Origin of the sequence: Candidatus Pelagibacter communis, from assembly GCF_012932795.1 — a bacterium.
Classification (GTDB): Bacteria; Pseudomonadota; Alphaproteobacteria; order Pelagibacterales; family Pelagibacteraceae; genus Pelagibacter; species Pelagibacter ubique_S.
In genome coordinates this window covers 318179-359418 of record NZ_LANA01000002.1, presented here as the reverse complement: position 1 = coordinate 359418, position 41240 = coordinate 318179, and the positions used below count along the sequence as shown (strand labels likewise).

General features: G+C 27.9%; 46 protein-coding genes and 3 tRNA genes (1 of these 49 cut by a window edge). 38 read left to right on the top strand and 11 right to left on the bottom strand.

What is annotated here, in order from left to right; genetic code table 11:
• Positions 1-405: metal ABC transporter solute-binding protein, Zn/Mn family (locus VP91_RS06930; protein WP_248289229.1), on the bottom strand; the 405-nt coding region annotated here is incomplete at its 3' end.
• Between the two features lie 72 nt (positions 406-477).
• On the opposite strand from VP91_RS06930, the gene VP91_RS06010 reads away from it, so the two are divergent.
• Genes VP91_RS06010 through VP91_RS05995 form a run of 4 tightly spaced genes read left to right on the top strand, consistent with a single transcriptional unit; the run spans position 478 to position 3450 of the window.
• Positions 478-1224 (top strand): metal ABC transporter ATP-binding protein, encoded by a 747-nt coding sequence (locus VP91_RS06010; protein ID WP_169036548.1) that lies wholly within the window; start codon positions 478-480, stop codon positions 1222-1224.
• Complete coding sequence (locus VP91_RS06005; protein ID WP_169036547.1) at positions 1225-2028, top strand: metal ABC transporter permease; 804 nt, start codon at positions 1225-1227, stop codon at positions 2026-2028.
• A gap of 24 nt (positions 2029-2052) precedes the next feature.
• Positions 2053-2451: a Fur family transcriptional regulator gene (locus VP91_RS06000; RefSeq protein WP_169036546.1), complete on the top strand. Its 399-nt coding sequence runs from the start codon at positions 2053-2055 to the stop codon at positions 2449-2451.
• The gene (locus VP91_RS05995) at positions 2452-3450 is read left to right on the top strand and encodes an Ldh family oxidoreductase (protein ID WP_169036545.1); all 999 of its coding nucleotides are present in this window, start codon (positions 2452-2454) and stop codon (positions 3448-3450) included.
• On the opposite strand, the gene xth is transcribed toward VP91_RS05995, so the two are convergent.
• A complete protein-coding gene (gene xth / locus VP91_RS05990; protein ID WP_169036544.1) occupies positions 3442-4218 on the bottom strand; it encodes an exodeoxyribonuclease III in 777 nt (258 codons plus the stop codon). The genes VP91_RS05995 and xth overlap by 9 nt on opposite strands.
• Positions 4218-4535, bottom strand: a complete 318-nt coding sequence (locus VP91_RS05985) for a HesB/IscA family protein (protein ID WP_169036543.1) — start codon at positions 4533-4535, stop codon at positions 4218-4220. The genes xth and VP91_RS05985 overlap by 1 nt, the downstream gene beginning before the upstream one ends.
• A 50-nt stretch (positions 4536-4585) precedes the next feature.
• On the opposite strand from VP91_RS05985, the gene VP91_RS05980 reads away from it, so the two are divergent.
• Genes VP91_RS05980 through secF form a run of 13 tightly spaced genes read left to right on the top strand, consistent with a single transcriptional unit; the run spans position 4586 to position 15349 of the window.
• Positions 4586-5704 carry a deoxyguanosinetriphosphate triphosphohydrolase gene (locus VP91_RS05980; RefSeq protein ID WP_169036542.1) on the top strand — a complete coding sequence of 373 codons (1119 nt, stop codon included), beginning with the start codon at positions 4586-4588 and terminating at the stop codon, positions 5702-5704.
• Positions 5701-7434: an arginine--tRNA ligase gene (gene argS / locus VP91_RS05975; RefSeq protein WP_169036541.1), complete on the top strand. Its 1734-nt coding sequence runs from the start codon at positions 5701-5703 to the stop codon at positions 7432-7434. Before VP91_RS05980 ends, argS begins: the two co-directional genes overlap by 4 nt.
• Positions 7434-7697 (top strand): hypothetical protein, encoded by a 264-nt coding sequence (locus VP91_RS05970; protein ID WP_169036540.1) that lies wholly within the window; start codon positions 7434-7436, stop codon positions 7695-7697. The genes argS and VP91_RS05970 overlap by 1 nt, the downstream gene beginning before the upstream one ends.
• Positions 7687-8637 carry a glycoside hydrolase family 3 protein gene (locus tag VP91_RS05965; RefSeq protein ID WP_169036539.1) on the top strand — a complete coding sequence of 317 codons (951 nt, stop codon included), beginning with the start codon at positions 7687-7689 and terminating at the stop codon, positions 8635-8637. The genes VP91_RS05970 and VP91_RS05965 overlap by 11 nt, the downstream gene beginning before the upstream one ends.
• Positions 8638-8645: 8 nt before the next feature.
• Positions 8646-9386 carry a segregation and condensation protein A gene (locus VP91_RS05960; protein ID WP_169036538.1) on the top strand — a complete coding sequence of 247 codons (741 nt, stop codon included), beginning with the start codon at positions 8646-8648 and terminating at the stop codon, positions 9384-9386.
• A complete protein-coding gene (scpB, locus tag VP91_RS05955; protein WP_169036537.1) occupies positions 9383-10084 on the top strand; it encodes an SMC-Scp complex subunit ScpB in 702 nt (233 codons plus the stop codon). Before VP91_RS05960 ends, scpB begins: the two co-directional genes overlap by 4 nt.
• 42 nt (positions 10085-10126) lie before the next feature.
• Positions 10127-10327: a twin-arginine translocase TatA/TatE family subunit gene (tatA, locus tag VP91_RS05950; protein WP_169036536.1), complete on the top strand. Its 201-nt coding sequence runs from the start codon at positions 10127-10129 to the stop codon at positions 10325-10327.
• A 5-nt stretch (positions 10328-10332) separates the two neighbouring features.
• On the top strand, positions 10333-10554 hold the full coding sequence (gene tatB, locus VP91_RS05945) for a Sec-independent protein translocase protein TatB (RefSeq protein WP_169036535.1): 222 nt from the start codon (positions 10333-10335) through the stop codon (positions 10552-10554).
• Entirely contained in the window at positions 10541-11305 is a 765-nt protein-coding gene (gene tatC / locus VP91_RS05940) for a twin-arginine translocase subunit TatC (protein ID WP_169036534.1), read from the top strand. The genes tatB and tatC overlap by 14 nt, the downstream gene beginning before the upstream one ends.
• Positions 11298-12557: a serine--tRNA ligase gene (gene serS, locus VP91_RS05935; protein WP_169036533.1), complete on the top strand. Its 1260-nt coding sequence runs from the start codon at positions 11298-11300 to the stop codon at positions 12555-12557. Before tatC ends, serS begins: the two co-directional genes overlap by 8 nt.
• 53 nt (positions 12558-12610) lie before the next feature.
• A complete protein-coding gene (yajC, locus tag VP91_RS05930) occupies positions 12611-12895 on the top strand; it encodes a preprotein translocase subunit YajC (protein ID WP_169036532.1) in 285 nt (94 codons plus the stop codon).
• A gap of 12 nt (positions 12896-12907) precedes the next feature.
• Positions 12908-14461: a protein translocase subunit SecD gene (gene secD, locus VP91_RS05925; protein ID WP_169036531.1), complete on the top strand. Its 1554-nt coding sequence runs from the start codon at positions 12908-12910 to the stop codon at positions 14459-14461.
• Positions 14462-15349 (top strand): protein translocase subunit SecF, encoded by an 888-nt coding sequence (gene secF / locus VP91_RS05920; RefSeq protein ID WP_169036530.1) that lies wholly within the window; start codon positions 14462-14464, stop codon positions 15347-15349.
• Position 15350: 1 nt separating this feature from the next.
• Here secF and VP91_RS05915 read toward each other — a convergent pair whose 3' ends face one another.
• Together VP91_RS05915 and uvrA are read right to left on the bottom strand one after the other, a co-directional pair.
• The gene (locus VP91_RS05915) at positions 15351-15944 is read right to left on the bottom strand and encodes a urate hydroxylase PuuD (RefSeq protein WP_169036708.1); all 594 of its coding nucleotides are present in this window, start codon (positions 15942-15944) and stop codon (positions 15351-15353) included.
• A gap of 53 nt (positions 15945-15997) precedes the next feature.
• Positions 15998-18850, bottom strand: coding sequence for an excinuclease ABC subunit UvrA (gene uvrA, locus VP91_RS05910; protein WP_169036529.1), 2853 nt, complete (start codon positions 18848-18850; stop codon positions 15998-16000).
• Positions 18851-18939: 89 nt separating this feature from the next.
• On the opposite strand from uvrA, the gene ssb reads away from it, so the two are divergent.
• The 8 genes from ssb (at position 18940) to VP91_RS05870 (ending at position 25858) form a co-directional block, all read left to right on the top strand.
• Positions 18940-19401 (top strand): single-stranded DNA-binding protein, encoded by a 462-nt coding sequence (gene ssb / locus VP91_RS05905; protein WP_169036528.1) that lies wholly within the window; start codon positions 18940-18942, stop codon positions 19399-19401.
• 5 nt (positions 19402-19406) lie between these two features.
• Positions 19407-21974, top strand: coding sequence for a DNA gyrase subunit A (gyrA, locus tag VP91_RS05900; protein ID WP_169036527.1), 2568 nt, complete (start codon positions 19407-19409; stop codon positions 21972-21974).
• Complete coding sequence (coaD, locus tag VP91_RS05895) at positions 21974-22468, top strand: pantetheine-phosphate adenylyltransferase (RefSeq protein ID WP_169036526.1); 495 nt, start codon at positions 21974-21976, stop codon at positions 22466-22468. Before gyrA ends, coaD begins: the two co-directional genes overlap by 1 nt.
• Positions 22461-23015 (top strand): peptidylprolyl isomerase, encoded by a 555-nt coding sequence (locus VP91_RS05890; RefSeq protein WP_169036525.1) that lies wholly within the window; start codon positions 22461-22463, stop codon positions 23013-23015. The genes coaD and VP91_RS05890 overlap by 8 nt, the downstream gene beginning before the upstream one ends.
• A gap of 15 nt (positions 23016-23030) precedes the next feature.
• A complete protein-coding gene (gene tgt, locus VP91_RS05885) occupies positions 23031-24143 on the top strand; it encodes a tRNA guanosine(34) transglycosylase Tgt (RefSeq protein WP_169036524.1) in 1113 nt (370 codons plus the stop codon).
• Between the two features lie 196 nt (positions 24144-24339).
• A tRNA-Lys gene (locus VP91_RS05880) sits at positions 24340-24415 on the top strand.
• A 105-nt stretch (positions 24416-24520) separates the two neighbouring features.
• Positions 24521-25129, top strand: a complete 609-nt coding sequence (locus tag VP91_RS05875) for a hypothetical protein (RefSeq protein ID WP_169036523.1) — start codon at positions 24521-24523, stop codon at positions 25127-25129.
• A gap of 18 nt (positions 25130-25147) precedes the next feature.
• On the top strand, positions 25148-25858 hold the full coding sequence (locus VP91_RS05870) for a tetratricopeptide repeat protein (RefSeq protein WP_169036522.1): 711 nt from the start codon (positions 25148-25150) through the stop codon (positions 25856-25858).
• A gap of 346 nt (positions 25859-26204) precedes the next feature.
• On the opposite strand, the gene VP91_RS05865 is transcribed toward VP91_RS05870, so the two are convergent.
• The gene (locus tag VP91_RS05865) at positions 26205-27032 is read right to left on the bottom strand and encodes a M48 family metallopeptidase (RefSeq protein WP_169036521.1); all 828 of its coding nucleotides are present in this window, start codon (positions 27030-27032) and stop codon (positions 26205-26207) included.
• A 124-nt stretch (positions 27033-27156) separates the two neighbouring features.
• Here VP91_RS05865 and VP91_RS05860 point away from each other — a divergent pair, with 124 nt between their 5' ends.
• Positions 27157-27771, top strand: a complete 615-nt coding sequence (locus VP91_RS05860; RefSeq protein WP_169036520.1) for a DUF502 domain-containing protein — start codon at positions 27157-27159, stop codon at positions 27769-27771.
• Here the strand turns inward: VP91_RS05860 and VP91_RS05855 are convergent.
• Positions 27768-29819, bottom strand: a complete 2052-nt coding sequence (locus tag VP91_RS05855; protein ID WP_169036519.1) for an ATP-dependent DNA helicase RecG — start codon at positions 29817-29819, stop codon at positions 27768-27770. The genes VP91_RS05860 and VP91_RS05855 overlap by 4 nt on opposite strands.
• Before the next feature lie 24 nt (positions 29820-29843).
• Here VP91_RS05855 and VP91_RS05850 point away from each other — a divergent pair, with 24 nt between their 5' ends.
• Positions 29844-30110, top strand: coding sequence for a succinate dehydrogenase assembly factor 2 (locus VP91_RS05850; protein WP_169036518.1), 267 nt, complete (start codon positions 29844-29846; stop codon positions 30108-30110).
• Here VP91_RS05850 and VP91_RS05845 read toward each other — a convergent pair.
• A tRNA-Ser gene (locus VP91_RS05845) sits at positions 30111-30200 on the bottom strand.
• 93 nt (positions 30201-30293) lie between these two features.
• On the opposite strand from VP91_RS05845, the gene rarD reads away from it, so the two are divergent.
• From rarD to VP91_RS05800, 9 genes are read left to right on the top strand one after another with little or no spacing between them, the layout of a single operon-like run.
• Positions 30294-31175: an EamA family transporter RarD gene (gene rarD / locus VP91_RS05840; RefSeq protein ID WP_169036517.1), complete on the top strand. Its 882-nt coding sequence runs from the start codon at positions 30294-30296 to the stop codon at positions 31173-31175.
• Positions 31162-32163, top strand: a complete 1002-nt coding sequence (locus tag VP91_RS05835) for a lytic murein transglycosylase (protein ID WP_169036516.1) — start codon at positions 31162-31164, stop codon at positions 32161-32163. The genes rarD and VP91_RS05835 overlap by 14 nt, the downstream gene beginning before the upstream one ends.
• Entirely contained in the window at positions 32153-32911 is a 759-nt protein-coding gene (locus tag VP91_RS05830; protein ID WP_169036515.1) for a hypothetical protein, read from the top strand. The genes VP91_RS05835 and VP91_RS05830 overlap by 11 nt, the downstream gene beginning before the upstream one ends.
• Positions 32904-34055, top strand: a complete 1152-nt coding sequence (locus VP91_RS05825) for a D-alanyl-D-alanine carboxypeptidase family protein (protein ID WP_169036514.1) — start codon at positions 32904-32906, stop codon at positions 34053-34055. Before VP91_RS05830 ends, VP91_RS05825 begins: the two co-directional genes overlap by 8 nt.
• Complete coding sequence (tmk, locus tag VP91_RS05820; protein ID WP_169036513.1) at positions 34048-34659, top strand: dTMP kinase; 612 nt, start codon at positions 34048-34050, stop codon at positions 34657-34659. Before VP91_RS05825 ends, tmk begins: the two co-directional genes overlap by 8 nt.
• Before the next feature lie 2 nt (positions 34660-34661).
• Positions 34662-35600 (top strand): AAA family ATPase, encoded by a 939-nt coding sequence (locus VP91_RS05815; RefSeq protein WP_169036512.1) that lies wholly within the window; start codon positions 34662-34664, stop codon positions 35598-35600.
• Complete coding sequence (metG, locus tag VP91_RS05810; protein WP_169036511.1) at positions 35593-37134, top strand: methionine--tRNA ligase; 1542 nt, start codon at positions 35593-35595, stop codon at positions 37132-37134. Before VP91_RS05815 ends, metG begins: the two co-directional genes overlap by 8 nt.
• Positions 37127-37888 carry a TatD family hydrolase gene (locus VP91_RS05805; protein WP_169036510.1) on the top strand — a complete coding sequence of 254 codons (762 nt, stop codon included), beginning with the start codon at positions 37127-37129 and terminating at the stop codon, positions 37886-37888. Before metG ends, VP91_RS05805 begins: the two co-directional genes overlap by 8 nt.
• A gap of 6 nt (positions 37889-37894) precedes the next feature.
• Positions 37895-38668 carry an MBL fold metallo-hydrolase gene (locus VP91_RS05800; protein ID WP_169036509.1) on the top strand — a complete coding sequence of 258 codons (774 nt, stop codon included), beginning with the start codon at positions 37895-37897 and terminating at the stop codon, positions 38666-38668.
• Here VP91_RS05800 and VP91_RS05795 read toward each other — a convergent pair.
• Genes VP91_RS05795 through VP91_RS05785 form a run of 3 tightly spaced genes read right to left on the bottom strand, consistent with a single transcriptional unit; the run spans position 38663 to position 40904 of the window.
• A complete protein-coding gene (locus VP91_RS05795; RefSeq protein WP_169036508.1) occupies positions 38663-39175 on the bottom strand; it encodes a glutathione peroxidase in 513 nt (170 codons plus the stop codon). The genes VP91_RS05800 and VP91_RS05795 overlap by 6 nt on opposite strands.
• Before the next feature lie 45 nt (positions 39176-39220).
• On the bottom strand, positions 39221-40393 hold the full coding sequence (gene nhaA, locus VP91_RS05790) for a Na+/H+ antiporter NhaA (protein ID WP_169036507.1): 1173 nt from the start codon (positions 40391-40393) through the stop codon (positions 39221-39223).
• Between the two features lie 4 nt (positions 40394-40397).
• Positions 40398-40904, bottom strand: a complete 507-nt coding sequence (locus VP91_RS05785; protein ID WP_169036506.1) for a zinc-ribbon domain-containing protein — start codon at positions 40902-40904, stop codon at positions 40398-40400.
• 93 nt (positions 40905-40997) lie between these two features.
• Here VP91_RS05785 and VP91_RS05780 point away from each other — a divergent pair.
• Positions 40998-41074: transfer RNA gene (locus VP91_RS05780), tRNA-Pro, on the top strand.
• A 6-nt stretch (positions 41075-41080) separates the two neighbouring features.
• On the top strand, positions 41081-41240 hold the 5' portion of the coding sequence (locus VP91_RS05775) for an ETC complex I subunit (RefSeq protein WP_169036505.1). The gene runs 122 nt beyond the window's last position; the window shows 160 of its 282 coding nt (coding positions 1-160); its start codon is at positions 41081-41083; the stop codon falls past the right edge of the window.

Here is a 41240-nt window from a genome sequence, read left to right as displayed (position 1 = left end):
TTCTTTTTTAGCGTGATCGTCATGATCATGCTCATCAAAAATATTTCTTTCTCTAAACTTTAATACATTCAAACCTTTAATTTCAATTAATTCAATTTTTTCAGCTTTTTTTGCAATTGAATTTAATGGTTTTTCTAAAAAACCTTCTAAATCTTCACCTATCCAAAAGATGAGATCCGCATTTTGCAACATTTTTGCATGAGATGGTTTCATAGAAAATCCATGTGGTGAGTTAAAACCATCTATAATTAAATCTGGTTTTCCAATTCCATCCATAAGATAACTCGCTAATGAATGAATAGGTTTAATTGATGTAACTACTTTTATTTCAGCATTAGCTGGTGTAAAGATCGTTAATAATGATAAAATTGATAGAATAAATGATATTTTTTTTATTTTTTTCATAATTTAAATATTTTAATGATTGTTATAATATAACAGTATGTAATAATATAACATTTTAATGTCAATAGATAAATGAATTCAGATAATAATATATTAGTTAAATTAAATAATGCAGGTTTTCGCCAAAATAATAAATGGCTAGTAGAAGATGTATCGCTACAAGTTGAGAAGGGTAAAATTGTAACTCTCATTGGTCCCAATGGTTCAGGAAAAAGTACAACTGCCAAAATTGCATTAGGTATTTATAAAAATATTGAAGGAAGTATTGAAAAAAATACTAATAAAATTGGATATGTTCCTCAAAAAATTTCAATAGACTGGACATTACCACTTAGAGTTAAAGACTTTATGGTTTTAACTGAAAATATTAATGATGACCAGATTAATGAAGCTTTATTATTAACTGGAGTAATGCATCTAAAAAATAAAAATTTAGGTAATTTATCTGGAGGTGAGTTTCAAAGAGTTTTGCTTTCTAGAGCTATTTCAAAAAAACCAGAACTGTTAGTACTTGATGAACCAGTTCAAGGTGTTGATTATACTGGTGAGATAGCGTTGTATGCATTAATTAAAAAAATATCAGATACTTTAAATTGTGGAATTTTATTGATTTCACATGACTTACATACGGTAATGACTGCAACTGACCATGTTGTTTGTTTAAACGGTCATGTTTGTTGTTCAGGTTCACCCACTGATGTTGCAAAAAATAGTGAATATAAAACCTTATTTGGAGAACAGGCATCTCAAATCCTTTCAGTTTATGAGCATAAGCATGATCACGAGCATTCTGATGAAGGAAGGATAAAAAAAAATTAAATGTTTGATGATTTTTTTATAAGAGCATTGGTGGCTGGAATTGGAATTGCCTTAGTTGCAGGACCACTTGGATGTTTTGTTGTTTGGAGAAGATTATCTTATTTTGGTGACACACTTTCTCATTCAGCATTACTGGGTGTTACAATGGCATATACATTTGATCTTAATATTGCTCTTTCAGTATTTTTGATTTCATCAGTAATAGCTTTAATATTAATACAGCTTCAAAAAAAAACTAATTTACCTGGTGATGCTTTACTTGGTCTTTTAGCACACTCCTCATTAGCTGTTGGGTTGGTAGTAATTGGTTTTTTAACTTTTATAAGATTTGATATCATGGGACTATTATTTGGAGATATTTTAGCGGTAACAACTAATGATATATTTGTTGTATGGGGTGGCGGTGCTGTAATTTTAATTATACTTAAACTAATTTGGAAACCATTATTTGCATCTACTGTTAATTATGAATTAGCTGAAGCTGAAGGTTTGAATCCTGATAGATCAAAAGCTATATTTACAATTTTACTAGCCGCAGTTATTGCCATATCAATTAAAATGGTAGGATTGCTATTGATTACTGGAATGTTGATTATTCCCGCTGCAATGGCTAGAAATATGTCAGACAGTCCTCAAAAAATGGTAATTTACTCGGTTATAGGAGGATTATTGTCTGTAATTTTGGGATTATTTTCTTCATTAGAGTTTAATACTTCTTCGGGACCCTCAATAATTGTAGCGTCTTTGATCTTATTTATTTTATCATTACTAAATATAAAACAGTCGATTAAATTGAAAAACTAATGAGTTATTGTTAAACTTTTGATTATGCATAAAGAAATCAATCTATCAAAAAATCAACAAATTATTTTTGATTTTATAGAAAAAGCTAAAGAACCACTTAAGGCTTATTCTATTTTATTTAATGTTCAAAAAAAGGGAATTAAAGCTCCATTACAAGTTTACAGGGCATTAGATAAGCTGATCGAAATAGGAAAAATACATAAAGTAGAAAGTAGAAATGCTTTTATAGCATGTAAAAGTTCAAGTTGTGAAATTTCACAAGCAACGGCTTTTTCAATATGTAATAAGTGTGAAAATGTTTCTGAAATTAATAATCCAAAACTTTCAAAATATTTAACTAATTTTGAAGACGATACCGGAATGCAATATAATAAATATAATTTAGAGTTTTTTGGTTTATGCAAAAAATGTAAAACAAAATAAATGAATACAGTATCCTTAACTTTAAATGAGATTTTAGAACTAGCCAAAAAAACATTACTAGCTAATGGTTGTGATGAGGAAAATGCTAGTATTTTAGCAGATACTATTATGAGAGCTGAAAGAGATGGTTCTGTTTCTCATGGTTTGTTTAGATTGCCTGCTTATGTAGCTGGCTTAAAAAGTAAAAAGATTAATGGTAAAGCAAGACCTGAATTAGAAAATGTTGCTCCAAGTATTATTAAAGTATTAGGTAATAATGCAGTTGCACCTATGGTTTTAAGTTTAGGATTACCAGCAGTTATTGATTTGGCTAAAAAAAATGGTGTAGCAGTTCTTGCTATAAAAAATTCACATCATATGGCAGCTCTTTGGCCTGAAACTGAAGCTATTGCTGAAGCTGGTCTTGTTGGTATTGCTTGCACATCTTATAAGCCTGCCGTTGCACCAGCGGGTGCTACAAAACCTTTATATGGTACAAATCCAATTTCTTTTGCATGGCCTAGACCTGGTAAAACTCCTGTTGTCTACGATATGGCAACAGCCTCAATGGCAATGGGTGAAGTTCAGATAGCAAAAAGAGAAGGGCACAAAGTTCCTCTTGGAACGGGTTTAACTAAAGAAGGTAAAGAAACAACTGATCCTGGAGAAATTGCTGATGGTGGAGTTATACTTCCTTTTGGTGGCTACAAAGGATCAAGTATAGCAATGATGGTTGAATTATTAGCTGGTGCATTAATAGGTGAAAATTTTAGTTTTGAAACTGCTGCTAAAGATAATAACGATGGCGGTCCTCCAAGTGGTGGTGAATTTATTATAGCAATTTCACCTGAGAAAATTTCTGGTAAAGGTTGGGATAAACATGCTGATCAGTTTTTTAGTAAAATGTCAGCTATGGATGGCGTTAGACTTCCAGGAGAAAGAAGGCATAAAAATAGACTAGATAAAGGTCCAAGAAATATAAATGAAGAACTTGTTAATAAAATTAAATCTTTAAGCTAACTCAATTTCAATAGGTGTATGATCTGAAGGTTTTTCTTTTCCTCTAGGGTCTTTGTTAATAATAACATTCTTAACTTTATTTAATAAGGAATTTGATACTAAAAAGTGATCAATTCTTAACCCGTTATTTTTTTGCCAGGCACCCCTCATATAATCCCAATAAGTATAACCTTCTTTTTCTCCATGAATATGACGGTACGCATCGTGAAAACCTAGATTAATCATTTCTCTATATTTTTTTCTTATCTCAAGTCGGTATAAAGCGTCATCTTCAAATCCCTTAATATTGTAAGCATCTTCAGCTGAGGGAAGAATATTAAAATCACCAGCTAAAATAATATTCTCATTTTTTTTGGAAAGAGATTTGAGTTGTTTAATTAAACTATCCAACCATTCCTTTTTATAAGTATATTTTTCAGTATCAACAGGATTACCGTTAGGTGTATAAATATTAATTAGTTGGATACTTTTTTTTTTGTATTTTAATTCTGCTGAAATAATTCGAGATTGTTTTAATTTATCTTTAATTAAATCCAACCTAATATTTTCTAATTTATGTTTAGAGATAATAGCAACACCATTATAGCTCTTTTGACCAAATACATGACTTTCATAATCTAATCTTGAAAAATCATCATAAGGAAAAGTTTCATCTTGGGTTTTAATCTCTTGCATCATGACAACATCTGGAGAAAATTTTTGAAGATACTCTTTTATATTTTCAACTCTTGCCCTAACAGAGTTTACATTCCACGATGTGATAATCATTATATGGAGAACGAAACGCCACAACCACACGAAGACTTACTCTGTGGATTTGATATCTTGAACTGATCGCCTATTAATTCAGAAACAAAATCAACTTCCGAACCCTTTAATAAATCTGCTGAAGTTTTATCAATAAGTATATTTTCATGTTTTAAATCATCTGCAGATAGTTTTTTATCAAAAGTAAACTCATATTGAAAACCAGAACATCCGCCACCTTTAATAGCGATTCTAAAAAATGAACCAGGATCTTTTTGTGACAACAAATTATTAATCTGTTTTATAGCTTTATCTGTAAATTTAATTTCTTTAATCATTTAACAACACTGTTATTAATAATATAATATCAATTTATTGAATTTAAAGTATGAATAATTACTCAAATTTAGCACTTTTTAAAAGCAAAGGACGTATCTTCAAAGAGGTTAATTCTCTCTATAGAACTCCATTTCAAAGAGATAGGGATAGGATAATCCATAGCGCTTCGTTTAGAAGATTAAAGCACAAAACCCAAGTTTTTGTAAATACAGAGGGAGATCACTACAGAACTAGAATTACACACTCAATTGAAGTTGCACAAATTGCAAGATCAATCGCAAAACACTTAGGTTTAAATGATGACTTAGCAGAAACCTTAAGTTTGGCTCATGATTTGGGACACACACCTTTTGGACATGCTGGAGAGGACGCTTTAAATGAATGTATGATTAACTATGGAGGTTTTGATCATAATCTTCAAACTTTAAGAATAGTTATGTTTCTAGAACATAAATATTTAAAGTTTAAAGGACTTAATCTTACACTGGAAACTTTAGATGGTTTATTAAAGCACAATGGGCCCCTCCACGATATATCAACAGTAAATAGACTGATTGGACTAAAAAATTTTAATAATAAAATTAATTTTAAAAATTTTGGATCTTTAGAGGCCCAGATATCCGCAATCTCTGATGATATTGCATACAACAACCATGATATTCAAGATGGTATCAGAGCAAAAATGTTTAATTTAAATGACTTAATTGAAATTAATTTTTTTAAAGATATTTATAAATCTCATAAGAAAAATATAAAGAATATCAATAAAGACATTTTGATTTATCAATTAATAAGAGATTCAATAGATTTAATGGTAAAAGATTTAATTACAAACACAAAAAAAAATTTAAGATTAAATAAAATAAAATCATTACAAGATATATATTACTTAAATGAACCTACGGTCTGTTTTTCTAATAAATTTTTGATTATTGAAAAAGAAATAAAATATTTTTTAAGAAAAAAAATGTATAATAACAAAAAAGTTTTACTAAAGAATAATCATGGAAAAAAAATTATTAAAAATTTGTTTCATAAAATTAAGAAAAAACCAAAAAAATTTATTTCAACAATTCAACTAAAGAAAGATTTAAATAGAACAATAGCAGATTTTATCTCAGGTATGACTGATCGATATGCAATAAATCTATATAAAGGTACCAAATGAATATTTTTGATATTTATTTAGATAAGATATTAATTTTAATCAAAAAATTAAGTAATGAAGGAACACTTGTTTTACCAGAAAACTTAAATGGTATTAATGTTGATATACCTCCCTCAAATTTTGATTGTGATATTTCAACAAATGTTGCAATGGTGTTATCAAAAATTAATAAAAAAGCACCTATTGATATTGCAAAAACTTTAGTTGATTTAATCAAAAGTGCAGATGATGAGATTGAAACCATTTCTGTTGTTAAACCTGGTTTTATAAACATTAAATTCAAATCAGTTTATTGGAATAATTTTATCAAGAGTATAAATCAGAATCATATAGATTTTGGGGTCAACACCAAAGAAAAAAAAAGAAAATATCTTGTAGAATTTGTTTCAGCTAATCCAACAGGTCCATTACATGTGGGCCATTGTAGAGGTGCTATTTTGGGAGATGTTATTTCAAACTTATTAATCTTTAACAAACATGATGTTTCAAAAGAATATTATGTAAATGATTATGGTAACCAAATTATTAATTTTACTAAATCAGTTTATTACAGAGCTAGAGAAATTGTTTATAATGAGAAATTTCCAATAGAAAATTCTGAGCTTTATCCAGGTGATTATTTGATAGAGATTGCAAAAAATATTATTGCAACAAATAAAAAGTTAAAATTTGATAAATTTGAAGATATATCAAAAAAACTTACATTATTATCAGTGGCTGAATCATTAAAATTAATTAAAAGTAACTTATCTAATTTGGGCATTACCCATGACAAATTCACAAGCGAAACTGAAATTATTTTTAATAAAGAAGTAGAAAAAGTAATTGAAAAGTTAAAAGAAAAAAATTTAGTATATCAGGGTAAAATTAAAGCACCAAAAAGTGAAAATGATGAAAACTGGATAGAAAGAGAACAACTTTTATTTAAAGCTACAGATTTTGGTGATGATAAAGATAGAGCCTTACAAAAATCCGATAAGTCATGGACTTATTTTGCGAGTGATGTTGCATATCATAATAATAAGTTAAACAGGGGCCACGATGTCCTTATCAACATTCTTGGAGCTGATCACGCAGGCTATATTAAAAGAATTACTTCAGTTGTTGAGGCTTTATCTGGTGATAAAAATAAATTAATTTGTAAGGTAAGTCAGTTAGTTAAGTTAATTAAAGAGGGTAAGCCATTTAAAATGTCTAAAAGAAAAGGAGATTATATTACTGTAGAAGATTTAATTTCAGAAGTTGGTAAAGATGCAACAAGATTTATTATGCTTAATAGAAGTAGCGATGTTGAATTAGATTTTGATTTTGCAAAAGTTAAGGAAAAATCAAAAGATAACCCATTATACTATGTTCAGTATTGTTTTGCCAGAATATCATCAGTATATCGTCATGTTGGATTAGATATTAATAAAGATTTAGATATTACCAAATTTGATTTTAAATATTCAATTGATGAAATAAAAATTTTAAAAAAAGTCGCTGAATGGCCTAAATGTATTGAAGCAGCTAGTTTAAGGTTAGAGCCTCATAGAATTCCAGTTTATCTTTATGAACTTTCTTCTGAATTTCATTCTTATTGGAATATGGGCAAAGATGATTCTAATAAAAGATTCATAAATGATAAAAAAATAATTTCCAATGACAAACTAGTATTTCTAAAGATTATTTCTAATGTTATTAGAGCTGGAATGAATATAGTTGGAGTTGCAACACCTGAAAAAATGTAATGCTAAAAGAATTAAAATATCTCTTTTTTTTATTTGTTATTTTATTATTTTTTTTTTTATCACTCAAATACTATTTTTCAGATGAAAATAAAAAAAATTCATATAGATCCCAGAAGTCGGTTGAAGAAAAAATTTTTTACTATTCTCAAGATCTAATTTTGTTGAAAAATGATACTCAAAATATTGTAGAATATGTTGAAAAAGCTCTAGATAAAAATAAAAAAAATTATAATTTTTGGAAATTGATAAATAATGATGAATAGTAGAAGAAGTTTTATTACTGGAATTAAATCTATAGTTTTGTCATCTAAAGAAAAAAAATTTCTCAAAAAATATAAACCATGGGGTATAATATTGTTTTCAAGAAACATAAAATCTTTAAAACAAACAAAACAATTAACAGATCAAATTAAAATAATTTTTAAAGATAAAAATTATCCTATTTTGATTGATCAAGAGGGTGGTCGTGTTAACAGATTAAGAAATTTTTTTAATTCAGACCCTTTAACTGGAGAATTTTTTGGTAAGCTATACTTGAAAGATAAAAAAAAATTTTTTCAATATTATAAAATTTTTTTAGATCAAACATCATCTTTGTTGAGATCGATAGGTGTAAATATTAACACTCTTCCAGTTTTAGATATTAGATCAAAAGGTTCTACTTCTATCATTGGAGATAGATCTTTTTCAAATAACCCAAAGATTGTCTCTAAAATCGGAGACATGTGTATTAATCTCTTTCATTCTAACAAAATAGGAACTGTTATCAAACATATACCAGGACATGGTTTGGCTAAAGTTGATAGTCATAAATTTACTCCAATAATCAAGAAGGATCAAAAATTCTTGAAAAAAAATGATTTTTATACTTTTAAAAAAAAATCTAGTCTATTTGCAATGACTGCGCATATTATTTATTCTAAGATTGATAATATAAACACTGCTACGCAGTCAAAAAAAGTAATTCAATTAATTAGAAAATATATTAAATTTAAAAATCTAATAATGTCTGATGATATATCCATGAAAAGTTTAAGAGGTCCGATTGGAGAAAATACAGTAAAAGCATTTAAAGCTGGTTGTGATTTAGTTCTTCATTGTAATGGTGATTACAAAGAAATGATTGAAGTAGCTGCCCATTCACCTTATTTAAACAAGTTTATAATCAAAAAAACATCACAATTTTATAGAATTATAAGTTAATATTTAGAATGTCAGATATTGATTCTAATAACTTTAATGTCAACTTGGAAAGTTATCAAGGCCCCTTAGATGTTTTGCTCGATTTGGCTAAATCTCAAAAAGTTGATCTTGAAAATATTTCAATAACATTATTAGCAGATCAATTTCATAATTATATCACTAATGAAAAAAATCTTAATTTAGAGGCTGCATCTGAATATTTGTTAATGGCCACTTGGTTAACATATTTAAAATCAAAACTTTTACTACCAACCAATCCTGAAGAGGAGTTTAAGGTATTAGAAGTTGCTGAACAATTAAAGTTACAACTTAAAAAATTAGAATTAATACGTTTACTATCTGACCAAATGCTAAAAAGGAAAAGACTTGGTAGAGAAATTCGTTTGAGAGGCATCAAAGGCAACATCAGATCAATTTACAGCACAGAGTATAAAATGAATCTTTATGAGTTATTAAAAACTTATTCAAGTTTAATTATGACAAAAGATTTCCAAAGAGTAAACATTCCCAAATTACCAGTTTTTACTACCGAGGATGGGATTAAGCGTATTAAAGAATTTTTTGGTAAATTAAATGAATGGAAAAATTTAAATGATTTAATTCCAAGTAAATTTAAAGATGGTAAGAAAAATAAAAAAACAGGCAAAGCAGGAATTTTTGCTGGCTCACTTGAACTCGTTAAAGAGGGAGATCTTACGATGAAACAAGAAAATCTTTTTGATGAAATTTATATCAGGGAAATTAAATGAAAAAAACTAATAAAACTATAATTGATAATATTGTTAAATTTCCAAAAAAACTAAATAATGGTGAAAGAGAAATTGAAGCTATTGTTTTTGCAGCTTTAGAACCTCTTGATATTGAAACAATAGAGTCTAAAATTTCAAAAAAAATTAATGTGTTAAAAACATTAGAAAAACTTCAAATAGAATATTCAACAAGAGGTATAAATTTAGTTTGTATTTCAAAAAAATGGTCTTTTAGAACTTCTGATAAACTTTCAAGCTTAATGTCACAAGAAAAAACCGTTGAAAAAAAATTATCTAGAGCAGCCATTGAAACACTTGCTATAATTGTTTACCACCAACCTGTAACAAGAGCAGAGATTGAAGAGATTAGAGGTGTAGCATTTGGGACAAATACTCTAGATATATTAATGGAACTTAATTGGGTAAAGCCTCAAGGACGAAAAGATGTGCCTGGTAAACCAATTCAATATGTAACAACTAATGACTTTTTAAGTCATTTCAGCTTGCAAAAATTATCAGATTTACCGACTGTTGATGAGCTCGGGTCTGCTGGTTTAATAGATAGTACCAATATTGATAATGCAATCTTTGGAACCGGTAAATTTTATAAAGAAAAACAAGAGGAAAAAAGAGAAAACATTTATGAAAATATAGATGAGATGTTAGGTGGAACACTTAGCCCTGACGAAGAAAAATAAAAAGTTTCTTTTAAAACAAATCTAAAAGAGGTATAAAATTGTATGAGCATTGGAATTTGGCAAATAGCTATTGTTGTAATCTTAGTAGTCCTTTTATTTGGTAGAGGAAAAATCTCAAGTTTAATGGGAGATGTTGCAAAAGGTATCAAAAGTTTTAAAAAAGGTATGGCTACTGACATAACAGATGAAGAAGAGCCAAAAAATGTTTCTGAAAACAATCAAGACACAAAAGACAAAGAATAAATTACATGCCCACTATTGGCTGGTTTGAGATTTTACTGGTAGTAGCAGTTGCAATAGTAGTAATTGGCCCTAAAGATTTTCCTTTCATGTTAAAAAAAGTTGGATCTTGGATTGGTACAGCTAAGCGTTACATTAGTAATATTCAAAGTGAAGTATCAGATTTAGATATTACTTCGAATGAAATTGAAAAACCAACTAAAATCAAAAAAGATAATGATAAAATCTGATAATGAGGGCGGCTTTGTTAGTCACTTAACTGAATTAAGAAAAAGACTAATCCATTCGTTTATTTTTTTATTTATTATTTTTATTTGTTGCTATTTTTTTTCTGAGCATCTTTATGGTTTTTTAGTCGAACCATTTGCAAAAGCAGTAAAAGATAGTGGTACAGATAGAAGATTAATTTTTACAGCTTTACAAGAAACATTTTTAACTTATCTTAAAGTTTCCTTCTTTGCTGCATTTTTTGTAACTTGTCCTTATATCTTAATTCAAATTTGGAAGTTTATTGCACCAGGACTTTACAAGCATGAAAAAATTGCAATTATTCCATATTTAATACTAACTCCTATATTATTTTTTTTAGGAGGCATGTTGGTTTATTATTTGATAATGCCTCTTGCTATTAAATTTTTTCTTTCCTTTGAAAGCACGGGTGTTTCAACAGGCTTGCCTATTCAATTAGAAGCAAAAGTTAATGAATATCTTTCTCTTATAATGAAGTTAATTTTTGCTTTTGGGATAAGTTTTCAACTACCTGTTGTTTTAAGTCTTTTAGCAAGAGTAGGGATTGTCGATGCAAAATTTCTTAGAGAAAGAAGAAAATATGTTGTGGTAATAATTTTTGCTACCGCTGCATTATTAACACCGCCTGATCCTATTACCCAGATTGGGCTGGCAATACCATTATTAATTTTGTATGAACTATCTATATTTTCAGTAAATATTATTGAAAAAAGAAATGATATAAATGCATAGCATAAAAGAAATTAGAAACGATAAACAAGGTTTTAAAAAAGCTTTGGATAAAAGATTTTTAAATATTGATCTAGATAAGATATTAATTTTAGATAAAGATAATAGAAAATTTATTCAACAGAAAGAGGCCCTTGAAAAAGAAAAAAAAGATATTTCAAAATCAAAAGATAAGACTCTTTTTGAAAAATCTAAAAGTATTTCATTAGAAATTGAAAAAATTAATAAATTACAAGTAATTACAAAAGAACAATTAGAATCTATATTAGCATCTATTCCAAATATCCCCCTTTCAGATGTCCCTATTGGTAAAGATGAAAACTCAAATACAGAAATTTCAAAATCTGGAAAAATACCTGAATTCTTATTTAAACCAAAGTCACATTATGAATTGGGTGAAAACTTAGATATGTTAGATTTTGATTTAGCAACAAAAACTACAGGCTCAAGATTTGTTTTTGTAAAAGATAAGCTTGCTTTATTAGAAAGAGCACTTTCTAATTTTATGCTTGATATTCATGTTAATAACAATGGTTATAAAGAAATTTCACCTCCTTTAATAGCCACCGAATCTTCAATGTTTGGAACTGGTCAATTGCCCAAGTTCGATAATGATCAATTTGAACTTAAGCTTTATGACTCTAGTGACAGAAAATTTTTAATTCCAACAGCTGAGGTAATTTTAACAAATATAGTTAAGGATAAAATTATTGATAAAAAGAATTTACCGATGAGATTTGTTGCATCTACTCCTTGCTTCAGAAAAGAAGCTGGTAGCTATGGTAAAGATACAAAAGGGATGATCAGACAACACCAATTTTATAAAGTTGAAATGGTAAGTATTGTTGAAACAGACAAATGTTTGGCAGAACTTGGTAGAATGACAGATTGTGCTACTAAAATATTAGATCTATTAGAATTACCTTACAGAAAGATTGTTTTATGTACTGGTGATATGGGTTTTAGTGCTGAAAAAACTTTTGATATAGAAGTTTGGCTTCCATCAGAGAATAAATATAGAGAGATCTCAAGCTGCTCTTCTTGTGGCTCATTTCAAGCTAGAAGAATGAAAACAAGATATAAAGATGATAATAAAGATACTGTCTTTGTGGGAACATTAAATGGTAGCGGATTAGCAATTGGAAGAACTCTAGTTGCTATATTGGAAAATTATCAAGAAGAAGATGGATCTGTTAATGTACCAAAGGTTTTAAAGCCCTACATGAACAATTTAGAGAAAATTTCTAAGATTTAAAGTTGTTTTAATTAGAGAGATGTTGTAAGTATTCATTTTAATCAAGGAGATTTATGGATCAAGGAATAGGCCAATTTATACCACTAATTTTAATTTTTGTTATTTTTTACTTTTTTTTAATAAGACCTCAACAAAAGAAAGTCAAAGAACATAAGGCTATGGTTGAAAACTTATCAAGAGGAGACAAGGTAGTGACAAATGCAGGTATAATCGGAACAGTTGAAAGAATTATTGATAATGAAAAAGTTGAGGTGCAAATTGCCGACAACGTAAAAGTTGAAATTATCAAAGCCACAGGTATCCAAGGATTACTTAACGCTCCTGAAGTAAAAAAATAATATTAAACTAAAGTGTTATACTTTTCTAAACTAAGAATTGTTTTAGTTTTTTTAGTTTCACTTTTTTTCATTTTTATTGCCTCATCTAACCTTCAAAACTCTGAAGATAGTTTTATATCTAAAAAAATAAACCTAGGTTTAGATTTACAGGGTGGTTCTTATCTATTACTTGAAATTGATAATGGTCCAGTTAAAACACAAAAATTACAAAATACTACAACTTTAATAAGAAATTTTTTTAAAAATAAGAAAATAAAATTTAACGATTTAAGAATAGTAGATAATAAAATAATTTTTATTGTAGCTAAAAATAATCAAGAATTAGTTAAAGAATTTTTTTTAGATAAAGAAAGTGAAATTAATCCTTATTACAATCAATATAAATCACATCAATTTGACTTATCAATAGAAGACGATAAATTTACATTAGTACTCTCAAAATATGGACTTATTGAAATAAAAACATCTTCCCAAGATCAAGCAATTGAAATTGTTAGAAGAAGAGTTGATGAAGTGGGTACTAATGAGCCAAATATATTAAAAAGAGGTAACAATCGTATCCTAGTTGAACTTCCTGGTCTAGATGATCCTATGAGAATAAAGTCTTTATTGGGAAAAACTGCAAATTTAACATTTAGATTCGTTACGCAAAATAATAACGATACTTTTGGCACAGAAATGCTTTCGTTTGAGGATGGTGCTACTGAAGTCATGGTAAGTAAAAGAATAATCTTGAATGGTGAAAATTTACTAGATGCTCAACCACAGATGAACAATCAAACAAACGAAACTGTAGTTTCATTTACTCTAGATAGGGTTGGGGCTAAAAGATTTGGCAAAGCAACAAGCGCAGGGATTGGTAAGCAATTAGCAATAGTTTTAGATGGTAAAATTGTTAGTGCTCCAGTAATTAGAGACACTATAGCAAGTGGAAATGGTCAAATTAGTGGCAACTTCACTTTTCAGTCAGCTACTGATTTAGCTTTGCTTTTAAGGTCTGGTGCCCTACCAGCACCACTAAGCATAATTGAAGAACGAACAGTAGGACCGGATCTTGGTAAGGACTCAATTAAAGCTGGAGTTATAGCTCTTATGATTGGTTTCTTATTGGTAATCTTTTTTATGCTTATTAAATATAAAATATTTGGTTTGATTGCTAATGTAACATTACTAGTTAATTTGTTTTTTTTAATTGGCATCTTAACTTTATTTGAGGCTACATTAACATTACCAGGTATAGCAGGTATAATTTTAACAGTCGGGATGGCAGTAGATGCTAATGTGTTGATTTTTGAAAGGATTAAAGAAGAATGTAAAAAAGAAAAAAATAATATAATTGCCTTTGATAGTGGCTACGTTAAATCAAAAACCGCGATTATAGACGCAAATATAACAACATTAATTGCTGCAATTATTTTATTTTTTATGGGATCTGGACCCATCAAAGGTTTTTCTGTAACTTTGGGTGTTGGTATTTTCACTACACTATTTTCTGTTTATTTTATAGCTAGAATGTTTACAGGTCTTTATGTGGTTAAAAATAAAGAAAAGGATAAATTAATATAAATGATCAATTTCAACAAATTTTATAAACTATTTAATTTGATGTCTTTAAGTCTGGTTGTAATTTCAATTTTATTGCTATTTTTTAAAGGGCTTAATTTTGGTGTAGATTTTAAAGGTGGTACACTTATTGAATTAAGAGCTGATGATAAGAATATTAATGTTACTTCTTTAAGACAATCTTTTAGTAAAATGAATATTGGAGATTTTAACGTTAAAAAATTTGGTAATGAAAATGATTATTTAATTAAGATTGAAAAAAAAGATACTAGTACCAATGCAATTGAAGTTATTAAAAAAAAATTAAGATTATCTGTTGGAAATTCTTTTAATTTTAGAAGAGTTGAAAATGTTGGTCCAAAAGTAAGTGCTGAATTATTAAAATCAGGAATCATAGCAATCGCACTATCATTAGTAGCTATGTTATTTTATATATGGATAAGATTTGAATGGCAATTTAGCTTAGGAGCAATTCTAGCCTTGTTTCATGATGTTATTATAACTTTGGGTCTTTTTTCACTATTAAATTTAGAGATAAACTTGTCAATAGTTGCTGCTGTTTTAACAATTGTTGGCTACTCAATGAATGATACAGTAGTTATCTATGATAGAGTTAGAGAAAATCTTAAGAAATTTTCTGATATTAAAATTTTTGAACTCACAAATATTTCAATAAATGAAACTCTTTCTAGAACTATAATTACGTCTGTAACAACCTTACTTGCTCTAGTTTCAATTTACTTATTTGGTGGTGAGATATTAAAAGGTTTTTCTTTAGCTATGATTATGGGTGTTATATTTGGAACTTATTCATCTATATATATTGCAAACCCAGTTCTTGTTAAACTTAGAGTTTCTCAAAAAACTATTCTTAAAGAGGATTCGGAATAAACTAATAAAGATTCTGTGCTGCTACCATTGATAATAACATTGGTAAAGATAAAAGGGTGTTAGTTCTTGAAAACAACATTGCAGTTCTAGCAGATTTAGCTTTTACATCTGGTTCACATTCAACAATACCCAAAGCTTTTTTTTGATTTGGCCAAATTATAAACCAAACGTTAAAAGCCATATATAAACCAAGCCACATACCAATACCAATAGCTGTACTTTTTCCCCCAGCACCTAAAGTCATAGCATCATGTAAATATCCATTTAAATAAGATAGAATTAAACCTGAAACTACTGTCAATAATGCAGCCCAACGGAAGTAAAAAAGTGCAGCAGGTGCAATCACTTTTCCTATAGCAGGTTTTTGTTCATCAGGAATTTTTGTCATGTTAGGAATTTGAACAAAATTAAAATACCAAAGTAAACCAATCCACATAATCGAGACAGTTACATGAACAAGTCTTGTTAACCAACTCCAAAAAATTGTATCAAAATCGAACCCTCCGTTCCCATAAAATAATCCCAAGAAAACAATTAAAGCTAATCCTAGAGATGCGTGGATAGTTTTAGGTAAAGAAGAAAGCAAATTTCCCATGATTCTAATAATCATACACTAAAAAGATCAATCTTTATATTGTTTTTCATAATTTATGTTAGCAATGGTTTTAAAAATTGACCTGTATAACTACCCTTAATATTGATTATTTCTTCTGGTTTTCCCTCTGCGATAATATTACCACCTTTAACACCTCCTTCAGGACCCATATCAACAATATAATCAGCTGTTTTAATAACATCTAAATTGTGTTCAATAACAACCACGGTATTTCCAAGTTTGACAAAAGTATGAAGAATTTCTAATAATTTTTTAATATCATGTTGATGTAGACCAGTTGTTGGTTCGTCTAAAATATACATAGTTCTACCAGTCGATCTTTTTGACAATTCCTTTGCAAGTTTTATTCTCTGAGCTTCACCGCCAGACAAAGTAGTTGCTTGCTGTCCAATTTTTATATACCCCAACCCAACTTTTTTTAGAGTTAGTAATTTTGTTTTAATATTTGATATATTCTCAAAATATTCACAACCTTCGTCTACAGACATATTTAAAACATCTGCAATACTTTTATCTTTAAACTTAATTTCAAGAGTTTCTCTATTGTATCTAGTTCCCTTACATTCATCACATTGTATATAAACATCTGGAAGAAAATGCATTTCATATGTAATCACACCATCTCCTTCGCATGCCTCACATCTTCCACCTCTTACATTAAAAGAGAACCTACCAGGTTTATAGCCTCGAGTTTTTGACTCAGGTAAACTTGTAAACCAATCCCTAATTGGCCCAAATGCCCCTGTGTAAGTTGCAGGGTTTGATCTTGGAGTCCTTCCTATTGGTGATTGGTCAATATCAATAATCTTATCAATTAATTCTACACCTTTATAATTCTTAAACGCCTTAGGAGCTTTTCTGGCTTTATTATTAAGTGTTAAATTTAACGCGTGGTATAATGTTTGTAATATTAAAGTGGATTTTCCACTACCTGAAACCCCAGTGACACATGTAAAACTTCCTGTTGGGATTTTAAGATTAACATTATTTAAGTTATTACCACTAGCACCAATGATTTCAATAAATCTACCATTTTTGGCTAGCCTTCGAATCTTTGGAATATCAATTATCTTTTTATTAGATAAATATTGTCCAGTAATACTATTTTTGTTCTTTTTTATTTCTTCATAAGTCCCTTGCGCTGTAATTTGACCACCATTAGTTCCAGCTTCGGGACCCATATCAATAATATGGTCTGCATTTTCCATTGTTTCAGTATCATGTTCTACTACAATTACTGTATTACCTAAATCTCTCAATCTTTTTAGAGCATTAATCAGTTTTATATTGTCTTTTTGATGTAAGCCGATTGAAGGTTCATCTAGTACATACAAAACTCCTGTTAATCCAGATCCAATTTGAGAAGCTAATCTTATTCTTTGAGCCTCACCACCAGAAAGAGTTCCCGACTCTCTTGATAGAGTTAGATAATCTAATCCTACATTTAGTAAAAAATTTAGTCTTTCGTTAATTTCTTTTAATACGTGTTCAGCAATTTTGAACTGTCTTTTATCAAGGTTTTTTTCTAAATTTTTAAACCATTGAGCAGAATCTAAGATCGATTTTTTTGTAACTTCACTAATATTAAGATTATCAATTTTAACACATAAAGCTTCTTCTTTAAGTCTATCACCATTACAACCTTCACAAGCAGAGTCTGATTGATATTCGGAAATAGCTTCTCGTTTCCATTCACTATCAGATTCTAAAAATCTTCTTTCAAGATTATTTATAACTCCTTCAAAAGTTTTTTTATGAGAATATTTTTCATATCCATCATCATAATTAAATTTAATTTCCTCTTCATCAGAACCATACAAAATTACATCTTTAACTTTTTTGGGAAGTTTTTTCCATTTTTCATCTAAAGAAAAATCATAATGTTTAGCAATAGAAGCTAATGTTTGTGCATAATAAAGTGTTGTAGATTTTGCCCATGGTTCAATTGCCCCATCTGCAATCGTCATTCTTTCATCTGGTACTACCAAATTAGGATCTACATTAAGCTTAATTCCTATACCTTCACATTCTTCACAAGCTCCATACGGGCTGTTAAAAGAAAAAAGTCTTGGTTCAATTTCTTCAATTGTAAAACCACTTTCTGGACATGCAAACTTTGTTGAGTAAATCAATTTTTCTATTTTCCTAAATTTTTGAGGTAAAGTTTCATCTTCGTATTCAACAAAAACTAATCCACTTGAGAGATTAACTGCTGCCTCAACACTTTCAGCCAATCTATTACCTAGTTTTGAGTTTAAAACAATTCTATCAACTAAGACTGAAATATCATGCTTAAGTTTTTTATCTAAATTTGGTGATTTTTCTATGTCATACAAAACATTGTCTATTTTTATTTTTCTAAATCCTCTTCTTTTGTAACTTAAAATATCTTTTTTATATTCACCTTTGCGACCTCTAACCACTGGAGCATAAATATAGATTGTAGATTTTTTTGGTAGTTTTTTAATTAAATCAACAATTTGTGTGATAGTTTGAGAAGTTATTGGCTTTCCAGTAAATGGGGAGTAGGGTATGCCCGCCCTTGCAAACAACACTCTCATGTAATCATAAATTTCTGTAACAGTAGCTACAGTTGACCTTGGGTTTTTAGATGTATTTTTTTGTTCGATTGCAATCGCAGGACTTAAACCTTCAATAAGATCGACATTGGGTTTTTTCATTTTATCTAAAAATTGACGTGCATAAGCTGATAAACTTTCAACATATCTTCTTTGTCCTTCTGCATAGACAGTATCAAATGCTAGTGAGGATTTTCCTGAACCAGAAAGGCCAGTAATTACAACAAATTGATCTTTGGGTATTTCTACAGAAACATTCTTTAAATTATGCTCCTTTGCACCCTTGATAACTATCTTTTTGATCATAATTTTAGTTGCTTTAAATTAATAAAATTAATATTGAGTTTATATTGTGATATAAAACTAAATAAATAAATAAACACTTATAAAATATTATGGCTGGAAGTTTAAATAAAGTATTATTAATTGGGCGATTAGGCGCAGATCCAGAAATCAAACAAATGTCAAATGGCAAAAGTCTTGCCACCTTAAGTTTAGCTACTAGCCAATCTTGGAAAGATAAAGCAACTGGCGAAAAAAAAGAAAAAACAGAATGGCACCGAATAGTTGTATTTAATGAAGGGTTAGTCAATGTTGTTCAGCAATATTTGAAAAAAGGTGCTCAAATTTATGTTGAGGGACAGATAACGACTAGAAAATGGAAAGATGAACAATCTGGTCAAGACAAGTATTCTACTGAAATTGTAATTCAAGGATACAATTCTTCACTTACTATGTTGGGTGGTGGAAACACGGGCGGTGGTGGTATTCAAAATGACAATTCTCAAGCTGCTACTAGCAATCCTGATGATAGTCCCCAAGCCCCTAATGATATGGATGATGAAATTCCATTTTAGTTTCTATGAAAGATACAGAAACCCCTAAAGATAAAAATATAAAACTCATTTCAATGCATGATGAGATGAGCTCATCGTACTTGTCATATGCAATGAGTGTAATTGTGAGTAGGGCACTTCCTGATGTCAGAGATGGTTTAAAACCTGTACATAGAAGAATATTGTTTGCTATGTATAAAGGTGGCTATGATTGGTCAAAACAATTTAGAAAATCTGCAAGAATTGTAGGTGATGTTATTGGTAAGTATCACCCCCATGGCGATCAGTCTGTTTACGATGCTCTTGTAAGAATGGTTCAAGATTTTTCAATGAGCTTACCACTTGTTCAAGGACAAGGTAACTTTGGTTCTATTGATGGAGATCCAGCTGCTGCAATGAGATATACTGAAACAAGATTAGCCAAGGTTTCTCAATATTTAATCGATGACATAGAAAAAAACACTATTGAATATAAAAGTAATTATGACGAAACAGAAAAAGAGCCAACAGTTTTACCGGCACAATATCCAAATTTATTGGTTAATGGAGCTGGAGGTATCGCTGTTGGTATGGCCACAAGTATACCACCTCATAATTTAGGTGAGATTATAAATGGAACTTTAGCACTAATTGAAAACAAAGATATTAAGATCAAGGAGTTAATGAAACACATACCTGGTCCTGATTTTCCAACAGGTGGAGTTATAATTGGAAAAGATATTATTAAAGCAGGTTATAATGTTGGACGTGGTTCTTTTAAAATCAGAGGAGAAATTAGCGTTGAAGCACAAAAAAATGGAAGGGAAAGACTTGTTATTACTTCTGTACCTTATCAAGTTAACAAATCAGCTTTAAATGAAAGAATTGCTCAATTAGTAAGAGAAAAAAAAATTGAAGGTATTAGAGATATAAGAGATGAGTCAAATAGAGAAGGTATCAGAGTTGCTATTGATTTGAGAAATGGTGTCGAGCCAGAAACGATCAAAAGACAGCTTTATAAAAATACATCTATTGAAAGTTCATTTGGATTTAATACACTTGCTATTGTTGAGGGTAAACCAAAAATTTGTAATTTAAAAGATTTCTTAACTAACTTTTTAACATTTCGTGAAGATGTAATAGTAAAAAAAACCAAATATGATTTAAAAAAGGCTGAGGATAGAGCCCATATATTAATTGGTCTTTCTGTTTCAGTTGAAAATTTAGATAAAATTATAAAAATTATTAGATCTTCAAAAACACCTGATGATGCTAAAAAGCAATTATTAAAAACTAAATGGAAAATCAATAAGTCTTTAAAATTAATTTCTTTAGTTGAAGAAAAAAAAATAAAAAATCTTTACTCATTCTCAGAGCCTCAAGTTGTAGCGATTTTAGAGCTAAGACTTCAAAAATTAACAGCATTAGGGATTAATGAAATCGAAGTTGAAATAAAGAAATTAGCAGATCTTATAAAATCTTATAAAAAGATTCTTAACTCAAAAAAAGAACTTTCAAGAGTTATAAGTGAAGAACTTAAGTCTATTAAAGAAAAATTTTCAGTCCCAAGAAGAACTAAAATAATTGATGCAATATTAAATTACGATATCGAAGAAACAATTCAAAAGGAGTCAGTGATTATAACTGTTACACTTCAGGGCTACATTAAAAGAGGAGCTTTGAGTAGTGTAAAACAGCAAAAAAGGGGTGGTAAAGGTAAATCTGGCATTACAACAAGAGATGCGGACTCTGTTATACAAACATTATCTGTTAATACTCACACTTCAGTTCTTTTCTTTTCAACAGAGGGATTAGTTTATAAAGTTAAAGCATGGAAAATTCCTGAAGGGTCTACAACTTCAAAGGGTAAGTCATTATTTAACATTTTACCTTTAAAAAATCACCAATCAATAAGCTCTATAATGCCATTTCCTGAAGATAAAAGTGATTTAAAAAATTTACAGATAGTATTTGCAACAGCAAAAGGGAAGGTGAGAAAAAATAGCCTTGACGATTTTTCTTCTATAAATACAGCAGGTAAAATTGCAATGAAACTTGACCCAAATGATAAAATTGTTGGTGTAGAAATTTGTAAAGATGATCAAGATATAATGTTAAGTACAAAAAATGGAAAGTGCATTAGATTTGAGTCAAAAAAACTAAGAATTTTTAAGGGAAGATCTTCAAAGGGTATTAAAGGAATTGAATTAGCACCTAATGATGAAATTGTTTCTTTGTCCATCGTAAACAAAGAAAAAGTAAAAAATATTAAAGATAGTAAAACTGATTTATCAACACTAGAAAGATTTATATTATCAATTACAGAAAATGGCTTTGGTAAGAAAACCAATCATTTAGACTATAGAGCAACCAATAGAGGTGGTAAAGGTATAATTGGTATAGTTAATTCACCAAGGAATGGAAGTATATGTTCTTCCTTTCCAGTGTTTGAGTCTGATGAAATAATGATTTCAACAAACAAAGGCAGAGTTATTAGAGTTGCTGTTAAAGAAATCAGAACTGCTGGGAGAAATACACAAGGTGTAAGAATTATTAAATTATCTGGTGATGAAAAAGTTGTTTCAGCAATAAAAATTGATGATAACTTGGCTTAATGAAAAAAGTAGTTATATACCCAGGTACATTCGATCCAATTACTTTCGGTCATATTGATGTAATAAAAAAAGCTCTAAAACTATTTGATAAATTAGTTATAGCAGCTTCTGATGGAACTAATAAGAATTATCTTTTCAATTCTTTGGAAAGAATTGAATTGATTAAAAAAGCACTTTTTGTTGATTTAAAGTTTGATAAAAAAAAAATTGAAGTTATTTCTTTCACATCTCTAACAACCGATTTATGCAAAAAATATAAATCTAATATTATTCTTAGAGGTTTAAGAGCAGTATCTGATTTTGAATACGAGTTCCAATTAGCTGGAATGAACAGAAAACTTAATAGTAACATAGAAACAATTTTTTTAATGTCTGATGTTGAAAATCAGATTATCTCTTCAAGATTTGTTAAAGAAATTGTTAGATTAAATGGTGATATCAAAAAATTTACTACAAAAAATACAATAAAGTCTTTAAAAGAAAAATATGAATAAATTTCTAATAAAATTATTAATCTTATTTTTTACACTAACTAATAATATAATAGCAAAGGAGAATATAATGATTTTAAAACTAAAAAGTGGAGAAGTAAAGATTGAACTTTTTGATAAAATTGCACCTAACCATGTTAAGAGAATTAAACAACTTGCTAGTGAGGGCAAATATAATGGTGTTGTTTTTCACAGAGTAATAGATGGTTTTATGGCCCAAACAGGTGATGTAAAATTTGGTAATTCTTTAAATGAAGACTTTGACTTAAGAAGGGCAGGAACAGGTGGTTCTGAACTTCCTGACCTTAAAGAAGAATTTAGTGATTTGCCTCACGAAAGAGGAACTTTATCTATGGCTCGATCACAAAATCCCAACAGTGCAAATAGTCAATTTTTTATATGTTTTAAAGAAGCATCTTTTTTAGATAGACAATATACAGTATTTGGAAAAGTTATCGAAGGAATGGAGCTAATAGATAAAATTAAAAGAGGTGATGAAAATAATAATGGTTCTGTCTCTGAGCCAGATATGATTATTAGTTTTAAATAATAAAATTATATATTTATGGCATTAAAAAATTTTGAATTTAATGTCATTACCAGAGATAAATTTTCACGAACTGGTTTAATTTCAACTAATAGAGGAAATATTCAAACTCCAGCCTTTATGCCTGTTGGAACACAAGCTACGGTTAAAGCTTGTTTAATTGATGATATTATAAAAACCGGTTCAGAAATAATATTATCAAATACATATCATTTAATGATACGACCTGGTATTGATAGAATAATTTTGGCCGGTGGACTTCATAAGTTTATGAATTGTAAACTTCCAATACTTACTGATTCAGGTGGATTTCAAGTTATGTCTCTTTCAAAATTAAATAAAATCGATAGAGAAAAAGGTGCAATTTTTAATTCGCATGTAGATGGTAAAAAATTTATATTAAGCCCTGAGGAAAGCATAAGAATACAAAAAGGCTTAGACTCAGATATTATAATGATTATGGATGAATGCCCCAAAAAAATAATTGACCATAGTATAATAAAAAAATCGATGGAACTGTCTATTTATTGGGCAGAAAGATCTAAGGTTGCTTTTGGATCAAATCCACACAAAGGGTTATTTGGAATTGTTCAGGGTGGATTGTTCAAAGAACTAAGGTTAAAATCACTTAATGCATTAGAAAAAATTGGTTTTGATGGTTATGCAATAGGAGGTTTAGCTGTCGGTGAAACTCAAAATGAGATGTTTCAAGTCTTAGATGAAATTAAAGAAGCTATGCCTAAAAATAAACCAAGATACTTAATGGGCGTTGGAACTCCAACTGATATTTTAGGTGCCGTTAAACGTGGAATAGATATGTTTGATTGTGTGATGCCAACAAGGTCAGGTCGAACAGGTTTAGCATTTACATGGCAAGGCCGCTTAAATATAAAAAATAATAAATTCAAAAATGACAACCAACCCTTAGATATAAATTGTTCAAATTTAAACCTAAACAAATATTCAAAAAATTATCTAAATCATCTTTTTAATACTAATGAAATATTGGGATCTACACTTCTTACTCTTCATAATATCAATTTTTATCAAGAATTAATGTCTGCAATTAGAGAAAATATCAAAAAAGGAACATTTGATAAATTTCATGATGAATACATTGATAAGTTGTAATTTTAATATTTGCAATTTCTGAAGTTATGCAATAAAGAATGTTTTTTGGTAATAAAAATTATCCAAGTTTTAATTTTTTTTATTATTTAAATTTTTAAGTGTAAAGAAATTTAAAAATTTTAAAGGAGACTTCACCAAAAGTTTTTTTTTGAAATTAGATAAAAAACTTTGATTTCAACTTTGGTTTTTTTTATGTGGGCCCTTAGCTCAGTTGGTAGAGCAATTCCCTTTTAAGGAATGGGTCGATGGTTCGAGTCCATCAGGGCTCACCAAAATATTCGACGTCGACGGTTCTACGTCATTCAAAAAATCCCAATAAAACTAGTCAAAGTGTTGACCAAGTGTACACCTTGTGATTTGTTTGTTAGGGTGGGGTGATGAAGAATAACAAATTAAAATATTTTAAAGACAATTTTAGCTTAAAAGATTTTATAGGATTGATTGAATTTAACAAAAAGCCTACTAAACCAAACACTTGGCATAACCTAATACTTTTAGAAGCAGGCGTTTTTTTATTAGTTGCGTGTTCTAGTAAATTTAATGGTAAAAAAACTTATGATGAAATATTAAATTATCTTTACAATAAAGAAAATAACCTCATAGAGCATTGGAAAGATTTAGAAGAAAAAGGATCTTTGCTGCCTTCAATCAATAGTAATTTTAAATTAATTAACCCAAAAAAAAAATATGAATTTTCAGTTATTATTGATGAAATTGACTTAGCTGCTGCTTATGCTTTTCATATAATTTTTTCTAAAGTTAATTCAACATATTTTATTTCATTTTGGTATGAAGATTTTGAAGCCCAGTCTGGCGAGTATTCTTTTTTAAATAAAACCTTTAAAAGTCTAAATAAAGCTGAACTTTTTTTAGATAATATTTTAAAAAAAAAACTAGGTTTAAATGAAAAACTATCTATGAATAATTCAGATGATGAAATAATTTTATATAAAAAAATTAACAAATTAATAAGTACTTTAGGATAAATCTAATATGGTGGGGTGATGACTGAACTTGATAAATTAATTATAAAAGCAAAAAAAGGTGATGCAGAGGCACAACATCTGATTGCTTTTAATTATTGGGCTGGTGAAGATTTTGCAGTTGATTATTCTAAAGCAATGAAATGGTGGAAATTATCTGCAAAGAAAGGTTATGGTAAAGCCTATTTTAATTTAGCTATGATGTATTTTAATGGTGATGGCGTCCCTGTAAATCTTAAAGCAAGTTACAAGTATCATAATTTAAGTATTAAAAAAAAACATAAATATCAATCTACTAGTTATTATTTTTTAGCTAAAAAATTTTATATGGATGGTTTATTAAAAAAAAAAGATATTAAAAAAGGTGTTAAGTATTTGGAAATGGCTGGAAAAAAGGGAGATTTTTCTTCAACATTCCAGTTGGGCAATATGTATGACAGCAAATCAAATATTTTTGATGAATATGGTGTCAAAAAAGATGATAAAAAAGCATTTAAATTTTATAAGATGGCAGCTGATAATAAATTTATTCCAGCAGTTGCACAAGTGATAGCTATGTATTCAAATGGTCAAGGTGTAAAAAAAGATTACAAAATGGCTATTAAATATATTAACTTGATTAAAGGAAGTGATAACGATGATCTCATTAATAATACCGCATTACTACCAGATGCAAAAAAATCATTAAAAGCTATGATAAAAAAAATGAAAAAAAAATATGATAAATATTAATATCAAATAGCAAGAGTTGAATGACTAGGAACTACTCAGCAAGTAATTCCTCCACAAGGAACTACACATCAAAAAAACGCACACTTTTAAAAAACACTCTAATTTTTCGCACACCTGTTGTGTAATTCCTTTTCGCACACTTTTATTCAAAATTGAAAAATCTGAGTGTACGAAAAGTGTACGGTTTTATAATTTAGATTTTACGTGTTTGTTAACTTTTAATTGGCTCATACTAACGTTAAACGAAGGTTTTTTCTTTTAAATTGGAAATTATGTTGTTGTGTAATTATCTTTTAAGGAATGGGTCGATGGTTCGAGTCCATCAGGGCTCACCACTAAATAATTCCTAACTTATTTTAATAGGGGGATAATCTAATATTATTCCATTTTCCCACTCTGTAAGATCTTTTATTCTTTTAGAGGAGGACGGATGTGTGCTCATAAACTGTGGTGGCTCTTTACCTTTATTCGCTGCTTTCATTCTTTCCCACAATTTTTTAGTTTCTCTAACATCATAGCCCGATAAAGAAGCAAAGATCATTCCTAAATAATCAGCTTCACTTTCTTGTGTTCTTGAAAAAGGATTCATTATACCAATCTGAGAAAGAAGCCCCACTGTATTCATACCTGTTACTCTATTTACTTGAGATAATTTACCACCAGAAAAGATATCAATAAGTTGAGTGCTTGTATTTAAAAGTACACCTCTACTAGCTCTCTCTACAGAGTGTTTTGCAACAGCGTGAGCTATTTCATGACCCATAACTGAAGCTAAACCATCAGTATTTTTTGTAACATCTAAAATCCCTGTATAAACAGCAATTTTACCACCAGGCATACACCAAGCATTTTTTATTTTCTTGTTATCAATTAAAATATATTCCCAATCAAAATTTACTGTTGGATCATCAATTCCAGTTTTGTAAAAATATTCTGAAATTGAATCCTCCATTCTTTTTCCAATAGTTTTAATTTCATTAAGAGTTTTTATATCTTTGCTCATTTTTTCTTTTTTTTTAACCTTTTCATAGATTTCAGCTGCCTGAGCATTTAATTTTGATTCGGGAATTATCTTAAATTGTCTTCTTTCAGTAATTGGTGTTGTAGAGCACGCATTCATTATTAATCCAGAACACCCGCAACCCATATAACCTAAAAATTTTCTTCTATTCATTTTAATAAAATTTTGATATTTATATAACTATAAAAAACAATGAATTTAAACAATAAAATTTTAGCTATCCTGTTTATTATATCAGTTTCATTTGTTATTTATTCAAGTTATCATTAAATATTCTATGTCCAATAAGAAAAAAAAATCTATTGCTTTAAAATTAAGAAACTACTTTGTAACGGGAGTTATTGTCCTTATACCAATAGGATTTACTCTTTACCTAAGTAAATTCCTGATTAATCTTTCAGCCACATTAGTTCCATCTGGTTTAAATCCAAACACATATCTTCCTTATGCTATACCAGGTGTGGAAATAATTTTAACAATTATTTTTATCACTATCGTAGGTGGTCTTTCTTTATCCTTTTTAGGTAAAAAATTTTTACAGATTATTGACGATTTATTTAAAAGAATTCCTATTTTACGAACTATTTACTCAGCCATTGGTCAAATGACTGATTCTTTTAGAAATCAAGAAGGTAATAAAAAAAGTGTTGTTTTAGTTGAGTATCCAAGAAAAGGGTCTTGGGCTGTAGGTTTTGCTACAAAAGAAAATACTGGTGAAATTAAAAATAAAACAAATCAAAATCTTATAAATGTTTTTGTTCCCACAACTCCAAATCCAACAAGTGGTTTTTTGTTAATGATACCGAAAGATGATTTAATTTATTTAGATATGTCATTTGAAGAAGCTTCTAAATTTATTGTTTCAGCAGGTACATCTAAACAAAAAGTCTAAACCATATCGTTAATAATATCAGCCTGATCATACAATTTAAGTAATGCTTTATATTTATCAATATTTATGTTTTCCATTTCTATTTTTCGAATTTGTTTTTCAGCCATTAAAAATAAATCTTCGTTTTGAATAGGATCAGCCAATCTAAAATTTTTAAGACCACTTTGTTTAAATCCTAATAAATCACCAAAACCTCTTAATTTCATGTCTTCTTCAGAAATTTCAAATCCATCATTTGAATTCTTTAAAATGTTAATTCTCTTTTTTGCATTAGCACTTAAATTAGATTTAAACATAAGTATGCAACTAGCCTGCTTTATTCCTCTACCAACTCTTCCCCTTAATTGATGTAGTTGGGATAATCCAAATTTATTTGCATTTTCAATTATTATTACATTAGCATTGGGAAAGTCGATACCAACTTCTATAATTGTTGTTGATACCAAAATCGAGTATTCTTTATCTAAAAATTTTTTTAAAATCTCTTCTTTTTCATCATTTGCAACTTTCCCATGAATTAATGCAACATCGTTAGGAAATATTTTATTAAGAAATTTATATTTTTTAACCGATGATTGATGGTCTAACTTTTTAGACTCTTCTATTAATGGACACACCCAAAAAACTTGATTACCTTCTTTTATTTCTTTTTTAACAAATTTAATAACATCATCTATCTTATTTTCTAACTTGCTATAAGTCTTAACCTCTTTTCTATTGCTTGGCTTTTCTTTGATAATAGAAACATCCATGTCCCCATAAACAGACATAGTTAAAGTTCTTGGTATTGGTGTTGCTGACATTAAAAGTACATCACAATTATCACCACCTTTGTCTGATAGAAGTTTTCTTTGTCTAACACCAAACTTATGTTGTTCGTCAATAATAATGTAACCTAAATTTGCAAAAATTATTTTTTTTTGGAAAATTGCATGAGTAGAAAAAACCATGTTAATTTTATTAGATTTAAGTTCTTTAATAATTTTTTTCTTTTCTATATTTTCACTTTTGCTTGATAGTAGCTCTATTGATATATTTTTAGGAAATAATTTTTTTGCTAATATAAAATGTTGTCTTGCCAGTATTTCTGTAGGAGCCATTAAAGCTACTTGAAAACCAGAGTTAATTACACTTAAGGCTGAAATTAAAGAAACAATAGTTTTTCCACTACCAACATCACCCTGCAGAAGTCTAAACATTTTACATTTTGAATTTAGATCTATATTTATTTCATTTAAAGTTTTTTCTTGATCATTAGTCAGATCAAAATTTAATTTATTGATAATTTCATTATGAGCTTTTTTTGTAAATTTTTTTGAGATTTTCTTAATTTTTTTAATTTTCTTTCTAATTTCAGAATTAACTAAAAAGGATGCTAAAATTTCATCATAAGCTAATCTTTTGTAAAAATTTGCTTTATAATTTTCTATATTAGTTGGATCATGTAATTTAATTATTGAATTATTCCAACTTTCATTATCGAATTTTTTTAACACATCTTTTTCATGCCACTCATTTAATATTGGTAAATTTTGTAAAATTTGCTTAATAATTTTATTGTAAGTTTTTTCTGTAATTCCCTCTGTTAAAGAATACTTGTTATCTACAGTTTCGACTAAAGAACTATCTTGAGAAACATATGTGGGATTTGTTATTTGGTAGCATCCTTTATAAGAATTAACCTTTCCATTTATAGTAACTTCTTCATTTAATGGTAAAATTTTTCTAACGTATCCTTCATAACTATTAAAAAAAATACAATCTATTTTCCCTGATTGATCAATACAGTTTACTCTATTTGGTAAATGTCTAACTCTTGGAAACTGATATTTTAACGGAACTATTCTAATAGTTTGAACTTTTCCTATTTGGAGATCACATATTTTAGTTACAAATGTTCTATCTGTATATGACTTAGGTAGCCTCCACAAAAGATCAAAAATATTATTAACCTTTTTTTTCTTTAAAATCTCCATAGTTTTTTTACCTACACCATTTAATTTTGTTAAATCTGATAATAAATAATCGTAATTATTTTTATTTTTCATGTTAGATGTAATACAATAAAACTTATGATCATTAATATAAAGGATTTAAAAAATAAAATAATCTACCGTTCAAACTACCGTGGCACAAAAGAAATGGATAAATTATTAAGTTCATTTACAAAAAAATATATTAATCAATTAAATAAAGAGGAATTATTACTATTGTGCAACATGTTAGATTATGATGATGAAAATCTATATAAACTCAATCAAGGGTTACAGCTGACAATTGAAATTAAAAATACAAAAATTACAGAATTATTTGAGAACTACAATTATGAAAATGAATAGTGGCGGAGAGACTGAGATTCGAACTCAGGAAAGAGTTGCCCCTTTGCCGGTTTTCAAGACCGGTGCATTCAACCGCTCTGCCATCTCTCCGTTAGCTTCGTTTTATAATCAAATTTTATTAATTCAACAATAAAATAGACAATAAGCTTAATTAATGGATTATATGTTTAATCTTTTTATTCAATGAAAAATAATGACTTCAATAAAGGTATTGCATTAACAGCCCTTGGTTCATTTTGGTGGGGTGGAATTGGAGTCATTTATTTTGAATATATTTCTTTTGTTGGACATATAGAGGTAGTTTTACATCGATGTATTTGGACTGCTTTTTTTTTGTTAATTACAACATCTTATTTTTCAAAATGGCAAATATTTTTGTTCATTATTAAAGATTTTAGAATTTTATTTACTCTTTTTTTTTCAGGATTCTTAATATTTGTAAATTGGGCTGTTTGGATCTACGCCGTAACCAATAATCAAATTATTGATGCAAGTTTTGGGTATTTTATTATGCCAATTTTAAGTGTTTTATTGGGAAATATTTTTTTTAAAGAAATATTAAATACAAAAAGAAAAATTTCTATAATTTTAGTTTTAATTTCAATAATCTTTTTAATTTTAACAAGTATGAAGTCCATACCGTGGGTTGGTTTAGTAGTAGCACTAAGCTGGGGCTTTTATAATTTATTAAGAAAAAAAATTAATGTTGATACTGATGTAGGTCTTTTAATAGAGAGTCTTTTTATTTTACCATTTGCTTTAGCTGTATTTTATATAATACACCAAGAAGGTTATAATGATTTTTCTTTTTCAAATCCATCTTTAATGCTTTTATTATTGTTGGCTGGGCCAATGACTGTAATACCACTATTTTTATATGTACGTGGTGTTGAGCTCTGTGGATTAGGTCCAACAGGTATGATATTTTATATAACACCGACTTTTCAATTTATATTGGGTTTTTTTTATTATAATGAGCCTTTTTCAATCATGAAATTAGTAAGTTTCATTTTAATCTGGATTGCTGTATTTATTTATTTAAAAGATTTATATGAAAATAACTAGAAATTTTTTTATATTTATATTTTTGTTTTTTAATAATAGCTCATTATTTGCAAATGATATTTCATTTGATGATTGGTTAAAAAATTTTAAAATATATGCATTAAAAAATGAAATTAGTGAGACGACATTTGATAAAGCAATGTCTCATGTAGTCTTTTTACCTAAAGTTATAAAGTACGATCGTTTTCAACCCGAGTTTTATGAAGATACAAAAACTTATGTATCCAAGAGAACTTCTAGCCTTAAAGTTAAAAAGGGTACTGATTTATATAAATCAAATCAGAGTTTTATTAACTCAATCGATAGTAAATTTTCAGTAGAAAAAAGTTTATTACTAGCATTGATGGGCATAGAAACAAATTTTGGAACTTATGTTGGTAAAATGGACATATTATCTTCATTGGCTACATTGAGTTTTGATAAAAGAAGATCTAAATTTTTTACTAAAGAACTTATTACTATACTTCAACTAGTTGAAAGAAATAAAATTGATCACAACATTTTATATGGATCATGGGCAGGGGCTTTTGGTAATTTTCAATTTATGCCTTCAACAATTGAAAAGTATGCAATCGATTATGATAAAGATGATGTTATTGAACTTAAATCTACAAAAGATTCTTTTGCATCAGCAGCCAACTATATAAATAAAATTGGTTGGAAAAAAAATCAACCTTGTTTTATAAAAGTTTCATTAAATAAAAATGTACCAAAAAAACTATTGAATACATCTGCTAAAAAATTACACAATAAAAATAAATTTAAAATTTTGAAACAATATATTAAAGATAATGAAACATACTCCATAAGTGAAAATTTATTTGGAGCTATCATAACACCAGATAAAGATATTATACCAGATGCAGAAAATTTAGAGCCAGCTTATATAGTTTTTGATAATTATGAAAAAATTCTTCAATGGAATAGGTCTTTAAGATTTGGTTTAGCAGTATGCACTCTAAAAAATAAGTTTGAAAATGCTTTATAAAAATATCTTATCTATAATAATTTTTTTATTATTATCGAATTGCACAACCAATAATTTACTTAACAATAAACATAATAAAACTATAGAAAATGTTTATTCGAATAAAGGATTTGCCTTAGTTTATAGTGATAATCTTTATAAAAAAAAAATATTAAGTAAAAAAATAGAAGAACGAAGTTTGGTTATTTTTCAAAAAAATTTAAAACTTAACACACAGGTAATAATAAGAAATATTTTAAATGATAAATCAATAATAGGGGTTGTTGGAAAAAATTCATCATATCCATCCTTTAATAATTCAGTGCTATCTATTAGAATAGCAGATGAGTTGGATTTAGATAAAAGCCAACCGTTTGTAGAAATTTCAGAAATACGTGGTAATTCGATTTTTGTTGCTAAAAAAGCAAAAACTTATGATGAAGAAAGAAATGTAGCTGTTAAAGCGCCAGTTAATGAGATCAGTATCAATGATTTAAACATACCCAAAAAAAGTGTCAAAAAAAAACAGAATTTGAAATTTTTATACTCAATTAAAATTGCTGATTTTTACTTTAAAAATACGGCGTTATCTATGCTTAATAGAATCAATGCATATAGTTTAGTGAATAAAGCAAAGATCAAAAAAATAAATAATAAAAAATACAGAGTTTACTTAGGTCCTTTTAGCAACATTAATTCTCTAAAAAAATCATATAATGATATAAGCATACTTCAATTTGAAAACATCGAAATTATAAAGAATGATTAAAATAAAATTTTTAACAATTTTAATAACATTGCTATTAACTTTAAGCTCTAAAGCTGCTTTTGAAATTAGTGCAAGAACTGCAATATTGCAAGATTTTCTATCAGGTGAAATTTTATATGAAAAAGAACCTGATAAATCAATATACCCAGCGTCTATGACAAAAATCATGACTGCTATTATTGCTTTTGATTTGATTAAAAGTGGTGATTTAAATTTAAACGATAAATTTTTAGTTTCCGAAAATGCTTGGAGATTATCTTCAGCTGGTTATTCTTCAATGTTTATAATGGTTGGTGATGAAGTAAGTGTAGAAAATTTGCTAAAAGGAATAATAATTGCATCAGGCAATGACGCATGTATTGCCTTAGCTGAAGGAATAGCTGGTACAGAGGATGAGTTTGCGATTATGATGACATCTAAAGCAAAAGAAATAGGTATGGATAACACAAATTTTGCTAATTCTTCAGGAATTAATCATCCTGATAACGTTTCTACGGTTAAAGATATTATGATTATGTCTAATTATCTTATTAAAAAATTTCCTGAAGAATACAAATATTTTTCAGAAAAAGAATTTACTTGGGATAGGACTGGTGGTGACCCAATAAGTCAAGGTAACAGAAATCCACTATTGTACAAAAGTCTTGGTGCAGATGGTATTAAAACTGGATATTTAGCTGTTGAAAAATATTCTTTGGCTTCTTCGGTTTATAGAAAAGGAAGAAGATTAATAGCTGTTGGCAGTGGGTTTAATACAAAAAATGATAGATCTAGGGAAAGTGCTAAACTTTTAACATGGGGATTGACGAGTTTTGATCTGATAGAAATTGCTAAAACAAGTACACCTATAGGCCAGGTTGATGTTTGGTTGGGTAAAAAAAGTACTGTTGGTGTATATGTTAAAGAAAGTATCTACAAAACAATTCCAAAAGCACGAAAAAAGAATTTAAAAGTTTCAATACTTTATAATGGTCCTATTCAAGCTCCCATTAAAAAAGATGCTATAGTTGGAAAATTAAAAGTATCATACAAAAATGAGCTGATAAAAGAGTATGATTTATTTGCAATTGAAGATGTTAAAAAATTAAATGTTTTTTCTAGATTGATGAAATCAATTAATTTTTTGATTTGGGGCGATGTCTAAAAAACCAATTATAGTATTTGAAGGTATTGAAGGAACTGGTAAATCTTACCATATAGATAAAATCGCTAAATATTTAAAAAAAAAAAATAGAAGCTTTATCAAAATTAGAGAACCTGGTGGAAATGTAAACTCTGAAAAAATTAGAAAGCTTATACTTAATAATAACTCTACATTTAACAAGTATACTGATTTATTGTTATATCTGTCAGCAAGAAGTGAAAATGTTGAATTGATAAGAAAAAATGTTGGTAAAAAAATTATATTAATTGATAGATTTTCAGATTCAACAATTGCATATCAACATTATGGCATGGGTATAAAGATTGAATTTATTAAGACTATCAATGATTTCTTAATAAAAGGAATTAATATTAATTTTACTTTTCTAAACACAGTTAGTCAAAGAAATATGAGAAAAAGATTAATAGAAAGAAAAAATTTAAATAGATATGATAAATTTAATCATAATTTTTATAAGAATGTGCAAAGAGGTTTTGTAAAAATATTAAAAAAGAATCCTAAGAGATATATGCATGTTAATTCTAATCTTGATATCAAACATAATGAAAAAATTATTCTAGATAAAATAAAAAACTTAATTTAAATATGAAATTAAAACCATCAGAAAATACACAATTATACGGTATGAACAATTTTTTCAACGAAATTGTAAATCTTTATAATATAAATAAAATGCCTAATAAGATTTTACTTTCAGGTAAAAAAGGTTTGGGTAAATCAACATTAGCCTACCATATTGTGAATTATATTTTTTCAATTAATGAAGATTTTAAGTATGACTTAAAAAAATTTAGCATACATAAAGAAAATAAATCTTTTAAATTAGTACAAAGTAATTCACATCCAAATTTTTATTTAATTGATTTATTAAGTGATAAAAAAAACATTGATATTAATCAAGTTAGAGAAATGATCACTTATACTAATAAATCATCATTTAATAATATGCCTAGATTTATATTAATAGACAATGTTGAAAATCTAAATAAAAATTCAATAAACGCCTTACTTAAAATAATAGAAGAGCCCAATGAAAATATTTATTTTATTTTAATTAATAACAATGAAAAATATATTTTACCTACTTTAAAATCAAGATGTTTGATATTCAAGATTTGTTTCACATTTAATGAATCTATACTTGTCACAAATCAAATATTGAATGTAAATATATTTGATTTAATTAGTTATGATTTAATTAGTTATTACAATTCACCAGGTGATATTGTAAATTTAATTGATTTTTCAATAGTTAATAATATAGATTTGAAAAAAAATAATTTAATTAATTTATTAAATTTTTTAATTGATAACGGTCATTACAAAAAGAATGTAATTGTTAAATACTTATTAGTTAACTTAATTAATTTGTTTTTTTTAAAAAAATATAAAACAAGTAACACAAAAAATTCTTTATTAGATTTTTATTATAATTTTAATAATAGAATTTATAATACGGAAAAGTTTAATCTCGATGAAGAATGTTTGTTTTTAGAATTTAAATCAAAGATACTAAATGGATAAAAACTATTATATCACAACACCCATTTATTATCCTTCAGCTAAACCACACATGGGTCACGCTTACTCAAGTATTGTTGCAGATTTTTTTGCACGTTTTAAACGTATGGATGGTTATGATGTACATTTTTTAACTGGCACTGATGAACATGGTTTAAAAATCCAAAGAGCAGCAGAAACTATGAATATAGAACCACTTAAATTTTGTGATCAAATAAGTCAAACGTTTAGAGATCTTTCACAGACATTAAATTTATCCAATACAGATTTTATAAGAACTACTGAAGATAGACATAAAAAAACAGTACAACATTTATGGTTAGAACTTGAAAAAAATGATGATATTTATATGTCACAATACTCGGGTTGGTATTCAGTATCAGACGAAGCTTTTTATAGTGAAGATGAGATAACTGAAAAGAATGGTTTAAAAATTTCGATTTCTTCTGGATCACCTGTGGAATGGATTGAGGAAGAGTCATATTTTTTTAGATTATCAAAATGGCAAAATAAACTTCTGGATTATTATCAAAAATACCCTGATTTTATATCTCCACAATCAAGAATGAATGAAGTTGTCAGTTTTGTTAAGAATGGTTTGAAAGACTTATCTATTAGTCGTAAAGCTTTTTCTTGGGGCATTAAAGTACCAAATAATTCTGAACATGTTATTTATGTTTGGTTAGATGCTTTAACTAATTATATCAGCGCACTCAACTACCCAAATACAAAGGATAATCTATTTAAAAAATTTTGGCCTGCATCTGTTCATTTGATTGGTAAAGATATATTAAGATTTCATGCTATTTATTGGCCAGCCTTCTTAATGGCTGCAAAAATTCCATTACCAAAAAAAGTTTATGGTCATGGTTGGATTCTATCAGGTGAAGAAAAGATGTCTAAGTCAAAAGGAAATATTCTAGATCCTTTAGATATAATCAATACCTATGGTCTTGATCCTTTAAGATATTATCTAATTAAAGAAGTTTCTTTTGGTAATGATGGAAGCATATCTAAGGACAGGCTTGAAGATTGTATCAACAGTGATTTAGCAAATAATTATGGAAATTTATGTCAACGTGTAACAGCCTTTGCTGAAAAAAACTGCTATTCAAAAATTCCTAACAAAAATAAATTTAATGAAGATGATTTTAAAGTATTAAATAGATTTAAAGAAAATTTAAACAACATAAGGCAAGAAATTGATAAGCAAAATATCAACTATTATATAGATTTTATTGTGAATTCTTTATTCGAAGCTAATAAATATTTTAATGATCAAGAACCTTGGAAAAAAAAAAATGATAAAGACAGATTAAATACAATTGTTTATACATCTTTAGAGATGATTAGAAAAATTTCGTTCATGCTTTATCCTATAATTCCTGATACTATTGAAAAAGCTTTAAAAATATTTAATCTTAATTCTGATGATATAAATTTTGAGTCAATAGCTTCTCACGATTTTTTAAAATCTGGGAACGGTCTAAAAAAAATAGACATATTGTTTAAGAAAGTTGAAAAAAGAAATGATTGATTCACATTGTCATTTAGATAATGAACCCTTGTTTGGAAATCTTACTGATATTCTTATCAGATCTAAAGAAGTTGGTATTACAAAACTTTTATCAATATGCACAACAATAGATAGTTTTGAAAAAATCAAAATACTAGTTAAAAACAATGAAATGATTTATGGAACTTACGGTATCCACCCTCATGAAACTGAAAGCAATCATATTGACAAAAACCTAATTATAGAAGCTGTCAAACAAAATAAAAAAATAATTGGGATAGGTGAGACAGGTTTAGATTTTTTTTACAACTATAGTAATAAAACTATACAAATAGAAAGTTTTAAAAAACATATAGAAGCATCTATAGAGCTTAACATCCCAGTAATTATTCATTCTAGAAATGCTGAAGAAGAGACTTTTGATATCCTTAACTCTTATAAAGGTAGTAATTTAAAAATATTGATGCACTGTTTTACTGGCTCACATGCTTTCTCAAAAAAACTTCTGACATTAGATGCTTTTTTTTCTGCAAGTGGAATTATTACTTTTAAAAATAGTTTGGATCTTCAAAAAACTTTCAAAAATATTCCTTCTGAAAAATTACTCATTGAAACAGATAGTCCATTTTTAGCCCCCATACCAATGAGAGGAAAAAAAAATGAACCAAGTTTTATTAAGTATACACTTGAAAAATTAGCCTTCCTTAAAGAAAAAACAGTAAAAGATATGTCTAATATAACTACAGATAATTTTAATAATCTTTTTAACACTTAAAAAATAATGTCTACAAAATTTATAATATTAGGAAGCGGTAGTTCAATGGGTGTGCCAAGAGCAGATGGTTTCGCTGGTAATTGTAATTTGAATAATAAAAAAAATTTTAGATCTAGATGTTCTGCATTAATTAAATTTAATAATCAAAATATTTTGATTGATACATCTCCAGATTTAAGGTCACAACTATTAAAAAATAAGATTAAATCAATTGAGAAAGTTTTTTATACCCATTTACATGCTGACCAAACACATGGAATTAATGATCTACGTCCTTTTTTTTTGACTAGAAAAAAACAAATACCAATTTTTGCTGATCACAAAACTTCACAATATTTAAATTCAAATTTTAAATACTGTTTTAAAAATTATGGCTATTATCCTTCTATTTTAGTACTAAATAAATTAAAAAAAGAGCATATTTTTAAAAGTAAAAATAAAAAAATCAACATCACATCAATATCTGTTGAACATGGAAAAATTGAAAGTATTTGTTATTTAATAAATAAAAAACTAGCTTATGCCAGTGACATAAGTTTATTTTATAAAAAAGATTATAAAAAATTAATGAAATTAAAATATTTAGTTATTGATTGTCTGTGGTATAAGCATCATTCAGCACATTTTAATCTAGACCAAGTATTAAGTTTAGTTAAAATCTTGCTACCAAAAAAAGTAATTTTAACAAATATGCATACTGATTTAGATTATGATCAGCTTAGAAAAATTTTACCAAAAAATATAGTTCCTGGATATGATGGTATGACTATTAATTTATAAGATTAATTCAATCTGATTTATTATTTTGTCAGATAAGGGGGTGATAAACGAGTTAAATGTGTCATGAATTTTTCCATCTTTACCAATTAAGATTTTATGAAAGTTCCATTTAGGTATTGTTGATCTCCCATGATTTTTTTTTGCCCATTTGTATATTGAGTGTGCGTTACTTCCTTTAACATCAACCTTATCTGTTAATGGAAATGTTATATTGAAGTTGGTTTCACAGAAATCTTTAATTTCATCATTTGAACCTGGTTCTTGTCCCCCAAATTGATTTGATGGAACACCAATAACAATAAAATTCTTTTCCTTATATTTTTCATACAGTGTTTGTAGAGCTGAATATTGCTTAGTAAATCCACAATTACTGGCTACATTTACTAGTAGAATAGTTTTTCCTTTAAAATTATCTAAATTTATTTCATCTTTATTTATAATTTTAATAGTTAAATCAAAGAAAACCTTTTCATATTTTGCTTCAACTTTTTGTATGAATGAGAACATAATAAAACTTATTAAAACTAAAAAGTACTTTTTGCAAAACATAAATTATTTTTTTGAACTTAATAATAATAAAAAGTAGCCAAATAGAGTAGAAAGAAGAGAGCCTGCCAATACTCCAATTTTAACACCATCCATATACTCAGTGTTTTCCATAAAAGCTAAATTTCCAACAAATAAACTCATTGTAAATCCAATACCAGTTAAAATTGAAACACCGTATAAACTAAACCAATTTGAATTATCTGGCATTTCAGCTACACCTGATTTAACAGCTATAAACGAAAATATCATAACACCAACTTGTTTTCCAATAAATAGACCAAGAAGAATTCCAAGTGGAACAGGTTGTAATAATGATGAAAATGATAAGCCAGTCAATGAAACTCCCGCATTCGCAAATGCAAAAATGGGCATAATCATAAAAGCAACATAAGGACTTATTGCATGCTCAAGTTTAATCAATAAAGAAAAATCTTTAGTTTTTATTCTGTGAGGTATTATAGATGCCAAAAGTACTCCAGCAATCGTTGCGTGTATTCCAGATTTAAATGTAAAAAACCACATGAAAGAACCAATTATCAAGTATGGTAGAAATCTTTTAATTCCTAACTTATTTAGAATTAATAAAGAAATGTAAGAGACTAAGATTAAACTTAAATAACTTACACTTAAATCACCAGAATAAAAAAAAGCAATAATTAGGATTGCACCCAGGTCATCAATAATAGCAAGAGCAGTTAAAAAAATTTTTAAAGAAATTGGTACTCTCGAACCCAATAGAGATAAAATTCCTAATGAGAAGGCTATGTCAGTAGCGGATGGAATTGCCCAACCATTTAAAGTTTCTGAGTTTCCAAAATTAATAACAATATAGAAAAGTGCAGGTATTACCATGCCGCCAACTGCTGCGATAATTGGTAATAATGCTTTCTTAAAATTTGATAATTCACCTTGAATAAATTCACGTTTTATTTCTAGTGTTACAAAGAAAAAAAATATTGCCATTAACAAATCATTTATCCAGTGAAGGACAGATAATTTTAAACCAAAACTATTTATACCAATAAATAAGTAAGTGTTTAGAGTATCAAAGTATAATGAGCTAAAATTTGAATTACTTACATATAAAGCAATAATTGCAGCTATCAACAAAACTAGTCCACTTGCTGCTTCTAGTTGAAAGAACCATTTAAAAGGTTTTGATAAAGATTTGATCATAGTATTAAGTTAAATCATTTAAAAATAGTCGAATATCATTGATTGTTTCGTACAAATTATAAAGAATTATTTCAATATTAGGAAAAATTTTACTTAAAGGTTCCTGAAAAGTGTCTAAAATAATAATTAGAGCTATAAAAGTTATTATAAAAACTACAGTTAATCCTAATAAGTTATAACTATTTTTATTTTTTGAAGGAACTTTTTTAATAGATTCATCTATACTTTTGTCTATTTTTTTTTTTGTTGTAAAATCATCCTTAATATCTTGGTCTAAAAGTTCTATATTACTAAAACTTTGAATGTTTTTAGATACAGATATTTTTTCAGATAGCTTAATTTCATCTGTATTTTCAATAATCTTAATTGGATTGACGGGTATGTTTGCTTTTTCTTTTTCGAAAAACCACTTATAATTACAGCCATTACATTGAAGCAGTCTTCCAGCTTTTGGTATAAGACTTGCATCTACTTCAAATTTTTTGTGACAGTTAATGCATGTAATGATCATTATTATTGTATACCAGATTCTTTTGAAAAAGACTCATTTTTGATGTTGTTTATTCTTTGAAATTTTCAATATCTAATGTATTAGTACGTCAATCGGGGCGTAGCGCAGCCTGGTAGCGCATCTGGTTTGGGACCAGAGGGTCGCAGGTTCAAATCCTGCCGCCCCGACCATTTTTTATGAACAAGGCTAAAATTTATATACCAACAAAAAACTCCATGCAATCTGGATTAGGAAAATCTGATAAATGGATTATCAGATTTGAAACAGAAAACTCTGGTGTTAATCCTTTAATGGGTTGGGAAACAAGTTCCAATACTCTTTCAGAATTAAACTTGG

Bases quoted from the DNA above. Each gene is read 5' to 3' on its own strand.
- VP91_RS05865 (WP_169036521.1), bottom strand. From the start codon at position 27,032: ATGAATAGAAGAAAATTTTTAGGTTATATGGGTTGCGGGTGTTCTGGA.
- VP91_RS05805 (WP_169036510.1), top strand. From the start codon at position 37,127: ATGATTGATTCACATTGTCATTTAGATAATGAACCCTTGTTTGGAAAT.
- xth (WP_169036544.1), bottom strand. From the start codon at position 4,218: ATGATTATCACATCGTGGAATGTAAACTCTGTTAGGGCAAGAGTTGAA.
- VP91_RS05795 (WP_169036508.1), bottom strand. From the start codon at position 39,175: ATGTTCTCATTCATACAAAAAGTTGAAGCAAAATATGAAAAGGTTTTC.
- secF (WP_169036530.1), top strand. From the start codon at position 14,462: ATGATCAATTTCAACAAATTTTATAAACTATTTAATTTGATGTCTTTA.
- VP91_RS05855 (WP_169036519.1), bottom strand. From the start codon at position 29,819: ATGAAAAATAAAAATAATTACGATTATTTATTATCAGATTTAACAAAA.
- tatA (WP_169036536.1), top strand. From the start codon at position 10,127: ATGAGCATTGGAATTTGGCAAATAGCTATTGTTGTAATCTTAGTAGTC.
- VP91_RS05875 (WP_169036523.1), top strand. From the start codon at position 24,521: ATGAAGAATAACAAATTAAAATATTTTAAAGACAATTTTAGCTTAAAA.
- VP91_RS05985 (WP_169036543.1), bottom strand. From the start codon at position 4,535: ATGATTAAAGAAATTAAATTTACAGATAAAGCTATAAAACAGATTAAT.
- VP91_RS05835 (WP_169036516.1), top strand. From the start codon at position 31,162: ATGAAAATAACTAGAAATTTTTTTATATTTATATTTTTGTTTTTTAAT.
- VP91_RS05860 (WP_169036520.1), top strand. From the start codon at position 27,157: ATGTCCAATAAGAAAAAAAAATCTATTGCTTTAAAATTAAGAAACTAC.
- VP91_RS05850 (WP_169036518.1), top strand. From the start codon at position 29,844: ATGATCATTAATATAAAGGATTTAAAAAATAAAATAATCTACCGTTCA.
- VP91_RS05785 (WP_169036506.1), bottom strand. From the start codon at position 40,904: ATGATCATTACATGCATTAACTGTCACAAAAAATTTGAAGTAGATGCA.
- scpB (WP_169036537.1), top strand. From the start codon at position 9,383: ATGAAAAAAACTAATAAAACTATAATTGATAATATTGTTAAATTTCCA.
- VP91_RS06005 (WP_169036547.1), top strand. From the start codon at position 1,225: ATGTTTGATGATTTTTTTATAAGAGCATTGGTGGCTGGAATTGGAATT.
- VP91_RS05960 (WP_169036538.1), top strand. From the start codon at position 8,646: ATGTCAGATATTGATTCTAATAACTTTAATGTCAACTTGGAAAGTTAT.
- VP91_RS05970 (WP_169036540.1), top strand. From the start codon at position 7,434: ATGCTAAAAGAATTAAAATATCTCTTTTTTTTATTTGTTATTTTATTA.
- tatC (WP_169036534.1), top strand. From the start codon at position 10,541: ATGATAAAATCTGATAATGAGGGCGGCTTTGTTAGTCACTTAACTGAA.
- VP91_RS05915 (WP_169036708.1), bottom strand. From the start codon at position 15,944: ATGGGAAATTTGCTTTCTTCTTTACCTAAAACTATCCACGCATCTCTA.
- tgt (WP_169036524.1), top strand. From the start codon at position 23,031: ATGGCATTAAAAAATTTTGAATTTAATGTCATTACCAGAGATAAATTT.
- metG (WP_169036511.1), top strand. From the start codon at position 35,593: ATGGATAAAAACTATTATATCACAACACCCATTTATTATCCTTCAGCT.
- tmk (WP_169036513.1), top strand. From the start codon at position 34,048: ATGTCTAAAAAACCAATTATAGTATTTGAAGGTATTGAAGGAACTGGT.
- VP91_RS06000 (WP_169036546.1), top strand. From the start codon at position 2,053: ATGCATAAAGAAATCAATCTATCAAAAAATCAACAAATTATTTTTGAT.
- VP91_RS05830 (WP_169036515.1), top strand. From the start codon at position 32,153: ATGCTTTATAAAAATATCTTATCTATAATAATTTTTTTATTATTATCG.
- argS (WP_169036541.1), top strand. From the start codon at position 5,701: ATGAATATTTTTGATATTTATTTAGATAAGATATTAATTTTAATCAAA.
- VP91_RS05995 (WP_169036545.1), top strand. From the start codon at position 2,452: ATGAATACAGTATCCTTAACTTTAAATGAGATTTTAGAACTAGCCAAA.
- VP91_RS05800 (WP_169036509.1), top strand. From the start codon at position 37,895: ATGTCTACAAAATTTATAATATTAGGAAGCGGTAGTTCAATGGGTGTG.
- nhaA (WP_169036507.1), bottom strand. From the start codon at position 40,393: ATGATCAAATCTTTATCAAAACCTTTTAAATGGTTCTTTCAACTAGAA.
- VP91_RS06010 (WP_169036548.1), top strand. From the start codon at position 478: ATGAATTCAGATAATAATATATTAGTTAAATTAAATAATGCAGGTTTT.
- tatB (WP_169036535.1), top strand. From the start codon at position 10,333: ATGCCCACTATTGGCTGGTTTGAGATTTTACTGGTAGTAGCAGTTGCA.
- VP91_RS05870 (WP_169036522.1), top strand. From the start codon at position 25,148: ATGACTGAACTTGATAAATTAATTATAAAAGCAAAAAAAGGTGATGCA.
- VP91_RS05825 (WP_169036514.1), top strand. From the start codon at position 32,904: ATGATTAAAATAAAATTTTTAACAATTTTAATAACATTGCTATTAACT.
- uvrA (WP_169036529.1), bottom strand. From the start codon at position 18,850: ATGATCAAAAAGATAGTTATCAAGGGTGCAAAGGAGCATAATTTAAAG.
- ssb (WP_169036528.1), top strand. From the start codon at position 18,940: ATGGCTGGAAGTTTAAATAAAGTATTATTAATTGGGCGATTAGGCGCA.
- yajC (WP_169036532.1), top strand. From the start codon at position 12,611: ATGGATCAAGGAATAGGCCAATTTATACCACTAATTTTAATTTTTGTT.
- gyrA (WP_169036527.1), top strand. From the start codon at position 19,407: ATGAAAGATACAGAAACCCCTAAAGATAAAAATATAAAACTCATTTCA.
- coaD (WP_169036526.1), top strand. From the start codon at position 21,974: ATGAAAAAAGTAGTTATATACCCAGGTACATTCGATCCAATTACTTTC.
- VP91_RS05890 (WP_169036525.1), top strand. From the start codon at position 22,461: ATGAATAAATTTCTAATAAAATTATTAATCTTATTTTTTACACTAACT.
- serS (WP_169036533.1), top strand. From the start codon at position 11,298: ATGCATAGCATAAAAGAAATTAGAAACGATAAACAAGGTTTTAAAAAA.
- VP91_RS05965 (WP_169036539.1), top strand. From the start codon at position 7,687: ATGATGAATAGTAGAAGAAGTTTTATTACTGGAATTAAATCTATAGTT.
- VP91_RS05980 (WP_169036542.1), top strand. From the start codon at position 4,586: ATGAATAATTACTCAAATTTAGCACTTTTTAAAAGCAAAGGACGTATC.
- rarD (WP_169036517.1), top strand. From the start codon at position 30,294: ATGAAAAATAATGACTTCAATAAAGGTATTGCATTAACAGCCCTTGGT.
- VP91_RS05815 (WP_169036512.1), top strand. From the start codon at position 34,662: ATGAAATTAAAACCATCAGAAAATACACAATTATACGGTATGAACAAT.